Source organism: Paenibacillus sp. J22P277, from assembly GCF_059383675.1.
The window spans coordinates 230,338-288,008 of the sequence record NZ_JBXENS010000005.1; the positions used below are offsets into that span (position 1 = coordinate 230,338).

Annotated in this window: 48 protein-coding genes (1 of these 48 running past the window's edge); 39 read left to right on the forward strand and 9 right to left on the reverse strand. The window is 58.9% G+C overall.

Annotated features, from left to right (window positions below):
• Nucleotides 1–1,026 carry the start of a helix-turn-helix domain-containing protein gene (locus AC50YL_RS18200; protein WP_494833673.1) on the reverse strand. It extends 1,263 nt beyond the left edge of the window, so 1,026 of the gene's 2,289 nt are visible here — the first part of the coding sequence; the start codon lies at nucleotides 1,024–1,026; its stop codon lies beyond the left edge, outside the window.
• Nucleotides 1,027–1,323: 297 nt separating this feature from the next.
• Between AC50YL_RS18200 and AC50YL_RS18205 the strand changes: the two genes are divergently transcribed.
• The 13 genes from AC50YL_RS18205 to AC50YL_RS18265 all read left to right on the forward strand — a co-directional run bounded on the left by AC50YL_RS18205 (nucleotide 1,324) and on the right by AC50YL_RS18265 (nucleotide 17,122).
• A complete protein-coding gene (locus AC50YL_RS18205) occupies nucleotides 1,324–3,633 on the forward strand; it encodes a glycoside hydrolase family 3 N-terminal domain-containing protein (RefSeq protein WP_494833674.1) in 2,310 nt (769 codons plus the stop codon).
• A 412-nt stretch (nucleotides 3,634–4,045) separates the two neighbouring features.
• Nucleotides 4,046–4,633 carry a class I SAM-dependent methyltransferase gene (locus AC50YL_RS18210; protein ID WP_494833675.1) on the forward strand — a complete coding sequence of 196 codons (588 nt, stop codon included), beginning with the start codon at nucleotides 4,046–4,048 and terminating at the stop codon, nucleotides 4,631–4,633.
• A 54-nt stretch (nucleotides 4,634–4,687) separates the two neighbouring features.
• A complete protein-coding gene (locus AC50YL_RS18215) occupies nucleotides 4,688–5,308 on the forward strand; it encodes a DedA family protein (protein ID WP_494833677.1) in 621 nt (206 codons plus the stop codon).
• 467 nt (nucleotides 5,309–5,775) lie between these two features.
• Nucleotides 5,776–6,885, forward strand: a complete 1,110-nt coding sequence (locus AC50YL_RS18220) for a glycoside hydrolase family 172 protein (RefSeq protein ID WP_494833678.1) — start codon at nucleotides 5,776–5,778, stop codon at nucleotides 6,883–6,885.
• Nucleotides 6,886–6,912: 27 nt separating this feature from the next.
• Nucleotides 6,913–8,034, forward strand: a complete 1,122-nt coding sequence (locus AC50YL_RS18225; protein ID WP_494833679.1) for a glycoside hydrolase family 183 protein — start codon at nucleotides 6,913–6,915, stop codon at nucleotides 8,032–8,034.
• An 88-nt stretch (nucleotides 8,035–8,122) separates the two neighbouring features.
• Nucleotides 8,123–9,595 (forward strand): ABC transporter substrate-binding protein, encoded by a 1,473-nt coding sequence (locus AC50YL_RS18230; protein WP_494833680.1) that lies wholly within the window; start codon nucleotides 8,123–8,125, stop codon nucleotides 9,593–9,595.
• A gap of 76 nt (nucleotides 9,596–9,671) precedes the next feature.
• Nucleotides 9,672–10,559, forward strand: a complete 888-nt coding sequence (locus AC50YL_RS18235; RefSeq protein ID WP_494833682.1) for a carbohydrate ABC transporter permease — start codon at nucleotides 9,672–9,674, stop codon at nucleotides 10,557–10,559.
• 24 nt (nucleotides 10,560–10,583) lie between these two features.
• On the forward strand, nucleotides 10,584–11,408 hold the full coding sequence (locus AC50YL_RS18240) for a carbohydrate ABC transporter permease (RefSeq protein ID WP_494833683.1): 825 nt from the start codon (nucleotides 10,584–10,586) through the stop codon (nucleotides 11,406–11,408).
• A 30-nt stretch (nucleotides 11,409–11,438) separates the two neighbouring features.
• Nucleotides 11,439–13,712, forward strand: coding sequence for a DUF6259 domain-containing protein (locus AC50YL_RS18245; protein ID WP_494833684.1), 2,274 nt, complete (start codon nucleotides 11,439–11,441; stop codon nucleotides 13,710–13,712).
• Between the two features lie 86 nt (nucleotides 13,713–13,798).
• Complete coding sequence (locus AC50YL_RS18250) at nucleotides 13,799–14,794, forward strand: zinc-dependent alcohol dehydrogenase family protein (protein WP_494833685.1); 996 nt, start codon at nucleotides 13,799–13,801, stop codon at nucleotides 14,792–14,794.
• A 100-nt stretch (nucleotides 14,795–14,894) separates the two neighbouring features.
• Nucleotides 14,895–15,911 (forward strand): LacI family DNA-binding transcriptional regulator, encoded by a 1,017-nt coding sequence (locus AC50YL_RS18255; protein ID WP_494833686.1) that lies wholly within the window; start codon nucleotides 14,895–14,897, stop codon nucleotides 15,909–15,911.
• A 281-nt stretch (nucleotides 15,912–16,192) separates the two neighbouring features.
• Entirely contained in the window at nucleotides 16,193–16,540 is a 348-nt protein-coding gene (locus AC50YL_RS18260) for a winged helix-turn-helix transcriptional regulator (protein WP_494833688.1), read from the forward strand.
• A gap of 207 nt (nucleotides 16,541–16,747) precedes the next feature.
• Nucleotides 16,748–17,122, forward strand: a complete 375-nt coding sequence (locus AC50YL_RS18265; protein ID WP_494833690.1) for a VOC family protein — start codon at nucleotides 16,748–16,750, stop codon at nucleotides 17,120–17,122.
• A gap of 185 nt (nucleotides 17,123–17,307) precedes the next feature.
• On the opposite strand, the gene AC50YL_RS18270 is transcribed toward AC50YL_RS18265, so the two are convergent.
• Nucleotides 17,308–17,886, reverse strand: a complete 579-nt coding sequence (locus tag AC50YL_RS18270; protein WP_494833692.1) for a TetR/AcrR family transcriptional regulator — start codon at nucleotides 17,884–17,886, stop codon at nucleotides 17,308–17,310.
• 183 nt (nucleotides 17,887–18,069) lie between these two features.
• On the opposite strand from AC50YL_RS18270, the gene AC50YL_RS18275 reads away from it, so the two are divergent.
• The gene (locus AC50YL_RS18275) at nucleotides 18,070–18,813 is read left to right on the forward strand and encodes an SDR family oxidoreductase (RefSeq protein WP_494834445.1); all 744 of its coding nucleotides are present in this window, start codon (nucleotides 18,070–18,072) and stop codon (nucleotides 18,811–18,813) included.
• 128 nt (nucleotides 18,814–18,941) lie between these two features.
• Here AC50YL_RS18275 and AC50YL_RS18280 read toward each other — a convergent pair whose 3' ends face one another.
• On the reverse strand, nucleotides 18,942–19,784 hold the full coding sequence (locus AC50YL_RS18280) for an SDR family oxidoreductase (protein WP_494833693.1): 843 nt from the start codon (nucleotides 19,782–19,784) through the stop codon (nucleotides 18,942–18,944).
• Between the two features lie 143 nt (nucleotides 19,785–19,927).
• Between AC50YL_RS18280 and AC50YL_RS18285 the strand changes: the two genes are divergently transcribed.
• Complete coding sequence (locus AC50YL_RS18285; protein ID WP_494833694.1) at nucleotides 19,928–20,491, forward strand: TetR/AcrR family transcriptional regulator; 564 nt, start codon at nucleotides 19,928–19,930, stop codon at nucleotides 20,489–20,491.
• 249 nt (nucleotides 20,492–20,740) lie between these two features.
• The gene (locus AC50YL_RS18290) at nucleotides 20,741–21,931 is read left to right on the forward strand and encodes a GNAT family N-acetyltransferase (protein ID WP_494833695.1); all 1,191 of its coding nucleotides are present in this window, start codon (nucleotides 20,741–20,743) and stop codon (nucleotides 21,929–21,931) included.
• 81 nt (nucleotides 21,932–22,012) lie between these two features.
• Here the strand turns inward: AC50YL_RS18290 and AC50YL_RS18295 are convergent, their stop codons facing one another.
• Nucleotides 22,013–22,753: an MBL fold metallo-hydrolase gene (locus AC50YL_RS18295; protein ID WP_494833697.1), complete on the reverse strand. Its 741-nt coding sequence runs from the start codon at nucleotides 22,751–22,753 to the stop codon at nucleotides 22,013–22,015.
• 181 nt (nucleotides 22,754–22,934) lie between these two features.
• Between AC50YL_RS18295 and AC50YL_RS18300 the strand changes: the two genes are divergently transcribed.
• From AC50YL_RS18300 to AC50YL_RS18340, 9 genes are all read left to right on the forward strand, one after another.
• Nucleotides 22,935–23,393, forward strand: coding sequence for a MarR family winged helix-turn-helix transcriptional regulator (locus AC50YL_RS18300; RefSeq protein WP_494833698.1), 459 nt, complete (start codon nucleotides 22,935–22,937; stop codon nucleotides 23,391–23,393).
• A 139-nt stretch (nucleotides 23,394–23,532) separates the two neighbouring features.
• Nucleotides 23,533–24,285: an SDR family NAD(P)-dependent oxidoreductase gene (locus AC50YL_RS18305; RefSeq protein ID WP_494833699.1), complete on the forward strand. Its 753-nt coding sequence runs from the start codon at nucleotides 23,533–23,535 to the stop codon at nucleotides 24,283–24,285.
• Nucleotides 24,286–24,692: 407 nt separating this feature from the next.
• On the forward strand, nucleotides 24,693–26,306 hold the full coding sequence (locus AC50YL_RS18310) for a response regulator (RefSeq protein ID WP_494833701.1): 1,614 nt from the start codon (nucleotides 24,693–24,695) through the stop codon (nucleotides 26,304–26,306).
• A gap of 15 nt (nucleotides 26,307–26,321) precedes the next feature.
• Complete coding sequence (locus tag AC50YL_RS18315) at nucleotides 26,322–28,172, forward strand: cache domain-containing sensor histidine kinase (protein WP_494833702.1); 1,851 nt, start codon at nucleotides 26,322–26,324, stop codon at nucleotides 28,170–28,172.
• A 32-nt stretch (nucleotides 28,173–28,204) separates the two neighbouring features.
• On the forward strand, nucleotides 28,205–29,548 hold the full coding sequence (locus AC50YL_RS18320; protein WP_494833703.1) for an ABC transporter substrate-binding protein: 1,344 nt from the start codon (nucleotides 28,205–28,207) through the stop codon (nucleotides 29,546–29,548).
• Between the two features lie 92 nt (nucleotides 29,549–29,640).
• Nucleotides 29,641–30,591 carry a carbohydrate ABC transporter permease gene (locus AC50YL_RS18325; RefSeq protein ID WP_494833705.1) on the forward strand — a complete coding sequence of 317 codons (951 nt, stop codon included), beginning with the start codon at nucleotides 29,641–29,643 and terminating at the stop codon, nucleotides 30,589–30,591.
• Between the two features lie 3 nt (nucleotides 30,592–30,594).
• Complete coding sequence (locus tag AC50YL_RS18330) at nucleotides 30,595–31,428, forward strand: carbohydrate ABC transporter permease (RefSeq protein ID WP_494833706.1); 834 nt, start codon at nucleotides 30,595–30,597, stop codon at nucleotides 31,426–31,428.
• Between the two features lie 23 nt (nucleotides 31,429–31,451).
• The gene (locus tag AC50YL_RS18335) at nucleotides 31,452–32,429 is read left to right on the forward strand and encodes a Gfo/Idh/MocA family protein (RefSeq protein WP_494833707.1); all 978 of its coding nucleotides are present in this window, start codon (nucleotides 31,452–31,454) and stop codon (nucleotides 32,427–32,429) included.
• Nucleotides 32,430–32,528: 99 nt separating this feature from the next.
• Complete coding sequence (locus AC50YL_RS18340) at nucleotides 32,529–33,389, forward strand: phosphotransferase (protein ID WP_494833708.1); 861 nt, start codon at nucleotides 32,529–32,531, stop codon at nucleotides 33,387–33,389.
• A gap of 255 nt (nucleotides 33,390–33,644) precedes the next feature.
• Here AC50YL_RS18340 and AC50YL_RS18345 read toward each other — a convergent pair whose 3' ends face one another.
• Nucleotides 33,645–34,454 (reverse strand): AraC family transcriptional regulator, encoded by an 810-nt coding sequence (locus AC50YL_RS18345; protein WP_494833709.1) that lies wholly within the window; start codon nucleotides 34,452–34,454, stop codon nucleotides 33,645–33,647.
• A gap of 135 nt (nucleotides 34,455–34,589) precedes the next feature.
• Here AC50YL_RS18345 and AC50YL_RS18350 point away from each other — a divergent pair, with 135 nt between their 5' ends.
• The 6 genes from AC50YL_RS18350 to AC50YL_RS18375 all read left to right on the forward strand — a co-directional run bounded on the left by AC50YL_RS18350 (nucleotide 34,590) and on the right by AC50YL_RS18375 (nucleotide 43,038).
• On the forward strand, nucleotides 34,590–35,423 hold the full coding sequence (locus AC50YL_RS18350; protein WP_494833710.1) for a phytanoyl-CoA dioxygenase family protein: 834 nt from the start codon (nucleotides 34,590–34,592) through the stop codon (nucleotides 35,421–35,423).
• A gap of 316 nt (nucleotides 35,424–35,739) precedes the next feature.
• Nucleotides 35,740–36,138: a hypothetical protein gene (locus AC50YL_RS18355; RefSeq protein ID WP_494833711.1), complete on the forward strand. Its 399-nt coding sequence runs from the start codon at nucleotides 35,740–35,742 to the stop codon at nucleotides 36,136–36,138.
• 50 nt (nucleotides 36,139–36,188) lie between these two features.
• Nucleotides 36,189–37,178: a class II fructose-bisphosphatase gene (gene glpX, locus AC50YL_RS18360; RefSeq protein WP_494833712.1), complete on the forward strand. Its 990-nt coding sequence runs from the start codon at nucleotides 36,189–36,191 to the stop codon at nucleotides 37,176–37,178.
• A 136-nt stretch (nucleotides 37,179–37,314) separates the two neighbouring features.
• Entirely contained in the window at nucleotides 37,315–37,848 is a 534-nt protein-coding gene (locus AC50YL_RS18365; RefSeq protein WP_494833713.1) for a cysteine hydrolase family protein, read from the forward strand.
• A 413-nt stretch (nucleotides 37,849–38,261) separates the two neighbouring features.
• Complete coding sequence (locus tag AC50YL_RS18370) at nucleotides 38,262–42,206, forward strand: fibronectin type III domain-containing protein (protein WP_494833714.1); 3,945 nt, start codon at nucleotides 38,262–38,264, stop codon at nucleotides 42,204–42,206.
• 193 nt (nucleotides 42,207–42,399) lie between these two features.
• A complete protein-coding gene (locus AC50YL_RS18375; protein ID WP_494833715.1) occupies nucleotides 42,400–43,038 on the forward strand; it encodes a GNAT family N-acetyltransferase in 639 nt (212 codons plus the stop codon).
• Nucleotides 43,039–43,040: 2 nt separating this feature from the next.
• Here the strand turns inward: AC50YL_RS18375 and AC50YL_RS18380 are convergent, their stop codons facing one another.
• Nucleotides 43,041–45,089, reverse strand: coding sequence for an amidase family protein (locus tag AC50YL_RS18380; RefSeq protein ID WP_494833716.1), 2,049 nt, complete (start codon nucleotides 45,087–45,089; stop codon nucleotides 43,041–43,043).
• A 383-nt stretch (nucleotides 45,090–45,472) separates the two neighbouring features.
• On the opposite strand from AC50YL_RS18380, the gene AC50YL_RS18385 reads away from it, so the two are divergent.
• On the forward strand, nucleotides 45,473–47,470 hold the full coding sequence (locus tag AC50YL_RS18385; protein ID WP_494833718.1) for a stalk domain-containing protein: 1,998 nt from the start codon (nucleotides 45,473–45,475) through the stop codon (nucleotides 47,468–47,470).
• Between the two features lie 321 nt (nucleotides 47,471–47,791).
• Nucleotides 47,792–48,874, forward strand: coding sequence for a Gfo/Idh/MocA family protein (locus AC50YL_RS18390; protein ID WP_494833720.1), 1,083 nt, complete (start codon nucleotides 47,792–47,794; stop codon nucleotides 48,872–48,874).
• 76 nt (nucleotides 48,875–48,950) lie between these two features.
• Here the strand turns inward: AC50YL_RS18390 and AC50YL_RS18395 are convergent, their stop codons facing one another.
• Both AC50YL_RS18395 and AC50YL_RS18400 read right to left on the reverse strand, forming a co-directional pair.
• The gene (locus tag AC50YL_RS18395; protein ID WP_494833722.1) at nucleotides 48,951–49,703 is read right to left on the reverse strand and encodes an SDR family NAD(P)-dependent oxidoreductase; all 753 of its coding nucleotides are present in this window, start codon (nucleotides 49,701–49,703) and stop codon (nucleotides 48,951–48,953) included.
• A gap of 505 nt (nucleotides 49,704–50,208) precedes the next feature.
• Nucleotides 50,209–51,120: a LysR substrate-binding domain-containing protein gene (locus AC50YL_RS18400; RefSeq protein ID WP_494833723.1), complete on the reverse strand. Its 912-nt coding sequence runs from the start codon at nucleotides 51,118–51,120 to the stop codon at nucleotides 50,209–50,211.
• Nucleotides 51,121–51,505: 385 nt separating this feature from the next.
• On the opposite strand from AC50YL_RS18400, the gene AC50YL_RS18405 reads away from it, so the two are divergent.
• Nucleotides 51,506–52,270: an SDR family NAD(P)-dependent oxidoreductase gene (locus tag AC50YL_RS18405; RefSeq protein WP_494833725.1), complete on the forward strand. Its 765-nt coding sequence runs from the start codon at nucleotides 51,506–51,508 to the stop codon at nucleotides 52,268–52,270.
• A gap of 205 nt (nucleotides 52,271–52,475) precedes the next feature.
• Here the strand turns inward: AC50YL_RS18405 and AC50YL_RS18410 are convergent, their stop codons facing one another.
• Nucleotides 52,476–52,928 carry a GlcG/HbpS family heme-binding protein gene (locus AC50YL_RS18410; RefSeq protein ID WP_494833727.1) on the reverse strand — a complete coding sequence of 151 codons (453 nt, stop codon included), beginning with the start codon at nucleotides 52,926–52,928 and terminating at the stop codon, nucleotides 52,476–52,478.
• 230 nt (nucleotides 52,929–53,158) lie between these two features.
• Here AC50YL_RS18410 and AC50YL_RS18415 point away from each other — a divergent pair, with 230 nt between their 5' ends.
• The 5 genes from AC50YL_RS18415 to AC50YL_RS18435 all read left to right on the forward strand — a co-directional run bounded on the left by AC50YL_RS18415 (nucleotide 53,159) and on the right by AC50YL_RS18435 (nucleotide 57,632).
• Nucleotides 53,159–53,503 carry an NIPSNAP family protein gene (locus AC50YL_RS18415; RefSeq protein WP_494833729.1) on the forward strand — a complete coding sequence of 115 codons (345 nt, stop codon included), beginning with the start codon at nucleotides 53,159–53,161 and terminating at the stop codon, nucleotides 53,501–53,503.
• 3 nt (nucleotides 53,504–53,506) lie between these two features.
• A complete protein-coding gene (locus AC50YL_RS18420; RefSeq protein ID WP_494833731.1) occupies nucleotides 53,507–54,487 on the forward strand; it encodes an aldo/keto reductase in 981 nt (326 codons plus the stop codon).
• An 84-nt stretch (nucleotides 54,488–54,571) separates the two neighbouring features.
• Nucleotides 54,572–55,486: an aldo/keto reductase gene (locus AC50YL_RS18425; RefSeq protein ID WP_494833732.1), complete on the forward strand. Its 915-nt coding sequence runs from the start codon at nucleotides 54,572–54,574 to the stop codon at nucleotides 55,484–55,486.
• Nucleotides 55,487–55,619: 133 nt separating this feature from the next.
• Nucleotides 55,620–56,471, forward strand: a complete 852-nt coding sequence (locus tag AC50YL_RS18430; RefSeq protein ID WP_494833733.1) for a helix-turn-helix domain-containing protein — start codon at nucleotides 55,620–55,622, stop codon at nucleotides 56,469–56,471.
• 141 nt (nucleotides 56,472–56,612) lie between these two features.
• Nucleotides 56,613–57,632: an aldo/keto reductase gene (locus AC50YL_RS18435; RefSeq protein ID WP_494833735.1), complete on the forward strand. Its 1,020-nt coding sequence runs from the start codon at nucleotides 56,613–56,615 to the stop codon at nucleotides 57,630–57,632.
• Nucleotides 57,633–57,671 lie beyond the last annotated feature (39 nt).

The following is a 57,671-nucleotide window of genomic DNA, read 5'->3' on the forward strand; positions in this document are numbered from 1 at the left end:
AATGTCGTATTCGTCGCTGGCGGCGCTGCCGTTCGAGATCGAACCGAATCGGTCGATCAGCACCTTCATCGGCTTGTAGATCGCGCTGCTGAAGCGGGCGGCGAGCAGGAGGCCGAACAGGATAAGCAGCAGCGTCACGGCGATCGTGATTCCCTTCAGCCGCCGGATGTCTTTGAATACGGCATTGTACGCCTTCAGATTGACGAAGTACCCGTTCAGGTCATCGGATCTTACGTACGTGATCAGCTGTTTCTCGTTATCGACGTTCTGAATGAACCGGCCCTGGCTTCGGTTCGCCGTCAAGATGCGCCGGACGAAGGGCTTATCGGAAAAGTCGTGCATGAAAAAGCCCGGATCGGAATGGGAGATGACGGTTCCTTCGGCGTCCATCAGGAAGGTTCCGGATTCGGGCGAAGCACTGCCGATGCCGCGGATGAGGTTTTGCAAATACTCCTCGTCGACGTTGATCATGATCGCGTCCTTGGAAGGCAGCGTCAAGGAAAAGTCCGGATACAGGATGAACGTCAGCACGTGGTAAGTGGCGGGAATGTAGGGGTTCTCGACGACGCGCGGCCGAATCTCGACGTATTTGCTCGTCGGCGTGCCGCCGAGCAGCTCCGAGTTGGACGCGAGAGGCAGGTTCAAGCTGTCGATATACCGGTTATAGAAGCCGTTGTAAAGTCCGATATATTTGATGAACGGATAGACCGCGTTGACATGGTCCAACGCGTTCACCGCGTCGTAGTTGACGATCTTGTTCTCTTCGGCGGCATAGAGGAACGAAAGGACGGGGGCATTGTTCAACAGTTGCCCTCCGATCGCGTCGACCTGCTGATAGATTACGTTGGCCGCATAGCTGGTCTGGGAGAGGAAGGCGATGGAGTTGTCGTTGATGTCCTTCGCCGCGCTGGAGGAAAAGAAACCGTACAGGATGGCGCTGACCAAAATGACGGTCGTCAAGACGATCAACACGTAGCTCGTCATCAGTTTGCGATATACTTTGAAATGCAGGATCCGCTTCCACAAAATAGATTCCCCGCCCTCCGTCAAAGTTTGCTTCGGCTGCAAACAAGTCATAAAAACGTCAAGAAGGTCAACTACGCCCGTAGCAAGGCGGAAGCAAGATTTGCTACTATTTATGGTGATCAAAAGCATGATTTCCGGCTGATATAACGAAAAAAGCATCGGTAATAAGGAAATGTATTCATGATTATACACGTTATGGATAATCTGGCAAATGAAAAAATAAACGGCATCTCTATCGAAAACAACTAGCGCGGACTCTTGGCTAACGCTCGCCGCGCGAACGGAGGAATGCGCCAAATGGAAGCTTACCGGAACAAGGAATTGGACGTCGAGCAGCGGACCCTGGATCTGCTGGCACGCATGACGCTGAAGGAGAAGGTCGGCCAAGTCAATCAGCGCATGTACGGCTGGGATGCTTACCGCCGGACCGCCGAAGGCATCGAACTGACAGAGGCATTCAAGCGCGAGGTCGCCTTCGGGGACGGAATAGGCGCCTTGTACGGCTTGTTCCGGGCCGACCCGTGGTCGGCGGTGACGTACGAGAACGGCATTGCGGCCGCGCAGAGCGCCGATGCCGCCAACAGGGTGCAGCGGTATGTTCGCGAGCATACGCGCCTCGGCATTCCCGTGCTGTTGTCGGAGGAATGCCCGCACGGCCATCAAGCGCTCGACGGCACGCTGATTCCGACGAATATCGGGATCGGGTCAACGTGGAATCCGGAGCTGATGGAGCGCGTGTACGGTCGCGTCGCTGCCGAGATTCGCGCGCGCGGCGCTCATGTGGGCTTGATCTCCACGCTCGACATTCTCCGCGAGCCCCGGTGGGGCCGTTCGGAGGAATGCTTCGGCGAGGATCCGTACCTCGCTGCGCGCATGACGGAATCGGCGGTGCGCGGCCTGCAGGGCCATTCGCCGGAGGCGCTGAAGCGGCCGGACAAAATCGCGGCGCTGCTCAAGCATTTCTGCGCGCAGGGCGCCGCGCTCGGCGGGCGCAACTCCGGTCCGGCGGGAATCGGGGAGCGGGAGCTGCGCGAGATCCATCTGCCCGGGATGCTGGCTGGCGTTCGGGCGGGCGCGAAAGGCTGCATGGCGGCCTACAACGAGATCGACGGCGTTCCCTGCCACGCGAACAAGCGGCTGTTAACCGGCATTCTTCGCGAGGAATGGGGATTCGAAGGCGTGGTCATGGCGGACGGACAAGCAATCGACCGCCTGCTTCAGATGACGGGCGATTACGAAGGGGCTGCGGCGATGGCGCTGTCGGCCGGCGTCGACCTCAGCCTGTGGGATACCTCCTTTACGACGCTCGAAGCGGCGGTAAATGCCGGAAAGGTAAGCGAGTCGACGCTCGACCGCGCCGTGCTGCGGGTGCTGCGGCTAAAGTTCGAGCTGGGCTTGTTCGACGAACCGTATACGGACCCGTCCGCGGCCGCAACGTCGGTCGGCAGCGAAACGTTCCGGCTCGATAATCTGCAGGCGGCGCGCGAATCCGTCGTCCTCTTGAAGAACGAGGGAAGCCTGCTGCCCCTTGGACCGCGTTACCGCAAAATCGCCGTTATCGGACCGAATGCGGACCATATCTATAACCAGCTCGGCGATTATACGTCGACCCAGCCTCCAGGCAAAGGGGTTACCGTGCTGCAGGGCATCCGCCAAGCCGCCCCTGCCGGCACGGAAATCGTCTATGCCGCGGGCAGCGGCATCCGCGGCGGCTCGCCCGAAGCGCTGCGGGAAGCGGTCGAAGCGGCCGCGAACGCGGACGTCGCCGTGCTCGTCATCGGCGGAAGCAGCACCCGCAACTTCGATATTCGCTTCGATACGAATGGCGCGGCTATCACGAACGACGGCCTGCCGGGCGAGATGGATTGCGGCGAGGGGGTCGACCTGGCGGATCTCCGGCTCGGCGAACCGCAGCGGGCGCTCGTCAGGCGCATCGCGGAGACGGGGACGCCGGTCGTGGGCGTCGTGATTCAAGGCCGGCCGCATGCGCTGTCGGATATCGAGCCGCTCTGCGGCGCGCTGCTGTGCGCCTGGTATCCGGGACAGGAGGGCGGCCGGGCGGTCGGGGAAATCGTGTTCGGGCACGTCAATCCGAGCGGCAAGCTGCCGGTCTCGCTGCCGAGGTCTTCGGGACAGCTGCCGGTGTATTACAATTACAAGGACGGCGGCCGCAGACCGGGCTATGTCGATCTGACGGGGGATCCGCTGTACGGGTTCGGACACGGGCTCAGCTATACGTCCTTCGGTTATGACGGGCTGCGGCTGGAGCCGGACGTCATCTCCGCGGAGGCGCTCGAGCGGGGCGGCCGCGTTGCCGTCGCGGTGAATGTGCGGAACACCGGCAAGCTGGCTGGCGAAGAGGTCGTGCAGCTGTACGTGAAGGATCTGGAGGCGAGCGTGACCCGGCCGGCAGCCGAACTCAAGGGCTTCCGCAAGGTCAAGCTGGAGCCGGGCGAGTCCCGGACGGTCGTGCTGGAGCTCGGGATGGACGAGCTGGCGATATGGGATGCCGCGATGGCGTTCGCCGCGGAGCCGGGCAAGGTACGGATCACGGTCGGCGGCAGCCTGGCCGGCGACTGCACGGCAGAGCTTACGATTGCGGGTTGAATGGATAATTGCCGCCAAAGGCATGCGCTGTTTATGCTGAAAAGCCCGCCTCGGCGGGCTTTTTGCCGTTGGCCGCGGATTCGGCGACTGCGATGCAATCTGCGCGGCACGTCCGCGGTGAACGCCGGTAAGCCGGCAAGATCCGGTTCGAAACGAGCCCGGTGAAGGAATTCGATCGCGACGCGAGGTTAAGCCGTTCATCGCGCAGCACTGGATCAAAGGAGGGGGACTTAAGCACGCATTCGTGCTATAGTCACAGTAGACGGTCGGGATCAGCGGAAAGAAGCGATCTCCCGCAAGCCCTTCGGGCAATCTTCAGAAAAGATTCAGAATCTCCGCCGGTGAATCCAAAGATTATTCGGCTAGGATGAGATGGATCGCATCTGAACGATTGAATCGAGGAGGCCCTAGCATGCAGGTTGGTCCGAGAACGCGTATTCAAGATCATATTCTGTTCCTGTCGCGATTTCTGAGCTCGCCCGGCGTTATCGGGAGCGTGACCCCGAGCTCGAAATTTCTGGCCAAACGGATGGTGGACGCTGTACCATGGAATCAGGTCCGTTATGCCGCCGAGCTCGGAGCCGGCACGGGCGCGGTCACCGCGTCCATTCGGAAAGCCAAACGAACGAACGCGACGATCCTGCTGTTCGAACAGGACCGTCGCCTGCGCCTCAAGCTGCAGCGCGAGTATGCGGATTTCCCCTGCTATCCGGATTGCCGCGGGCTGGAAGCCGCCATGCGCAGCGAAAACATCGAGCGGCTCGATTGCATCCTTAGCGGACTGCCTTTCTTCAATTTTCCGCAGGAGGTTCGCGATCGTCTGGTCGATCAAGTCTATCGCGCGCTGCGGCCGGGCGGATTATTCATTGCGTTTCAATATTCCCGGCAGATGAAGAGGCAGCTGGGCGAATTGTTCGAGATCGAGCAGATTGCGTTCGTGCCGCTTAATTTTCCTCCGGCGTTCGTCTACGTATGCCGGAAGAGAGAGCGGAACGATTAGGAGCCGGGGGCGGATCAGGCATCGGCCGCCCGGTACGAAAAGAGGCAGGTTGAAATGGACTACACGAGCATGTTGGGACTGATTCAGCATTTAGGCTATGCAGCGTTGTTTTTCGTCTTGTGTCTGGGCTTGATCAGCATACCGGTCCCCAATGAAGTGATCGTCATGACGGCCGGCGCGGTGTCGGCAAGCGGAACGCTGCTGCCCGTACCGGCATTCGTATGCACGTTTCTGGGCGTCGTGTCCGGCCTATCGTTCGGCTATACGATGGGGCGAAAGTACGGCAGGCCGCTGCTGAATCGGCTGCAGAAGAAAGAGCGGATGGGGAAAGCCCTGCATTTCGCGGAAAAGCTGCTTTCCAAATACGGCAAATTCGCGCTGTGCGCAAGCTATTTCTTCCCTCTGGTCCGTCATGTCATGCCTTATCTGGCGGGGATGAACCAGATGAATTTCAAGCTGTTCGCGGTCTTCTCCTACGGAACGGGGCTGGTATGGACGCTGATCTATTTCTTATTGGGCCGCTTGATGGGCAATCAAGTGCAGGAAGCGGGCTACGCGATCTATTATTACGGGATGCGCGCGCTTGGACTGCTGGCGGCGGCGGCGGCGGTGGTGCTGCTGGTCCGTTGGATCACGCGGGCGCGGAACGATCACAAGCGGACGTTGGGCCAATGAGAATGTCGGATCGCCGGCCGCAGGGTTAACAGAAGAAATTGGAAAAAAACAGTTGACGGATATCCTTGCCATCCATTACGATGAACATGTATTCGATAAGTAATCGATTACATACTGTGAAAAAGGAAGTCGGAGCAGATGTTCTCGACTTGCGCGCATCGAATCATTCACCTATACCAGCGGCGTCGGATACAGGAAGCACTATCTGCGCCGCTCTCGAAGACTGGTAATGTAAGCGGTTACGAGAACTTCGAATCGGGATTAGGGGTAGGTATGCTCGCAAGGATTGCGACATCGGTGCGCGATTTCGCGTCATTGTTCTGCAATCGATTGCAGATCGGGTCCCAATCCGAAGGTGTTTCATTGAGCCTTCTTCCGGAGAAGGGTCTCAGAAGGATGGTATGAAAGAAATCCACTTGCAGAATGTGGGATCGATTGCACAAATTTCGACAAAAGGAGTGCTCGGCATGGACGCACAGACCAGCTTAACTTCACTCAGTCAAGCCAGGGCGGGAAAGCGCGGACGCGAATCCAGCTACGACCGTACAGGCGGCAACAAGGATTTTTTTACGATTAAGCCCGGCGATAACATGACGATTTGCCGAATTCGGGGGGCCGGCGCCATCACGCATATATGGATGACGATGGCGCCGGACGCCCCGGTCGAGGAGGCTTTCCTGCCGCGCAAGATCGTGCTGCGCATGTACTGGGACGGCGAGACGGAGCCCAGCGTGGAAGCGCCGATCGGCGACTTTTTCGGCATGGGCCACGGCCTTACCCGGAACTACGCCTCGGCTGCGCTCATGATGAGCCCGGAGGACGGGAAGGCGTTCAATAGCTTCTTCCGGATGCCGTATGCAACCGATGCCAGAATCGAGATCGGGAGCGAAGCCGAGCATCCGATCAAATTTTACTTCTATATCGACTACGAAGCGTATGACAAGCTGCCGGACAACGAGCTTCGCTTCCATGCCAAGTGGAACCGGGAGAATCCGACGGACGGCATACCGGATGCCGGGATCGATAACGCCGATTACGAGTTCGGCGGCAACAATACGACCGGCGACGGCAACTACGTCATCCTCGAGGCCGAAGGCAAGGGCCATTATATCGGCTGCAACTTCAACGTGCATAACCTCCGCGCGACCAACGAATGGAACTGGTACGGCGAAGGCGACGACATGATCTTCATCGACGGCGAGCCTTGGCCGCCGACCCTCCACGGAACGGGCATGGAGGATTACTTCAACACCGCCTGGTGCCCGCAGCAAGAGGTATGCACCCCGTACCACGGCATCATTATGGGCGGCGGGCCGAATTGGAGCGGTAAAATCTCGACGTACCGGTACCATATCCTCGATCCGATCATGTTCGAGAAGAGCGTCAAGGTTACGATCGAGCACGGACATAACAACCATCGCAGCGACGACGTCTCGTCGACGGCGTACTGGTACCAGCAGGAGCCGCATCGTCCGTTCGCGGCACTGCCGGAGGTCGATCGGCGGCTTCCGCTTCCGGACGTCAACCCGTTCGACGGGAAGAGTCTCTCCCGAATCTTCGGCCATTCGAATCCGTAACGCGAAATCAAGGAATGAGGTGACCTATTGAAAGCGACGACCGGATTGGCCGCCGCCGCAGTCCTGCTCTTGATCGCGTCGGGCTGCGCGGACGAAGGCGAATCGAATCCGATGCTGGAATCGAAGGGGAAATCGTTCATATTGAAGGGCGTCTCGGACGTGACGAAGGTTTCGCAGATCACGGGAGCGGATTCGCCGAACCAAACGGATCGGTACGCGGTGTACGGCACCGATCTGGGCTCGATGTTCAACGTTGGCGACAAAACGTATTTCGTCTTCGGCGATACGTTCGGCGAACGCGCCGCGGATCAGATCGGAGGCGGCGGAAGCTTCTGGCGCTCCAACGCGATCGGGTACGCGGCGGACGCCGATCCGGCGGACGGCATCAAGCTGGACGGCATGATCGTCGACGATACGGGCTTGGCGAAGGAACTGCTGCCCTCCAAGAAAACCGACTACGACGAAATGACCAAGATACCGACGCACGGGTTATCCGCGAACGGCGCGATGTACCTGTACTATATGTCCGTCAATCACTGGGGCGATCCAGGCAAATGGGACGCCAACTACGCGAGCGTCGCGAAATCCGTGGACGAAGGCCACAACTGGACGCTGCTGGATCAGCTGAAATGGCCGGGCGACGGAAACTTTATCCAAGTCAGTCCTTATGAGGTTCAAAGCGGCGGCGACGATGCGGATATTTACTTCTGGTGCGTTCCTTCGGGCCGTTTCGGCGGCGTCCAGCTGATGAAGGTCGGCGAGGCGGACATCGAGAAGATGGCGGAATACCGGTACTATGCCGGCACCGACGAACAGGGGGCTCCGATATGGAGCGCGGATCAAGCCCGGGCGAAGACGGTCGTCGACGATACGGCCGGCGAGCTGTCCGTCGTATGGAATCCGTACCTGGACCGTTGGCTGATGACGTACCTCAAGGAAGGCGAGGGCGTCGTCCTGCGCGAAGGCTTGGCGCCTTGGGGACCGTGGGGCGACCCGATCGATCTGGTCGCGGCGTCGGAGCAGCCGGGCCTGTACGCGCCGTTCATGAACGACCGCTATACCGCCGACGGAGGCAGGACCATTTATTTTACGTTATCGCTCTGGGACCCGTACAACGTCTTCTGGTTCAAGGCTGATTTGGATAAATGAAAGCGGATTCAGTTCGCGAATCACCCGTCTGGTTTAAGCGCATAGCGTGCGTTTAAATAGCATGTCCATTCAAAGGGAGGCTTTTTACATGCAGCCAAAAAAGGGAAAAGTCACGTTCAGCCTTGCACTGCTTTCCGTTATGCTCGTATCCTCGCTTGCCATGTCGGCTTGCGGCAACAACGCCGGTAACGCCGCGAATGGTTCCAACGGGAACGCGGCCGGCAACGGCGCCGGCAGCAATGCCGCCGGCAACGACGCAAACGCCGGCAACGCCGCGAATGCCGGCAATGCCGGAAACGAAGGCGACGCCGCGGCCCCGGCCGAGAAAACGACGATCGAATTCTGGGCGAACCAATTCGAGAACACGACGAACGATTGGTTCAAGAAATGGGTGGCGGAATTCAACAAGTCGCAGACCGCCGTCGAGGTGAAGATCCAGATCGTGCCGGGCGACGCATGGGCGCAGAAGATGAAAGCGGCCCAAGCCGCGGGCAAGGCGCCGGACCTGTACACGATGAACTACGGCAGCGTCGCGAACTCCGCGAAGCTTGCGCAGATCCAGCCGCTCGACGGCTTGATCGACGGGGCCAAATTCGACGACGTGTACGACAATATCAAGGATTTCGTGTCGGCGCAGGGCAAGTATTATGCTTATCCGATGCTCGTCGAACCGTCGGCGGTCCTGTACTACCGCAAGGATTTGTACGAGAAGGCGGGGCTTGATCCGGAAAAGCCGCCGACCACGTGGGCCGAGCTGATCGAGAACGGCAAGAAGCTGACCGAGAAGGGCGTATTCGGGCTCGGCACGGGCGAGAACGCGGGGGATATCGGATGGTCCTCGTGGGGCCTGCAGTACGGCGCGGCCGGCCATCTGGCGCTCACGGACGACTGGTCCAAAGCCGACGTCATGAACGACGGCTACAGGGCGGTCGTCAACTTCTACGCCGATGCGTACAAAGCGGGCATCCTGCCGAAGCAGGCGCTCGCGGGCTATACGGATATGGCGCCGTTCGGCCAGGGCAAGCTGGCGCAGCAGATCAACGGTTCTTGGGGAATCGGCCAGCTTCGCAACGATTTCAAGAGCCTGCTGGACAAAGTCGGCGTCGCGCCGATGCCGTCCAAGGACGGCGACCCGACGGCGACGACGGCGACGCTCGGCGGCTGGTCGCTCGTCGTGGACGGCAAATCCAAGCATGCGCAAGAGGCGGCGACGTTCATCGGCTACCTGCTCGCCGGGGATCCGAACGTCATGATCGATTTCTTCAAGACGGCGCAGTTCTCCAAGTTCTCGCCGCGCAAATCGGTCGACGAGGCAATGAAGAACGATCCGGCGGCCTCGCAGGATCCGTGGCGCGCCCTGATCGCCGAGAAGGTCATTCCCTTCGCGAAGGCGGAGCCGATCTATCCGTACGACGTCAGCCTCGCGGTATCGACGGCGGTCGAATCGGCCATGAAAGGCACGGATACGGAGAAGGCGCTCGCGAAAGCGGAGAAGGACATCAACGATTTCATCGCCAAATCGAAGCTGGCCGGCACGAATCCGAAACAAGCCCAGCAATAGCATAACCGGATGCCGTCCGGGGCGCTTAGCGCCCCGGACCGTTATTCCGATCCCCTGACTACGGTGGTGAGAGGCAGTGTTCAAAAAAAATTTCCGCCACGATAATCGAACGGCCTATTTGCTGCTGGCGCCGATCCTCGTGCTGTTGACCGTTTTCGTCGTCATACCGTTCTTCTATTCCGTCCGCGTCAGCTTCTTCAATTGGAGCTTCTATCAGCCCTCCAAGTTCGTAGGGGTCGACAACTTCTCGTTCGTCCTGACGGACGACCGCTTCCTCAAATCCGTATGGATCGGACTGAAGTTCGCGCTGATGGTCACGCCGGCCACGCTGATCGTGTCCTTCCTCTTCGCGAACGTCATCAAAGGCATGGGCAGCAGGATGTCCGGCTTCGTCAAGACGTCGATCTACATCCCGACCGTCATCTCCGGCATCGTCGCGTCCGTCATCTTCGTGTTCATCTACGACTATATGGGCGGCCTGGCGAACTACGTGCTCGGCCTGTTCGGCTCCGAGCCGAAGGCCTGGCTGGCGGAAGTCGGCACGGCGCTGCCGAGCATCGCCGTGCCGTCGGTATGGCTGGGCTTCGGTCTTACGACGCTGATCTTGCTGGCGGGCCTGCTCGACATTCCGGAGAGCTACTACGAAGCCGCGGATCTCGAGGGTGCGGGAACATGGCAGCGGATGCACTATCTGACGATTCCGCTGCTCAAGAACGTCTTTCTCTTCCTCACGGTCACCGGTTTCACGGCGAACATCTCGCAGTACGAGTTATCGCTGATCATGACGAACGGCGGGCCGCTCGATTCGACGATGACGCCGAACCTGTACATTCTGACGCATTTCCGCAACGACGTGATGGTCGGCAATTCCATAGCGGCGTCGCTGCTGCTGTTCGTCGTGCTGGGCAGCATATCGGCGGTCATCTTCAAGGTGCTCAATTCGGATAAAGCGATCGACGGATAACCAATCGGAATGGAGGATACGGATATGCAAACCAAACGCTCGGCCGCCAAGATCGCGCTGACCGTCGTGGCGTTGTTCTTCACGCTGTTGGCGCTGTTTCCGCTGGTCTGGGTGATCATCGCCGGCTTCAAGGAGAAGACCGAGGTGCTCTCCACGCCGTTCCGGTTTCTTCCCCGGCAGTGGCTGGCCGCCAACTACCTCGATATTTTGAAGGACGCGGCCTTTCAGGAGGCGATGCTGACCACGTTCGGCGGCGCGCTGCTGTTCGCGGTGCTGAGTCTCGCGGTCAATTCCGCGGCGGCTTACGTGTTCGCCAGGCTGGAATTCCGCTTCAAGCCGTTCATGTGGCTGTACGTCATCACGACGATGTTCATTCCGGGGATGGCGATCCTGCTGACCTCGTTCATCGTGGTGAACGAGCTGGCCATGCTCGATACGTTCGCGGTGCTCGTGCTCCCGGGCATCGCTTCCGCCGGATCGATGTTCTTCATCCGGCAGTTCTATCTGAATATCCCGCTGGCGCTGGAGGAAGCCGCGCTCATCGACGGCGCGGGCAGACTGCGCATCTTCACGAGCATCTTCGTGCCGATGTCGTTTCCCGTATTCGTCATCGTCGGCATCGGCGCCTATCTCGGCTATTGGAACTCTTTCGTCTGGCCGACCATGACGATCACGAACCCGCATCTGTTCCAGATCATGCAGTACCTGGCGACGTTCCGCTCCGAACGCTCGACGGAGCTCGGCATGCTGATGGCGGGCTCCGCGCTGTCGGCGATTCCGACGATCGTGCTGTTCCTGATCTTCCAGAAGTACATTATCTCGGGCGTCAAAATATCCGGCTTGAAATAACGCCGCGGACAAAGGGAGGCGCATTGGCGCATGATCGTGCTGGAAAACGAGCGAATTCGGCTCGAAATCGGCGAGGAGGACGGCGTGATTCGCGGTCTTACGGACCTCGAGCGCAAGTTGGCTTTCATCGGCGGGCAAGCGGACGGAGAGCCGTTTCGCCTGGAGACGGACGAAGGGACCGGCTGTTCGGTCGTTTCGTTCGATTGGCGGGCGGAACGCTTCGAATCGGGCGACCAGCAGGCGAATTTGACTTGGCGGACGCCGGAAGGCGTAACGGTGCGCGCCAGAATCGATCTGGCGCCCGGGGCGAGCGAATTGGAATTCCGCTGCTCGGCGGACAACGGCTCGGCCGTCAGGCTGCTCAGCCTGGAATACCCGGTGTTTCCCGGCATCGGAACCATCACCGCCGAAGGAACGGACGATTATGTCGCGCATTCGTTCGCGACCGGGGTGAAGGTTCGCAATCCCATGAAGCATTTCGCCGCGGACGGCCCGGGGCTGCGCTATATGCCGTACCCGGAAAGCTTCTCCGGCGCTTCGATGCAGTTTTTTGCCTATTACGGCATGAACGCGGGCGGGCTCTACTTTGCCGCGGCGGATGGGGAAGGATGCCCGAAATGGCTGAATTTCTTCAAGAACGTCAACGGCAAGCTAGAGGCTTCCTTCATCCATGGCTGCGAGGATATGGGGCCGGGCAAAGGAATCGCGCCTCCCTATGCGGTTCAAGTCGCGCTGCTCGAAGGACGCGATTGGCACGAAGCCGCGGAACGGTACAAAGGCTGGGCGCACGCCCAGCGCTGGTGCGCCGGCGGCAAGCTGGCCGACCGGCCGGAGGAGGAGAACGGCGACGGCTGGCTGCATCGTGAGATGGGAGTCTCGACGTTCGGCATCAACGCCGGTTCGGACCGGACGGCTTGGCTGCGCGCCTACCACGACCATATCCGGACGCCGATGTTCCACGTCCTCGGGCCGGATTGGACGAATGCGCCGCAGACGTTTTACAAGGGCGTGCCCGGCGGCTTCGACGATTGGTTTCCGACGAGGTTCAACGAAGCCAATCTCGCCTGCATGAAGGAATACGGGGACAAATTCGCGCCGTTCGAATTCGATTATCTCTATCATTTCGAAGGCGCGGACGGCGAGCTTGGCCGGGCGGCCGCCCAGACCTTCCCGACGAACAAGAAGAGCATCGACGCGTACCGGTTTCCGTTTCTCTGTCCGGCCCATCCGTACGCGCATGATTTCCATGTTCGGCGGGACGAAGCGCTGCAGCGGGCGAACGACGTCGATGCGATCTATTACGATATCTCGGCCAATAACATTCTCAAGATCTGCATGGACGACTCGCACGGCCACCCGGTCGGGGCCGGCCGCTTGATCGAAGAAGCCTATCGCCGCAACTACGCGGATACCAAGCAGGCCATGAACGCCGCGGCCGGCCGCCGCGTGCCGATGGGAACGGAAATGATGAACGAGACGATGCTCGGGCTGATCGATTATTATCAGGCGCGGGCTGGCGGCCAGCCGGCGGCGCCGCTCGAGCTGTGGCCGCTCCGCGAGCTGCTCAAGACGGGCGATGCGGAGCTCGTGCCGATGTTCGCGTTCGTCTACCAGGAATACGGCGCGCTTCGCATGGACGGCTGGGGCAAGCTGACCGAGGAAATCGGGGAGCTGTACTTCTTCACGGTCGCCCGAACCTATCTGTGGGGCGGCCTGTACGAGTTGAATTACGAGTACAGCCCGATGGAAGCGCTGGACGGCAGGGAGAACGCCCCGGAGGAGCACTATTATCCGTTCGAGCCGCGCGGCTATGCGTTTTCGCCCGAGAGCGCGTCGTATCTGGGCGCGTTCGCGAAGCTGCGCGTCGGCCCCGCGAACAAGTATTGGGCCTACGGCCGGATGCTGCGTCCGCTCGCATACGAAAAGGCCCGCGTGCGCATGGATTGGTTTCACTATAATCACGGGAAGGATTCCCCCGAATACAACGATGCCGGCACGTTGGAAGTCGATGCGGTGATTCATTCCGCGTGGGCGTACAAGGATGAAAGCATCGGGTTGTTCTTCGCGAACGCGAGCGGCGCGAGTCAGACCGTCAAGACCAAGCTGGACGCCGCGGCGCTAGGCTGGGAACGGGACTTGGACAAAATCGCGCTTTCGTTCTTCCGCGCGGAGAAGGACGCGGAGAAGCATGGTCTTGCGCCGATCGAATCGGACGCCGAGAAGTACGTCTGTGAGCCAAACGAATCGGGCGAGGTAGAATTCCGCATTCCGCCCAGATGCGCCGCCATGATCGAGCTGATGTAGGCGCGCGCCGCGCGCGGGTCCAAGAGATTCATCGGTATCGCTTCATTCACCGGAGCAGCGCAATCTGAACGAAAGAGGTGCAGGAAATGAAAGCATTGGTCATGGAGGAGCCGCGTCGTGCGGTCGTCAAGGAGGTGCCGTATCCGTCCCCGAAGCGGGGAGAGATCGTCATCGAAGTGGTTCAGGTCGGCATTTGCGGGACGGATTTTCATATCTTCGAAGGGGAATTCCTGTCTCCTTACCCGCTTATCCCGGGTCATGAGTTCTCGGGCGTCGTGCATGAGCTGGGCGCGGACGTCGAGGGATTCCGGATCGGCGACCGCGTGACCGCCGATCCCTCCTTGTTCTGCGGCCGCTGCCGGTATTGCCTGACGAATCGGGGCAATCAGTGCGAGCGCTGGGGCGCGCTTGGCAATACCGTTGACGGCAGCATGGCGGAATACGTGGCGGTGCCGGCCCATAACGCGGTCAAGCTGCCGGATTCGATGTCCTTCGAGACGGCGGCCTTCGTCGAGCCGATGGCGTGCGTCGTTCACGCGATGAACCGTCTGCAGCTGAAGGCCGGACAATCCGTGCTGCTGTTCGGGGCCGGCGCGATGGGCTTGCAATTGGTTCAATCGCTGTCGCGGCTCGGCGCGGCCGGCCTGACGGTCGTGGACGTATCGGAGCGCAAGCTCGCGCTGGCCCGCTCGCTTGGGGCGACCGATGCCGTTGCGGCGCGCGAGCTGGCGCGCTTGGCCGGGCGAACCTTCGACGTCGTCGTCGACGCAACCGGCATTCCCGCGGTGATCGAAGGCGCGTTCGCTTTCTTGGGCAAGACGGCGACCTACCTGCAGTTCGGCGTTACGCCCAAGGACGCCTCCATTCGCGTGAACCCGTTCGATCTCTACCATCGAGACTGGACGATTCTCGGATCCATGGCGATCAACCGCACGTTCCTGACGGCGTTCGATTGGGTAAGCGAGGGTCGCGTCGCGCTCGAACCGCTCGTGTCGCAGGTGATCGCGCTCGAGGAAACCCCGGCGTTCCTGGCCCAGCCGAAGGACCCGGAATTGCTCAAAGTGCAGATCAAAATCCGCTGAATCGGCCGCGTGATTTTGTTTGCCTAATGTACGGTTAGGTGATACTGTGATCTTAACAATTTTTTCAAACTGGGCTTGGCCACGGAGGAAACGCATTGACATGGACAACAATACCATATACCATATCGCGGAACGGGTCGGCGTTTCTCCCTCTACCGTATCGAGAGCGTTGTCCGGTAGAGGCTATTGCGGTCAAGAAACGAGAACCAAAATCCTGGCCGTCGCCAAGGAATTGAATTACGCCCCCGACAGCGCGGCTCAAATACTAAAAATGCGGCAGACGAAAAAGATCATTTTCGCCGTTCCCGATATTTGCAATCCGTTTTATTTCGATATGATCAACGGCATCAATCAAGTGCTGGAGGAACACGGCTACCTGCTCATTCTGATCTACACGAAGCACAGTTTGAAAGAAGAGCTCAGAGCCATTCAAAACTTGAAAGAGAAGGTTGCCGACGGCATGATCATGGTATCCTTCAACTTCAACGAGGTAAATATCGGCGCGATCAACGCGATTCAAGCGCCGGTCGTGCTCACGAACAAATACGTGTCGCCAAACGGCGACGACCGCTTCGATTACGTCTATACCGATACGTACGTCGGCATCAAGCTGGGAACGGAGCATCTGATCGCGCAGGGCATCGAGCGGATCGGCTACATCGGGGGAAGCAACGCCGAGCAAACCGGCTATCAGCGTTTCTGCGGCTATCGCGACGCATTGGAGAAGGCCGATATTCCCGTCCGGATGGAGTACGTCGCCGAATCCGATTATACGGAGAACGGCGGCTACCTGACGGCGAAAGCATGGCTGTCGCGCCCCGACCTGCCCCATGCGATCGTCGCCGCCAACGACTTGATGGCGATCGGCGTCATGAAGGCATGCGAGGAAGCCGCGCTGCGGATTCCCGAGGATATCGCCATCGTCGGCATGGACAATCTCGACATCTCTTCGCGCGTCCATCCGAAGCTGACCTCGGTCTCGCTGAACCAACAGGAGATCGGCCGCCGATCGGCGCAAGTCCTCATGGACCGGCTGCTCGGTAAACCGCGCGAAGAGGCGGAGAACAAGCTGCTGCCAAGACTGGTGGTCCGGAATTCCAGCATTCGGCCGGAATGACCGATGGCGGTCTCTAAGCAATGAACAAGGGAAAGACCGTCCGGGCGTGGCTGCCCAGACGGTCTATTCGGCATTATTCGGCCTGCGGCATATGCCGCCACCGAGCGGCAAGCGGGCATTGTTTTACGTGCCGGGCCTCGTCGAGTCCACGCTCGCGGAGTCGACTTGTCCGGCGACAAATGCTATTATGATTCAAAAGTAACATTTAGGATGGTACAAGCTTCAGTGAGACATAGTGTCGTTCAGGTTATTATTGCATTCGGGGAGAGGTCGACGCATCCATGAAAACCTATTACTGCGATCTGGAAGTCGCGATGGAGATTATCGGCGGAAAATGGAAAAGCCTCATTTTGTACTATTTGATCAAAGGCCCGAAACGGACCGGCGAATTAAAACGGCTCGTGCCGAGCATATCGCAAAAAATGCTCATTCAAACCTTGCGGGAGTTGGAAACGGACGGGTTGATCCACAGGCAGATGTACAATCAAGTGCCGCCGAAGGTCGAATATTCGACGACCGGGCTCGGGCAATCGCTCGAGCCGATTTTAAGACTGCTTTGCGGTTGGGGCGGCGACTACGCCGAGAAGTCGTTTGCGCCCGGGGAAGTGCAAATTTTGCATTACGACTGAACGAACGCCCGCTTATCCTCCGTTAACAATTGTAATCGAAATGACATCTTATTTTCATCTTGGCTTAACGAAGGCGGCCTATAATCAATCTCGACCCCCTTTTTATAGAACAAGCTTAGACCCGCAGCCCGTTGCCGCGGGTTCTTTTTTTGCTTGTCGCAAGACTCGGAATGCGAATCAAACACTTGTTCATGGAGGCGATACGCGTTGAAACTACAAAGCGGCTATTCGTACATTCCCGTCAGCGATTTTCGGCAAGCATTGGAATGGTATGCCGAGCACCTGGGCTTTTCCTTGGCGGTGGAGGATCCCATCGGCTGGGAAATCAGAACGGAATCGGGCGTGCGGGCGTTTCTGATCCACAACGACGAAGGTCGCGTCACGTCGCAAATGAAATACGCGGATGGCGAGCAGGCGGCGTACGGTTTTACCGTGGAAGGCGATATTTCCGCGCTTTATCGGCAATTCCGCGATAAAGGCGTGCGGGTAGGGAAGTTGACGGAGTATCAGGGTTTGTCCTTCAAGCTCTTCGATCCGGACGGGAACGCGATCGAGCTTTGGAGCGATTATCCGGAAAATTGAAGACCGGTTGCAGCATAAATAAGTTGTTTTCTCGCGATATGGAAATAATAGGGTTATTAATGTAACCAAAATGACATGTTAATTTTATCTTGGCTTAACGAAGGCGGCCTATAATCAATCTCGACCCCCCTTTTAATAGAGTAAGCCTCGAACCCGCAGCCCGTTGCCGCGGGTCTTTTTTTGCTTCATTGCGCAGGGTGGATGTCATTCTTCTCGAACAATCGCCACAGCTGATCGGCCATGTAAGCAGGAGGATGCGGCATGTCGTGCTGAATCCACCATTCCACGATCCCGACGAAGGCCGAGGCCATGAATTGCGCATTCAATTCATCGTTGATGGCCGACCGGCGTTTCCGGTCATGGAGTTTCCGTTCGACGCTGGCCGAGACGAACTGCAGCAGGCGTTCCCGGAACACGAAGGTTCTGCGGTTGGCGAACATGGAGGAGAAGAACAAGAAATGCGCCTCGAAATATTCGAACACCGGCTGCAGCTCGCTGATTAGCGAGACATGCGGCTCGTTGTTATCATGATGGTTGCAGAACGTGATCAGCTTGTTCAGATGGTCCTCGATGCTTTTGTCGAGCAGGTCGTACTTGTCCGCAAAGTGCAAATAAACCGTGCCCCGGTTCACGTTGGCGCGTTCGGAAATATCGTTGATGGTAATATGCTGGAAATCCTTTTCGGAGAATAGCTCCAAAAACGCTTTGTTGATCGCTTCCTTGGTCTTGACGATTCGTCTGTCGATTTTCGCTTCGGTCGCCATATCGGATCGGCCTCCTCCAGTTAATGAACACTTTGGCTCCGGATGTCGGATATGAAACAAACGCGGTCACATCGGCGATTGAAGTCCTTTCGCATCCCTATATAATAATAATCAACGAACGCCATTTAATCAACGCGTGTTGAATAAGGCGTTTGAAAATGAGTGCAGAAGGGAACGATCGCGTTGGAAAACATAGCCGATAAAGTGGTCATCATAACGGGAGCATCAAGCGGAATCGGAGAAGCCACGGCCAAGCTGTTGGCGCAAAAAGGAGCCAAGGTAGTATTGGCGGCAAGAAGAGAGGAGCGGCTGCAAACGATCGCGGGCGAGATCGAGGAAGCGGGCGGGCAAGCCGTTTACCGGAAGGCGGACGTGGTCTCCTCCGAGGATATGCGGCAGCTGGCTGCGTTCGCGCTCGAGCGATACGGCCGGATCGACGTGCTCGTGAATAATGCCGGGGTCATGCCGGTGTCGCGGCTGAACGAGTTAAGGGTCGCGGAATGGGATGAAATGATCGACGTGAACATCAAAGGCGTGCTCCATGGCATCGCCGCGGTTCTGCCGATCATGAGGGAACAGCAGTCGGGCCACATTATCAATGTTGCTTCGGTCGCCGGCCATTCCGTCAGCCCGACCTCTTCCGTATACAGCGGAACCAAATTCGCCGTCAGAGCCATAACGGAGGGTCTGCGCCAGGAAGAATCGCCTTCGTCCAATATCCGCGCGACCATCGTCTCGCCGGGGATCACGGAGTCGGAGCTGCTTAACACGGTAAAGAGTCCCGAGGTGCAAGCGATGGCGGGCCATTTCCGCGGCATGGGCATCTCGCCGTACCGGATCGCCGGCGCTATCGCTTACGCCGTCAACGAACCCGCGGATACCAGCGTCAACGAAATCGTAATCCGACCCACGGTTCAGAGCATGTAAGTATTGTCTGCCGTTGCGACTGTCGCGATTCAACAAGTTCGTCCGCGACCGCATAAAAAAGCGCCGGGACCCCAAGGTCCTCGGCGCTTTTTCATGTGCCTCTCCCGATAATCGCATCCTGCCCGACTTCATTCGTTCGGCGGGAAGTCCGTCGAGAAGGCAAGCTCGCGCTGCGCTTCCAGGGCCGCGAGCCGTTCGGAAAGCGCTTTGTGAATCGCGTTGTAGGAATCGCTGCCGAGCGCGAGCCGCAGCGGGGCCGGATGCTGATCCGCGCTGTCGATCATGATCCCGGCCATCTTGGCGGGATCGCCGATCGAGAGCTGCGCGGCTTCTTCGATAAAGCGCCGCGTCATGCTGGCGGGACTGGTCTCGTAGGCGTCGATTCGGGCGCCGAGACGGGCGCTGCCGTACCGGAACGCCGTCCGCGCGCCGCCGGGCTCGACGATCGTGACGCCGATATTGAACGGCGCGACGTCCTTCATCGTCGCTTCGATGAAGCCCTCGATTCCCCATTTGCCCGCATGGTACAGCGATGCGCCGGGATTCGTGGCTTGACCGCCGTAGGTGGACACCTGCATGATGCGGCCGCCTCCTTGCGCGCGCAGATGCGGGAGCACGGCGCGAACCACTTGAATCGAGCCGAGCAGATTGGTATCCAATTGATGGCGAATTTGCTCGTCGGTCAATTCCTCGGCCGCTCCGAAGAGGCCGTATCCCGCGTTGTTGACCACGACGTCGATCCTCCCGAGGTCCGCGAACGCCCTGTTCACGACAAGGCGGATCGCCGGCGAGTCGGTTACGTCCAGATGTGCGAGCCAGAGGTGGTCGCCGTATTCCGCCTTGAGTTCATCCATGAGTTCCATCTTGCGTACGGTGCCTGCGACCCGTTCGCCGCGGGCGAGAAGCTGTTCGGTCATATGGCGGCCGAAGCCGCTGCTTACTCCTGTGATAAACCAAGTGCGCGTCGTCATGATTGGGCATCCTTCTTTCGAATGAATTCAGTTTCGCATAGAAATTATAACTAACTGTTTAGTTATATTTTAAGCTTTCATATCCGTTTCGTCAAATGGTATAATGTGCGCACGACTATTTTACCCCGGGGGGATGGTAGAGAATGGGGAACGCCGACGCAACCCGAGAGCGCATCCTGGAGGCGGCCATGGCGGAGTTCTCCGCGTTCGGCATTGCGGGCGCCCGAGTGGACCGCATTGCCAAGGCAGCCGGATGCAACAAGAATCTGATCTATATATACTTCGAAAACAAGGAAACGCTCTTCGCCACGATCCTTCAGAAAAACCTGACGCGCGTCTACGAGGAGCTCGCCTTCACGCCGGAGGATCTGCCCGGTTACGCGGCGCGCGTATTCGATTTCACGATGGCGCATCCCGAATTGATGCGGTTGATGGCTTGGTTCAGCCTGGAGCAGAAGACCGACAGTCCGGCGGAACGCGGCCTCGTTCACGACGAGAAGTTGGAGGCGTTGACGAGCGCGCAGAGCGCCGGGCAAGTGGGAACGACCTTCGGCCCGTGGTTCCTGTTGACCGCGATCATGACGCTCGCGACGGCTTGGACGGCGGCGAATCCATTCGGCCCGTCGCTCGACCCGCATGCCGCGAAGGACCCGGACGCGCTGAGGGACGCGATCGCAAAAGCGATCAAGCTGCTTGCGCAGGGCTAAGTCGGGCGGGATATTCGCTTAGAACTATCGCATATGCCTATTCGCATCGGATAAAGGGAGGCATTGCGAGCGCCCGTGCGTCGAGGGCGTTTTTTGCTAGATCGGCCGGTTCGCGATATGCCGCTTCGCGTCGCCGCGGGCTTGCATTACGATGTCAAGCTTCCGGGAGATGGAACCGAAAGAAACTTTTCTCAATTCCGGTCGTCTAACGTGTTGGCAACTATTCATTAATTCGAACGAGGTGATCGCATGAACGAGATTCGTACTTTGCAGCCGCAGGAGCTCCAGGAGAGCATCGCGCTCTCGCAGTTTGCGTTTCAATACGAGCTGACCGCAGAACAACAAGCCGAGCAGATCGGTAAGATGGATCCGACGCAATTTTGGGGATATTTCAAGGATGGGGCATTGGCGGCCAAGCTCCAGGTCATACCGTTCCATACGTGGGTGAACGGCCGCCGCTTCGCGATGGGCGGGATAGCGGGCGTGGCGACCTGGCCGGAGTACCGGCGGGGCGGCATGGTGGCGCAGCTACTGGGGCAAACGCTGAAGACGATGCGGGATCGCGGGCAAACGCTTTCTTTCCTGGCGCCGTTCAAATTCGAGTTTTACCGCAAATACGGCTGGGAAACGTACGTCGATTATTTGAGGTACGAGATTCCCGCGGACAAGCTGCCGAAGTTCGAAGCGGCCGAAGGCAGCAAGGTCGTGCGCGCGGACAAGAACGGGGAGCTGCTGAACGCCGTCTACGAGGCTTACGCGACGCAGTTCAACGGCATGCTGGAGCGGGACGAGCAGTGGTGGAACGACCGCTATTTGAAAGCCAAGAAAGGCACGGTCGCCGTCTATCTGAATCCGCAGGGCGAACAGCGGGGTTACGTGTTCTATCAAGTGAAGGACCGCACGGCGACCATTCATGATTTCGTATTCCTGGACGAGGAAGCAAGAAGAGGCTTGTGGAAATTCATCGCGGACCATGACTCGATGATGACCAAGGTGGAGCTGAATGCGCCGGCGGACGACCAGCTTCCGTTCCTGTTGCATGATCCCAGGTTCAAGCAAGAGCGGACCACGTATTTCTCGGCGAGAATCGTCGATGCCGAAGCGTTTCTGGCTCAATATGCATTCGAAGCGCGCGGAGACGCCGAACCGCTGTATCTCCGCATCTCCGATCGGCATGCCGAGTGGAATGAAGGCGTTTACCGGCTGGCCTTTACGGATGGCGGGGTGAACGCGAGCGTCACGAAGCTGTCCGACGCGGATGCGCCTGCGGAAGAAGCGCTGGCGAGCTGTTCGATCCAAACGCTTGCGGCCCTGCTCCTCGGCTATCAGAAGGCGGGCTTCATGTCCCGCATCGGCCGTCTCCGGGGCGCAGACGAACAGATCGCCCGCCTCGGAAGCGCGATTCCGCAGCGGACGACCTATTTGATGGACTTCTTTTAAAGTTATTCATCGGCTTGCGGAAACGAAGCATGTCAACCCCCGCAGCCGAAGCTTCCCTTTAGGTTCGCCGCGCGACGGGGATCAGACGGTATAAATCTCGTTCGTTTGCAACAAGCTTACGGGAACGCGGTCCTGCGCACGCTCGGTCAACCGATTGATCAGGTCCGGCGTCTGGGTATAGACGGGCGGGTGATGCGCGGCCTTGTAATGGATGGGAATCAGCCTCTTGGCACCGAGGATCTCGGCAGCCGTGACCGCTTGTTCCGGCGTAAGGCAGATCGGCTGATCGCTGGTCGTCTTCACGTGCGGAAAGCGCGTCACGGCTCCGTTCACGGGCAGGCAGGCGGCATCGAAATCGCCATAGGCTGCAGCCAGCTTCCACCAGTATCCGTGCCACAACGTATCCCCGGCATGAATCATCTGCTTGCCGCCGGCCCGGACGATCCATGAGCGCTGCGGGTCGCCCGAACCGTCTACCGCGTTCACCGCGATTAACGTAAACGGACCGGCTTCGAAGCTGTCGCCGACGGCCGCGCCGGTTACGTTCGTTAATCCTTTGGACGCCGCGAGCTGGACGATTTCGTGGGGGACGAATACCGGAATATCCGAGCCGTAAGCCGCGATGATCGCTTCGGGGTCGAAATGATCCGGGTGCTGATGCGTGATCAGGACGGCGTTGGCGGTTCCGTACGTCGCCAGAGGAGAGAACGCCTCGTGAGGCTCGCCGAGCATGGCGGGAAAATGATGAAGCGGGTCAATGACGACGGCGGCACCTTCCAATTCGACGCGAATGCCGGCCCAAGGAAGCTTTTGAATGTTCATGAGAATCAATTCCTTTCTCTATCGGGTTCGTTTTTAACCGCTAATGACTAACTTAGAAGGTTATAACCGTAGTATATCCTTGTTATTATAACCTGTAAAGATTAATTTTATAGGTTATATTTTGCGATGCGCTCATGACTCTTCGTAGAGGAATGATAAACTTGATTAAGTGCATATACACATGTATACTGTCTACATGAATGATCTTGGACCTCTGGCCTGTCACTGCGTCGTCGCCCGGCAGATGAACCGTTATCTGTCGAAGCTGTACGAACGCCATCTCGCGCCGTCGGGAATTACCGCTACCCAACTGGCCATTTTGAGCTTTATTGAACGGAACCGCGAAATTACGATGCACGAGCTGGCGGAGCTGTTGTTGATGGATCGGACCACGCTGCTGCGCGCGTTGAAGCCGCTGCAACAGCAGGGGTTCGTGCTCAGCGCCCGTCATCCCGAAGAGCCGCGCAAGCATCTGCTTTCCCTGTCGCGGAGCGGAGCGCTCAAGATCGAAGAGACTTTGCCCATGTGGGGGAACGCGCAGTCGGAATACGAATCCGAGATCGGCTCCGAGCGCGCGCGCGCGCTTCGAAGCGACATGATCACGATCGCGCGGGAAGGCTTGCGGCATCTCGGCGATTGATCGGGCTTCATTGAAGCGACCTTGACGAGCCATGCAGAGAAGGACTGCGGAAGGCTCGCAATGCTTCATTCCCCCTAATGTGCATATACACATTACAAGCAATCATTCATATCCCATCCCATCGAAAGAGGTGCAGTTCATGACAAGCGCATTGCAAGGCAAGATCGCCGCGATTACCGGCGGAAGCACGGGAATCGGTTTGGAGACCGCCAAGAAATTCGTCGCCGAGGGAGCCTACGTGTTTATTACGGGCCGTCGGCAGGAGGAGCTCGATGCCGCGGTGGCGGAGATCGGGGCCAACGTTACGGCTGTGCAGGGAGACGTTACTAGCTTGGCCGACCTCGATCGATTGTATGCCGTCGTGAAAGAAACGAAAGGGAAGCTCGATATTCTCTTCGCGAACGCCGCCATCGCGGAAGGCGCGCCGATCGAAGCGATCACGGAGGATCATTTCGACCGTCATTTCGATATCAATGTCAAGGGCATGGTGTTCACGGTTCAAAAGGCGCTGCCGCTGATGGGCGAGGGAGCGAGCATCATTCTCACGAGCTCGATATCGGGAATCTCGGGCACGGCCGGGCTGAGCATCTATTCGGCAACGAAAGCCGCGATTCGCAACTTGGCCCGAAGCTGGGTGCTGGACCTGAAGGACCGCAAAATTCGCGTGAACGCGATCAGCCCGGGCTCGACCGAGACGCCGGGGCTCGCCGGACTGGCCGGCCCGGGAGCGGACGTCGCCGGATTCTTCGATTACCTTAGCAGCCAGATTCCGCTCGGCCGGAATGGTCAACCGAACGAGATTGCCGCCGTGGTCGCCTTCCTGGCTTCGGATGCCGCAAGCTTCATCAACGGCGCCGACATTCAGGTAGACGGGGGTTCGGCCCAAGTGTGAATGCCGGCCGGTGACCGGGGCGCCGGACTCGGCAGCGTCCCGCTCGGCAGATACGCGGGCATTCCGTTCGCCATAGCATGACATCTTCGCAGCGAAATCGGCGTAAAAGCCGATTCGCTGCTTTTTGCGTTCCCCTGCAAACCCGCGATGCGCCGCGTCGGTCGCATGTTGTCGAATAAGTAAAATATAGGAAGATGCGACAATTATTTTGTATGTTGATGGAGCCTGTCGCAATTTTGCAGCTCTGAATATGACAAATTTAGGATGCGGATGTCAGTCCGGTTATGCTAAATTATTGGATACATCTTGGCGTGAAACTAACAATCGGGAATAAGGCGGTGATATGAAAACCGAAGCAGACAGGCAGAGCCCGACTTGAAAACGTATACAACGAAAGGGTGAATGATTTGTTTTCCTTATTGGTTGTGGAGGACGAGCGTTGGATTCGAAGAGGACTTTGCGAAACGATCGATTGGACGACGGAGGGCATCCGCTTGACGGGAGAGGCGGCGGACGGGGAAGAAGCGATGCGCATCATGGAGCGCAGTTCGCCGGATATCGTCATTACCGACATCGTCATGCCCGGGATGGACGGCATCACGTTCCTCAAGAGCATGCGGGAATCGAAGATGGCGTCGCAAGTGATCATCATGAGCGGCTACAGCGATTTCGAATACGCGAGAACCGCGCTGAAGAACGGCGCGTTCGATTACGTGCTCAAGCCGATCAACGAGCAGAACATGCTCGGCGTCATTCGGCGCTGCGTGCAAGAGCTGAGGCGGAAGCGGCAAACCGAAACCGAGCTGCAGCAGCTGGCCTGGTCGGCGCGGGAAACGCTTGTACTCGCGCGGCAGCGCCTGTTCGAGATGCTGCTGACCCGGGAGCCGCATTCGCCCGGCTGGGTGGCCGGGCAGATGAACGCGCTGCAGGTCGACCTCGATCCGAGCCGGATTCGCGTGTTCGCGGTGAAGGTCGTGGACTGGGGCAGCAAAGCGGAAGCGGCCCGGGATCGGGCGCTCCTGCTGTACGCGCTCGGCAACATGCTCGAAGAAACCGGCGGGCGGTTCGGCCCGGTCGCGGCGTTCCCGGTTCATCACCCGAGGAGCGTCGGCGAAGCGGACTTGGTCATGCTTCACTCCGAGCTGGAATCGATCGGCGGACAAACCCCGGCGGTCGCCGGCGAGCTGCCCCGGCTGATCGAACAAGCCGGAGAAATGCTCGGGGTGCGCATCGGCATCGGCTTTTCCGCGGAGTCGCACCACGGCATGCTGTCCGATCTGTTCGAGGAGGCGCTGCAAACCGCCGCGCATTGGTTCTACGAAGGCGGCGGGAAGCTGTTCGGCGCCGAGCGGACGATCCGCGTCCCCATGGCGGACGTGCCGTATCAAGGTCCGATCGGTTGGGACGGAAGGTTCGCGTCCGCGCTGAACATCGGCGATCCGCGGCTGCTCGAGCAGCTAGCGCGTGAGTTGGGCGAGCATCTGCGGCTGCATCGGGACCTTTGCCGGCCGCTCGCGATCCGCAGGGGGCTGAGGCTGCTCTTTCAGAACGTCCATCGCAATCGCGCCCAAGGCCGCGCGCAAGCCCCGGAAGCCGAGCCGGCCTTCCCGACGGAGCTGCCCGACTGCACGTTGGATGCGCTGACTGACGTGCTGCTTGACGCGATATCCAATACGGGGCGGTGCGAGCGCCCGGCCCGCAGCCGCAAATGGATCGTCGAGCGCGCATTGCGGTACATGGAGAGCAGCGGCGACCAGGTGACGATGAACGACGTCGCGGCGCATCTGTATTTGAACCATTCGTACTTCAGCAAAGTGTTTCACGAGGAGATGGGCGTCACGTTCAGCAAATACGTGCTTCGCTCGCGCATCGACGCCGCGAAGCGGCTGCTCAAGGAAACCCCGCTCAAAATCTACGAAATCGCCGGCCAGGTCGGCTATAGCGATATCCGCCACTTTACGAAATTATTCAAGGAATTCGAAGGCATGACCCCGGTGCAATATCGGGAATACGGCGTTTGAGAAGGGGATCCCGACATGAAACGGCTGCCGAAATACCAATGGACCTCCGTCGCGCACCGCTTGTTCCTGCTTTGCTTCGTGGGCATATCCGTCAGCATCGCGATCATGGGCTATTATTTCTACGACAAATCGACCCGCATCATTCAAGAGAAAGTCGGCTCCATCACCCAGCAGTCGATCCAGCAATCCGGCGAAAGACTCGATCTCATCATGGAGGAGTACGGCACGAGATCCTTCTATCTGCTCGGCAGCAAGAAGCTGCAGCAAGGCATCATGGACGACTTCACGGACAATTACGACCGGGAGTCGACCAACAAGGACATCGGCGAATTTATCGCCAACATGCTGAACTCCAAGAACGATCTGATCAATCTGTACATCTTCGGCGAAGAAGCGAATTCGTTCAAGTATTCGACGGGCTACATGACGATTCCCCGCACGACGGACGCGATCCGATCGGCGGCGTGGTACCGCGACATCGTCGCGGGCGACGGCAAGGTCGTCTGGTTCGGAATGCGGCAGTCGCTCGTTCCGAAGCCTTGGGCGGACGAGCGATGGCAGGGGCCGGTGTTTTGCTTCGGCAGGGCGATCAAGGACTTGAACAATTTGAATCGCACCATCGGCGTCATGCTGATCGAGATCGATCCGGCGACGATCCTGTCGCAGATCGATCTGGGCGACGTGGGCACCTCCATGATCGTCGACGGGCATGACCGGATCATCGGACAGGCTGATGCAAGCAGGCTTCTGGAACCGGTACCATTCCACTTGTCCGCTCCGGATTCGGCCATCCGAACGCAGCGGATCGGCGACGAGCGAATGATGGTGACGCATACTCGGCTGTCGAACGGCTGGAATCTCGTCGGGCTGATACCCGCGCAGGCGCTCGTGCGGGAATCGCGGATGCTCGGCTGGTTCACGTTCTACCTGGCGGCCGGCTTCATGGCCGTCGCGCTCGGATATGCCTCGTTCGCGGCATGGCAGGTGAACAAGCCGGTCCAGCGCCTGTTGAAAGGGATGCAGGCGGCGAGGGAAGGCAATTTCGACATTCAGATCCTGGCTTCCCGCAAGGATGAATTCGGCCTCTTGTCCCGCGGCTTCAATACGATGATCGCCCGCATCAAGGAGCTGATCGACGAGCTCTACGTGCAGCGCCTGCTGCAGAAGGAGCTGCAGCTTAAGATGTTCGCCTCCCAGATCAACGCGCACTTCCTTTACAACACGCTCGATTCGATTCATTGGATCGCGAAGATCTACAAGGTGAGCGAGATTAACACGATGATCGATTCGCTGTCCAGCTATTTTCGGATCAGCCTGAGCGAAGGCAGGGAGTTCGTGAAGGTCAGGGAGATCATCGCCCTGATCGAGCATTATTCCGAGATCCAGAAGGTCAGGTTCGGCGAACGCATCGCCATGTCCATGACCGCCGACAGCGGGCTGCTGGATTGCGAGGTGCTGAAATTCGCCTTTCAGCCGATCGTGGAGAACGCGATCTTCCACGGGATCGAGAAGAAGCGCGGACCCGGAACGGTGAACGTATCGTGGACGCGGACGGAGGACGGGCTGCGCTTCGTCGTCACCGACGACGGCGTAGGCATGCATCCGGACAAATTGCGCGAGATCCGGGACGTGCTGCAGGACGGCGAGTCGATCCGCGAGGGAAGCAACTTCGCCATGAAGAACATCAATTCGCTGCTGAAGGTCACCTACGGTCCCGAATACGGACTGGAAATCGAAAGCGAGCCGGGAGCGGGCACGCGCGTGACGATGCTTCTGCCGATCGTCGATGCCCAAACCGACAAAAACGAGCACGGTAAAAACAAAAATCACCCTCCTTACTTTACTCGTGAACGCGCTTACAATTAAATGGAATTCAATCATGACTAGGGAGGATTCAAATGAAAAAGTGGAAATTGTTCAACGGCATCTCGGCTGTTGCCCTTGCGTCCGTCGTTGTCATGACAGGCTGCAGCAGCGGGAATTCGGGAAACGGCGGGAACGCGGCGAGCGGAGAAGCAGGCGAAGCGGGCAACGCCGGCGCAAGCGGGGATAAGCAGGAGACCATCGATTTCTGGGTGAACTGGGGCGGCGATTTCAAGAAGGACTACCAGAAGTACGTCATCGACGAATTCGAGAAGAAGTACCCGAACATCAAGGTGAAAATGACCTATGTGGAAGGCACGGACAAGCTGCTTACCTCGATCGCGGGCGGCAACCCTCCCGACGTCGCGCAGCTCGACCGGTTCATGGTCGGCTCGTGGGCCGCGAAGGGCTCGCTCGAGGATCTGACGCCGCTGACCGAACAGGATAATATCAGCAAGGACGATTACTATCCCGCGGTATGGGCGGAAGCCAATTACGACAACAAAACGTACGCCTTGCCGTGGGGAACGGACGACCGGGCGATGTATTACAATAAAACGCTGATGAAGGAAGCCGGCCTCGACCCGAACAAGCCGCCGGCGTCGATCGACGAACTGGATCATATGGCGGAGCAGATTTTCAAGAAAGGCAGCAACGGCAAATTCGACACCGTCGGGTTCATCCCGTGGATGAACCAAGGCTCGATCTACTCCTATTCCTGGAACTGGGGCGGCAAATTCGAAGACAACGGCCAGCTGACGCCGAACGATCCGCAGAACGTCAAGGCGCTGGAGTGGATGGCCGGCTACGCGAAGAAATACGACATCGCGAACCTTTCGAGCTTCTCGAACGCCATGGGCCAGACCGGCCTCAATCCGTTCTGGACGGGCAAGGTCGGTTTCATCGTCGACGGCAACTGGATCCTGAACGACCTGGCGAAGACGAAGCCGACGTTCGAATGGGGCGTCACGCCGCTGCCGGCGCCGGAGGGTTACGAGGCGACGACCTGGTCCGGCGGATTCGCCTACGTCATGCCGAAAGGCGCGAAGCACAAGGAAGCGGCATGGACGCTGATGAAATTCATCGCAGGCCACGACGGCACGCTCCTCTGGGCGAAGCGGCCGAACGCGGGCAATGACATCACTGCGATGCCGAAGGTCAACGAGGAGATGAAAATGAACGAGAACCCGAATCTGAAGGTGTTTCTCGATCTGATGCCGAACGCGAAATTCCGTCCGGTCACCCCGGTCGGCCAGAAGCTGTGGGACGAGATGTTCCGGGTGCAGGACCTCGCCATCAACGGCAAAGGCCAGCCGCAGGCGCTGCTCGACGAAGTGAAAAAGAACGTCGATAACGAACTCGCGAAGATCTCGAAATAAAACGGTAAAGGCGCTTCCGGGCGACGCGGGCGCAACCGCTCGTTAACGGAAACCGGCCCGGGGCGCCTTTCAATCCGGGAGGAACGAATCAAATGGCCGCGAACGAAAATCTGGTGACGACGCTGAACGCCATTCCGAAAACCAAGCGCAAGTCTTCTTACAAGCGGAAATTGACGCTGTACGGCGTATTGTTCGCATTGCCGTGGATGCTCGGCATCCTGATCTTCAGCGCCTATCCGCTCGTCATGTCCATCTATTACAGCTTCACGAGCTACAGCATCCTGGACGCGGGCGAATGGGTCGGCATGGGCAACTACAAGGAACTGATGAGCGACAATACGTTCCGCATCAGCATTTACAATACGTTGTACTATACGTTCATCTCCGTGCCGCTAAACATCGCCGTCGGCGTCGCGCTCGCGCTCCTGCTTAATACGAAAATCCGGGGCCAAGGCATTTACCGGACGCTGTTCTTCATCCCGAGCCTCGTGCCCGCGGTCGCGACGACGATTATCTGGATGTGGCTGCTGAACCCGCAGTTCGGGCTCGTCAACTACTGGCTCGAGAAGATCGGGATCTCCGGTCCGCCGTGGCTCGGCGACGAGCATTGGGCGAAGCCGTCGCTCATTCTGATGAGCTTATGGGGCGTCGGCCAAGCCATCGTCATTTATTTGGCCGGCTTGCAGGACATACCCCAGGATTATTACGACGCCGCCGACGTGGACGGCGCGAGCACGGCGCGCAAGCTGAGGCATATCACGCTGCCGCTCATGACGCCGGTCATCTTTTTCAACCTGATCATGGGCGTCATCGGCACGATGCAGAACTTCGTCCTGCCGTATACGCTGACCAACGGAACCGGGGCGCCGGCCGGCTCTCTCATGTTCTACGTCATGTACCTGTACCAGAACGCTTTTCTGTATCTGAAGATGGGATACGCCTCCGCGATGGCGTGGATTCTGTTCCTCATCGTGCTCGTCCTGACGATCCTGATCTTCGTCTCGCAAAAACGCTGGGTTCATTACCAGGGAAAGGAATCGTGACCGATGAAAATCCGCAGACTTCTCACGATCAAGAACGCGCTCACCCATCTCTTCCTCATCGTGTTCGGCATTTTCTTCCTGTCGCCGTTCCTCTGGATTCTGTCGACCTCGCTGAAGCCCAACGAAGAGCTGTTCCTCTGGCCGCCGAAATGGATCCCGAGCACCTTGATGTGGAGCAACTTCCCGGATGCGATCAGCTATTTCCCGTTTTTCACCTACTTGGGCAACACGATGACGATTACGGCGCTTGCGACGGTCGGCATTCTGTTCTCCTGCCCGCTTGTCGCTTACAGCCTGGCGCGCATTCCTTGGAAAGGCTCGAAGCCGTTATTCGGCTTGACATTGATCGTCATGATGCTTCCCTACCAGGTGACGATGATCCCGATCTTCATCGTGTTCAAAAATTTAGGTTGGGTCGGGACGAACGTGCCGCTCTGGCTGCCGGCGTTCTTCGGGGCGCCGTTCTATATCTTCCTGCTTCGGCAGTTCTTCATGGGCCTGCCCAAGGAGCTGGAGGACGCGGGACGCATCGACGGCGCTTCCGAGATGCGGATCTACGCCCAGATCATGCTGCCGCTTTGCAAGCCCGCGCTGCTGACGGTCGCGCTGTTCCAGATTATCGGGAGCTGGACCGATTACCAGGGGCCGCTCATCTATCTCTCGGACGAGACGCAGTATACGTTGATGCTCGGCCTGTCGTCGTTCAAGACGCAGCACGGCGCGGAATGGCAGCTGATGATGGCGACCAGCGCGATGATCACGCTGCCGGTCATCGTTTTGTACTTCGTCGTGCAGAAGGCGTTCATCCGGGGGATCACGTTCTCCGGCATCAAATAATTCGCAGAAGGAGTGTATAGGATATGGGCAAGGTTCGCATAGGGTTCATCGGAACCGGGGGCATCGCAAGCTTGCACGCCAGGCAGCTGCTCGAGCTGTCCGAGGACGCGGAGATCGTCGCCATCGCCGATCCGAACGAGGAGAGCCGCCAGCGTTTTCTGGCGAATTTCCCGCTCGAGGGAGTAGCGCAGTTCGCGGATCATATCGCGATGCTGGACGGGGCCGGACTGGACGCGGCCATCATTTGTTCGCCGCATACGCTGCATTATCGTCAAGCGGGGGACGTGCTGCGCGCCGGCCTGCACGTGCTGATCGAGAAGCCGATGACCTGCTCGTCGGCGGAGGCGGAGGAGCTGCTGCGCATCGCGGAGCTGTCCGGGAAGATCATGCAGGTCTCGTACCAGCGGCATTTCCAGCCGGAGTTCCTGTATATCAAGGAAGCCATCGACAGCGGCACGATCGGCAGGCTGACGTCCGTGACGGCTTCGCTTTATCAGGGCTGGGCGCAGGGCGGGAAGACTTCTTGGCGGAAAAACCCCGCGCTGTCCGGCGGCGGCATGCTGATGGATTCCGGCAGCCATATCGTCGACGTGCTGCTGTGGACGACGGGATTAACGCCGGTCGAGGTGCATACCGTCATGCATCAGCAGGGGACGCCGGTCGAGATCGATTCGTTCACGTCGATCCGCTTCGCGGAGGACTCGGTTGCCGGCTTGAACATCATTGGCCATGCGCCATGCTGGCACGAGACGTACGCGTTCTGCGGCGAGACCGGCGGCATCTTCTATGACAACGGAAACATCACGGTCCGCCGGCTGCGCGAGGAGCCGGTCGTGCCGCAGCTGCCGCTCCAGACGACGAACCAGGACAAGAGCTTCGTCGATGCCGTTCTCGGACGGCGGGAGGTCGCGGTCTCCGGCGCGTTCGCGCTCAAGGTCGTCAAGCTGACGGAGATGATCTACCGGGCAGGCAACTATTCGCCGATTCCGGTGTCGGGCTAAGAGGAGAAGGAAGTCCCGTGCTCGAACATTAGGAGGAAGACGGGACATGCGCCATGGGGCGTATCGGTACCGGATTCCGCGAGAGGGGGCGAGACGGCTTTGTACCGGCATCCTGAATTTCCGTTATGGCTGCACGACGACGACGAACTCGGGGAACTGCTTGGGAGCTCCGTGTCGGAGCGGGTCGTCGTTCACGAATGGCCGTTATCCTGCGTCCAGCGCGTCCGAACCGCCGGGGGCGGCCGCTGCGTCTACAAAGCGCAAGCTCCGCCGACGATCGAGCCCGATTTTTACGCCCGGGCAAAGTCGGAGCTGCTCGTATCCGCCCGTATAGCGGAGGCGCCGAATCATCCGCCCGCGCTGATCATGGAAGAGGTCGATGCGCCGCGCTTGAGCGATCTTCGCTTGGAGACACCGGCGCTGGCGGCGATTGCCGCCGAGCTTCCGCTGCGAATCGCGGAGATCGGCGGTTCGCCGCCGGTCATGGCGGATCTGTCCACGGAAGCGCGCTGGGCCGCGTACATGGACCTGGTCTGGGAGGATCTGCGCGCCTTGATCGGCGAAGGCGGCTTCCGCCGGACGGATCTCGCGCTCGCGGACGACCTCGCCAGGTGGAGCGCAGGCCCGTCGGTGAGGGAAGCGTTCGAGGGACCGGCAAGCCTCGTCCATGCGGATCTGAAAGCCGAGAATGTGCTGGTGACGCCGGACGGTTACCGGGTGCTGGACTGGCAGCGGCCGATTCTCGGTCCGTCGGCGTTGGATACCGCGACGCTGCTGATCTCGCTCGGCATCGATCCGGCGCGGTACGTGCCCGGCGGTATCGTGCAGGTGTATCATTTCCTGCACATCGCATGGTACGCACAGGCGGCGAGGAGATGGTTCCCCCAAGGCAAGCCGTGGTTCGACGGGCTTATCCGCGCCATCGGCGGCGAGATTGCCGGGCTGCAGGGGCGAGGGTGATGGATATGCTTAGCGGCGGAGCGTGGAAGGCCGGCTTGCCGACGAAGTCGGCGACCGGCACGGCGCTAGCGCTCGTCGATTAGCGTTCCGCCGCAGTTTTCGATTGGAAAGCTGCTGCTTTCAGCCGCCGACCTACTAGCTTTGCGTCACTGATTGCGATTCACCAAACCGATCACCTAATTACTCACCCGCCCGCCTGCCCGTCAGGCGGGCTTTTCGCATTCGCTGCCAGATGTCCGTCAGGCTGGCGGACGTTCAAGACGGCGGTTCGCCGTAATGGCTCGCGGCGGAGCGCCCCTTGAACCGGAAGCGGGTCGGCGGGGCCCCGCAATGCTGCTTGAACGCCTTGCTGAAATGATAAATGTCCGCAAAGCCGAGCGCAAGCGAGACTTCGGTGACGTTCATCGCCGTTTCGGCGAGGAGAAACCGGGCCCGTTCCATGCGGACGCGGGTCATGTACGTTTTCAGGGAATAGCCCGTATAGGTCTTGAACAAATGGCTTAAGTGCCTCGGCGAGACGCCGTAAGCCGAGGCGAGGTCGGCCACCGTGGCGGCGACGCCGCGATGCTCGGCCAATTCGTCGATGACCTTATGGACGAGCTGCTTGTGCATGGCCGAGACCGGGGCATGGACGGCTTCTTCCTGCCGCCGCATATGGAGCAGCACGAGGCGCATGAGCAGCTCGAATTCATCGTCCTTCGCGGCTTCGCCGCGCTGCTGCACGTCGAGCATCCGCTGCAGGCATGTCTCGGGGAGGGCCGTATCCTCGAACTTCGCATGTCTGCCGGGGAGGGCCGGGGCGGCGTTCTCGTCCAGCGTAAAATGAATGAAGATCACGGTCAGCCGCTGATTGTCGTCCTGCGTGGCGTGAACGGCATCGCCGGGACGAATCAGGAAGCAGGAGCCTTTGCCGACGGGATATCGCTCCTCGTTGATTCGCATCTCCCCTTTGCCGTCAAGGGCGTACCAGAGGTCGTAGTCGTGCAGGGGGAGCTTGGGCGACCATATCCAGCCCGGCTCGCACCGGGCTTTGCCGAAAGAGCTTGCGCAGCGTATCGTGTGCAAGGGCAGTTCTCCTCTCAGGGAGGGAAGCGCATGTTTTGACAAAAATGAGTCGGTTCCCTCCATTTTCTTGCATGCGCTTCCGCGCTACGATTAGCGTATCAAATATCAGCGCAAAGCGAAATGGGGAGTGTATCGATGTCACGCGTAAATTTACAAAATGCAGAAGAAATCAACGGCCGGATGTATCGGTTCGGCAGGCAGCACGCGCCGCTGCCGTCCGTCTCGGCCTTCACGGACGAGCATGTCTTTCAATATCGGGAGCAAGGCTTCGTCGCGATCGACGGCGTGCTTGACCCGGATGAGGTCAATGCCTGCATCGCCGCGATCATGGGCCATATTTTCGATCCGGGGACGATGGCGAAGATTCAATTCACGAAGCCCCAAAGCGAGCTGCATACCGACGAGGAGCGCGAGCTTGCCGTTCGCAAAGTGTACGATTACGTCGACGCGGATCCGGTGCTGCATGCGGCCGCGCATAGTCCGGCGATTGCCGCCGTCGTCGAAAAGCTGCTGGGCGCGCAATCCAAGCTGGCTCAGGATCAGGCGCTGCTCAAACCGCCGCACGGCGGAGGCGAGAAGCCGTGGCATCAGGATATGGCATACGGCAACCTCGCGTACGAGAAAGCGGTGGTCGGCGTGTGGATCGCTTTGGACGAGGCCGGGGTCGACAACGGCTGCATGCATGTCATACCGCGTTCCCATATGGATGGCGCGGCGCCGCATTACGCCGTTCGCGATTGGCAGCTCTGCGATGCCAACGTGCCGGTGGACAGAGACGTGGCGATCCCGCTCAAGCCGGGCGGCGCGTTGTTCTTTCACGGCTTGCTTTATCACGGCACGCCGTTCAATTTCTCCGGGCAGCGCAGGCGCGCGCTGCAATTCCATTATGCGCCCGCGGAAGCCGGAAAGCTGTCGCCCGGCGAGTACAAGCGGATGTTCACCAACGAGATGACGTCCGCGGAATGCTGAGGCGCTCTATGCGGATTGACGCGGCAGCGGTCATACGTTTCATTTGAGGAGAGGTTTATGAATTTTTGCAATCACGGCCCGCGGCATTTGCTGCGGGTCCTTTTTCGTTTGCAGGCGCTTAAGCAAGGGGAGGATCGCACGATTGGCGCTTCAGTTAGCTCCTATGCGGATTGCCCATAGACGGGGTCTATAGCTCCTGTGGAAATTATGTATTACATGAATGGGGGCATTTCGTATTATAGTGGAACTACGAGTTGACACCGCACAATTTGAACAATAATCCAAAGCAATCCAATACTAGTGGGAGTGAACGACAATGACAAACTACTATACATCCGATAAAGCCCATATCTACTGGGACGAAGCAATCGAATCCGTCGTGATTACCTGGAATTCTTTCGCGCAAGGGGACGAGTTCCGCGAGCCGCTGGATAAAATGATTGAATTGGCCGTCATGAAAAAAGCGAAGAAAGCGTTGTTCGACAGCAGTCATATTCTGGTCCTGGCGGAAGACACCAAATGGCTGGCCGAAGAATGGCTGCCCCGCCTGCTCAATGCCGGCATTCAATACGCGGCGACCGTCAATCCCGTCAAGCATGTCGCGGACGGCGGCAAGGGCAAAACGCCGAGCCGAAGGAACGCGAAGAAATGGCAGCATCATGAATTCGAAGGCGTGCATCACGCCGTGAAATGGTTGTCCGGCATTACGGCTTGATTTCGAGCCTGAATATCCATACATGAGGATCGCGAAAGGCGGAGAAGATAATGGAACGCGAATTGGCACTGGAGGTTGTTCGGGTGACGGAATTGGCCGCATTGGAGTCCGCGCCCTGGATCGGCAGGGGAGATAAGATCAGCGCGGACGGAGCGGCGACGTCGGCCATGCGGGAGATGTTCGACTCCGTGTCCATCAAGGGAACCGTCGTGATCGGAGAAGGGGAAATGGACGAGGCGCCGATGCTGTACATCGGCGAGAAGCTCGGCAACCAGCAAGGCCCCGAGGTAGACGTGGCGGTGGATCCGCTGGAAGGCACGACGCTGGTCGCCAACGGGTTGAACAACGCCCTGGCCGTAATCGCGATCGCGAACAAAGGGAATCTACTGCACGCCCCGGATATGTACATGGAGAAACTCGCCGTCGGTCCCGCTTTGGCCGGCAAGCTTAGTCTGCTGGATCCTGTCGGGGTCACGCTGACCAAGGCGGCGGCCGCGCTGCGGAAAAAGGTCTCCGATCTGACCGTGATGGTGCTTGAACGCGAACGCCATGAAGCCTTGATTCAAACGCTGCGGGATAACGGCGTCCGAATCAAATTCCTGTCGAACGGCGACGTTGCCGGCGCCATCGCGCCCGCTTTCCCGGAGACGGGGATCGATCTCTATCTCGGATCGGGAGGCGCGCCGGAGGGCGTGCTGGCGGCCGCGGCTCTTAAATGCTTGGGCGGCGAATTCCAAGGCCGCTTGATGCCGGAAGATACGGCCCAGTACGACCGCTGCGTCGCGATGGGCATCGCCGATCCGGTGAAGGTGCTGTCCATGGACGATTTGGTCGGCAGCGACGACGTGATCTTCGCGGCGACCGGCGTGACGAACGGCGAATTCTTGGAGGGCGTGAGCTTTCTCCCCAATCAGCAGGCGGAGACGCATTCCGTCGTGATGCGCGCCAAAACCAGGACGATCCGTTTCATCAAAACGATCCATTACTTGCCTAACAAAGCCGGTCATCGCGAGGAAGCGGCGGCGCAGGCAGCGATCTAACCGACGAAGATAGACCCGTCCATTGCGGACGGGTTTTTTTGTTTGGCATCGAATGGATATTAGGTATTGAAATAAGAACATATGTTTGTATATAATGAACGTGAAGCTATTATAATGATGAAATGAGGTCTATATCATGCGTCAGGATACCGCATTGCTGATCGTCGACGTGCAAAACGGCATGTTCATGGAATCGGATCCGGTTCACGACGGACAAGGCCTGGTCGAGCGCGTGCGCGAGCTGATCCGGAAAGCGCGGGCTTGCGATACCCCGGTCATCTATGTCCAGCATAACGAGGGCGAGGGCGAACCTTTGGCATCCCATACGCCGGGCTGGGAGATCCACCCCGGCGTCGCGCCCGTCCCGGGAGACATCGTTATTCAGAAGCACGTGCCCGACTCGTTCCAGGAGACGAACCTCCAAACGGAATTGGCCAAGCTCGGCATCGAACGGATAGTCGTGGCGGGCCTGCAATCCGATATGTGCATCGAAGCAACCGGCCGCCGGGCAAGCGAATTAGGCTATCGCACGACGGTGGCGGGCGATTGTCACAGCACCTGGGCCCAAGGCGGGCAAAGCGCGGAACAAATCATCGCAAGCCGCAACGAGCTTTTCCGGTCTTTCGCGGATGTCCGCGAATCGGCGGCGATCGATTTTTGTCCGGCATAACCAGCCGGACAGGACATCTCATTCGCTGCAAGAACGGCCGCCTCGAGCGGGTGATCGGGCAGGCTCGAGCTGCGCGAACAGCGGAGCGCAAGGCATCACGGATCGTGATGCCTTGCGCTTTTTTGACGCTGCGCGTTTTGCTTGCCCGGCGTCCCTCGCGTCCGGCTTCCGGCTCTAGGCTTGCCGATTCGCCGCGCGATCGCGCCGGAGGCCGGCGGAAGAGTTAATCGCAAATAACATAGTCCATACCGGAAGCTTTCGCGCAATTTACAGTAGTCTCCATAGCCTGCGTAAGCGATACTTCCGAAAGAGGAGGAGGTGAATGCGGTATTGCTTGGCATGGCACAATCGGACCTGCCGTCAACGCAGACCAGTCAGCCGATGAACCGAGATACGAGAGGAGCTGAAAATTAATGAAGAACGTTTTGGGCAGGAAACCGCGCCGCAAGCTCGGCAGCATCCTGCTGGCGCTCGCGACCTTGCTGCCGGTGATTCCGCTGCCGTCGGCCTTCGCCGCGACGGTGAACGTCACCGCGTACGGGGCGAACGGCGGCGATACGACGGACGACCTGCAGGGCATCGCGAACGCCATCGCGGCCGCGTCGAGCGGCGACACGGTTTATTTTCCCGCCGGCACGTACTACATTACCGGCACGATCAACGCCAAGTCGGGCATCAAGCTGATCGGGCAAAGCAAGGACACGACGATTATCAAGTACAGCGGCACGACGGACAACAACATGATCACGCTCAGCAATACGACGGGCGTCGAGGTTGCCCAGCTGACGCTGGACGGCAACAACAACACGCATGTCGTCTCCGGCATATGGGGGGAGCCGGGCAGCGGGCATAACATTCATCATAATATCATCAAGGATTTGGTCAAAGCGGACGGGTTCGCGCCGTTCGGCGTCCTGCTCTCCGGCACGGACAACTCGACGATCGCGGACAATACGTTCACGAACATCGGCGTGAATTCCTCGTGGGGCGGCGCCATTCGCGCGGGCTGGAATTCCAACGGCACGAAGATCCTGCGCAACACGATCGCCAACACGGGGCGCGGCGGCATTTTCGCCAACGATACGTGCAACAACGTCGTCGTGAAGAACAACACGATCACCGGCTCGGGCCTGCACGAGCACGGCCTGTCGATCGAGCTTCACACGAACTGCAACAACTCGGTCATCGAGGATAACAACGTCGACCACTGGATCAGTGCCGTTCGTTCCGCCTACATCGCGGTCCGGCGCAATACCGTCCATACGACGGACGGCACCGTGCAGGGCATGGGACTCGAAGTCATGGTGGACCATGGCGTAACCTCCGACAATCTCGTCGACGGCGGCCAGCAGGTCGGCATGCAGCAATCCCCCGGAACGGGCTACCAGTACTGGGGTTACAATACCGTGCAGAACATGGTCATGTGGGGTATGCAGCTGCAGGGTGCGGACACGGGGGAGACCGAGCAGTATCAATATTTCTACAAGAATACCTTCCAGAACGGACCTGTCGGCAATCCGGCCGCGGCTTATCCAGGTTATGACGGCAATGCCGTCCGGATCCACGGCAACTCGCGGAACTTGACCTTCGACAGCAACCGCATCATCAATAACGGGCGCAAAGCGATCGAGATTACGACCGCTTCCGGCACGGACCGGCTCAGCTTCATTAATAACGTCATCACGGGCAACGGCGGACCGTCGATCGATCAATACCCGTCGACGGCGGCGGATCTCGAATGGAGCAACAACACGGTGAGCGGCAACGGCACGAACACGCAGCTGACGAGCCGCGGATTCGGCGATCCGAAGCCGGCGGCGAACTTCAGCGCGCCGCTCAGCGTGCAGCTGGGGCAGTCCATTACCTTCACGAATTCGTCCACGGACAACGGCACGATCGCGGAAAACCTCTGGGATCTTGGCGAGGGGCCGCCGGTGAACGCGGCCAGCCCGACGTACACCTACCAGAATGCCGGCACGTACCGGGTCACGCTCGTCGTCTGGGACAACACGGGACGCGCGAGCTTGAAGGAGCAGACGGTCAACGTCTACGCCGGTCCGCCGGATACGCAGGCGCCGACGGCGCCGACGCTGACCTCGCCGTCCAAATCCAACGTGACCGTCGATCTCTCCTGGTCCGGCGCGACGGATAACGTCGGCATCGTCGGTTACGACGTGTACAAGGGCGGCGCGCTCGTCGGCTCCACGTCCGGAGCGGGCGCAACGACGTATACCGTAACGGGCTTGACGCCGAGCACGGCGTACGGCTTCACGGTCCGCGCGAAGGATGCGGCAGGCAACGTCTCGCCGGCCAGCAATACGGTGAACGTCACGACGGCCGCCGGCGACACGCAGCCGCCGACGACGCCGAACAATCTGGCCTCCACCGGCAAGACGGATACGAGCGTCAGCTTGGCTTGGTCCGCTTCGTCGGATAACGTTGGCGTGACCGGCTACGACGTTTTTTACGGCTCCACGCTGGCCGGTTCCACGACGGGACCGAGCGGCACGACGTTCGTCGCGAGCGGCTTGGCGCCGAACACCGCGTACATGTTCACCGTCAAGGCGAAGGATGCCTCGAACAACGTCTCGGCCGCGAGCAACGGCGTGACGGTCACGACGGATCCGCTTGCCAATTGGACGCTGTGCGCGGGCGAGAACAACACATGCAGCTTTACGGGCACGAAGCAGGTGCGCTTCGGCGCGAACGGCAGCTATGCTTACGGCACGTTCACGAATTCCGTGATGTGCTCCACCAATCAATTCGGCGACCCGGCTCCGGGCTATTATAAATCCTGCGAGGTGAATCTGGCGGGAACCGGCGGAGGCGGCGACACCCAAGCGCCGACGGCGCCGTCCAATCTGACAGCCCCGTCGAAAACGGCGACCGCCGTCACGCTCTCCTGGACGGCCTCCACCGACAACGTCGCGGTGACCGGCTACGATGTCTACAACGGTTCGACGCTGGCGGGCACGGTGACGTCCGGTACGACGTTCACGGTATCCGGCTTGACGGCGAATACGGCTTACACGTTCACGGTCAAAGCAAAGGATGCGGCAGGCAACGCATCGCTCGCGAGCGGCGCGCTTAGCGTCACGACGAATTCGTCGTCGGATACGACGGCTCCGTCGGCGCCGACCGGGCTCGCGTCGCCGTCCAAGACGAGCACGAGCGTCAGCCTGTCGTGGACGGCCGCGACCGACAATGTCGGGGTTACGGGCTACGATGTCTACAACGGCGCGAATTTGGCGGGCTCCACGACTTCGACGGCGTTCACGGTGACGGGGCTGACGGCCGGCACGGCATATACGTTCACGGTCAAGGCGAAGGACGCGGCAGGCAACGTATCGGCGGCCAGCGGTGCGGCGAACGTCACGACCGACTCCTCGTCGACGGCCAACTGGGTCTTCTGCGCCGGGGAGAACAATACGTGCACCTTCAGCGGCACGAAGGAAGTGCGTTACGGCGCGAGCGGCAGCTATAACTACGGCACGTTCACCAATTCCGTGTTCTGCGGCAACAGCACCTTCGGCGATCCGATTTCGGGCGCGTACAAAACCTGCGAGGTGAATATGGGCGGCACCGGCGGCGGAGGCGGCGATACGCAAGCGCCGACCGCGCCGGGCGCCTTGACGTCGCCGTCGAAGACGGCATCGAGCATCAGCCTCTCGTGGTCGGCATCGACCGACAACGTCGGCGTGACGGGCTACGAGGTGTATAACGGCGTCTCGCTCGCCGGCACGACGTCCGGCACCTCGTTTACGGTAAGCGGATTGTCCGCGGGCACGGCGTATTCCTTCACGGTGAAGGCGAAGGATGCGGCAGGCAACGTATCGGCGGCCAGCAGCGCGCTGGCCGTGACGACCAATGCCTCTTCCGGCGGCGGCAGCGGAAGCGTCACGCAAGAGTATTGGACGGGAATCGCGGGCACGTCCGTGGCTTCCATTCCGACCGGCACGACGCCGAGCGGAACGGCCGCGCTCACGAGCCTGGAGGAACCGACGAACTGGGGCGACAACTACGGCACGCGGATTCGCGGCTACATCACGCCGGCGACGACGGGCTCCTATACGTTCTATATCGCGGGCGACGACGAGTGCCAGCTCTACTTGAGCACGAACAACAGCCCGTCGAACAAAGCGATGATCGCGAACGTCTATGAATACGCGGGCGTAAGGGAATGGAATAAATACGCCACGCAGCAATCCGGCGCGGTCGCGCTGACCGCGGGGCAGCCGTATTATTTCGAAGTGCTGCACAAGGAAGGCGGGGGCGGCGACAATCTCGCCGTAGGCTGGACCGGACCGGGCATCTCGTCCATCACCGTCGTTGGCGGCTCCTATCTCTCGTCCTACTGATTCCCGGCATACGGGCTCGTGAAAGTTTCCCGTACGATTACGGCAAAGGCCGTCGAGCAAGTCTCGACGGCTTTGTCGCGTTTTCGCACGCTGTGCCTTGTTTGGCGGTTGATTTTCATCGGGACCGGTATCTAACAAGGATTTCGGATACGAAGAGCAAATTGTTAGAGAGCGACAAGGAAGGAGGCAGCCGATGCTGCACCTGCAATATGAAGCGATGAAGCGTGCGGATGCGGAGGAGATCGCGCGTTGGAAATACGAAGAGCCGTACAGCTACTACGACAATGATGCCACGGAAGAAGCGATTCGGGAAATGCTGAATGAGGAGTATCCGTACTACGCGGTATTTGACTCGGAGCATACGCTGATCGGCTACTTTTGCGCCGGGAATCCGGCGCGGGTTCCCAACGAAAGTTATGTCTACGCGGAGCCGTATCTCGACATCGGGCTCGGCATGAAGCCAGATCTGACGGGCCAAGGGCTTGGATCCGAATTTTTCGCCTTCGTACTCGGCTCGTTGGTGCGCATCCATGGTGAACTACCGCTGCGGTTAACGGTCGCGGCGTTCAATCGGCGGGCCTTCAAGTTGTACCGCAAGCACGGATTCGATGAAGCCGGGAGCTTTCGGAAAGGCACGACCGAATTCGTTGTCCTGTTGAAAAACGCGGGCTCGAGAGCCTGCGCAAAAACGCGGGGGGGAAATGCGCGCGTCAGCGGCTGCCGGCAGGTTTACCGGCAGCCGCTTCGCATTAACGCGTTGAAGTTCGGAGGCAAGGCAATCCTGCCTTTACCGCTCCGTTCGGTCTATTCCAATCAGTCAAGCATGCGATGATCCTAGAAGATGTCCTGCCATTGCTGTCTCCATGATGCATAGAGGGCGGCATTTAACACATTGACCATGTGATCCACTTCACGTTGGCTCGAGAAGTTGCTGACGTACACGGCGAGCGCATCGTCGTAGTCTTTGCCGCTCATCTGGAGCGACGCCGCATCGTCAAGCAGCGTCTTGAGCCGGTCTTTCACGGCCATTCCCGGCGCGACGCGGGCTTTGGTCGCCTGTTCGAAGGCGTACCCCATCTGGATAAGCTGATCCTCGGTGAACGCATCGCCCGTGATTTGAAGATTAATCGGCTGTCCGTTGCTGCCCTCCGCCGTGCGGTAGCCTGCCGGCACCGTAATGCTCGGATAGCCCGCCTTGGCGGCTATGCCCGTCGTCGCGCCGTTCAGTCCGATCAGCGCATCCAGCTTGTACTTGTCCAAGAGATAATTGATTCCGTTTTTCCTGGCATACGCGATATCGGCCGCGCGCTGCGCTTGGTAGTCCCGGTAATCCTGGGAGCCCGGCGTCATGTCGTACGCCACGCATTGTTGGAGGATGCTTTGGCCGTATTTCAATACATCCAGGTGTGTGCCGTTGTAGTTGATGATGTCCTGCAGGCTCTTGATGACCGTCTTATTGTCGCTCGCGAGGATAGGCTTTTGCTGGGATTTCAAGTACGCTTCAATATCCTGCTTAAAGTCGTAATAGAGCACTTTGGACGCGGGGGCGGCAGGCAATTCGCCGACCATGGGGCCGCCGCCGGCGGCATAAACGATTTGGGCGCCTTGATCCTCGAGGATCCGAATGACGTCCTGGAATTCGGCATACGTATCCGGCTGCTTCTCCTTGTCGGGAATGTTGTAAACGCCGAGCACTTTGCCTTTCAGGCCGTCCTTCTTCAGATAATCCGCGTAGTTCTCGCTATGCGCGTCGAGATAGGATTCGTCGACTTGAATCTCGTCGTCAACGCCCATATTGATGTGCAGATCGTTGGGATCGTAGCCCTGCATAACCGACAGCAGGGCGGCAACATCGGCAACGTCGCGCCCCATCGGGCCTGCGGTATCCTGGCTGTGCGAGAGCGGGATGATGCCGTTGCGGCTCACGAGGCCGACGGTCGGTTTCAAGCCGACGAGCGAGTTATTGGTGGACGGCGAGAGGATGGAGCCGGAGGTTTCCGTGCCGATGGTAATGGCGGCAAGCGCGGCCGCCCCGCCCGCGCCGGAGCCGGAGGATGAACCGGAAACATCGAGCACGCCGGGCAAATACGGATTCAGCACTTGGCTATGCAGGGTGGAATAGCCGCTTCTCATGCCTTGGGCGATGAAGTTCGCGAACTCGGAAAGGTTGGTCTTGCCCAGAATGATCGCGCCGGATTTCTTCAGCCGACCCGCCAGGAACGAATCCTGCTCGGGATAATTGTTCGCAAGGGCGATGGAGCCGGCCGTGGTCGGCATCCCGTCGGCGCCGGCCGTGCCGATGTTGTCTTTGATAAGAACCGGGATACCGAACATGCCCGCGGCCTTGGAAGGATCCGCCTTCGCCGCCGCATCGCTTTCCTTGGCTAATCGGATGGCATTGGGGTTAATGATGGCGACGGCGTTCAATTTGACGGAATGCGAATTGTATAAGTTAATCCGGGCGATATACATGTTAACCAATTTCTCATAGGTCAGCTTCTTGGATTTCACCATCGCCTGCATGTCTTCGATCGTGGATTTCTCCAAATCAATGGTCAGCGTATCCAACGCGACGCGCAGGATGAGCTTGGTCTCGTTGATCTTGTCGACCGTATTGTTCGGCGTGATCGTCTGAACGAGCGATAAGGCATACTTCACGTTATCCGCGTAAGCCGCCGGATAATCCTTCAAGTTCAAGCGCTTGGCTTCTTCCGCGACGGCTTTCAAATCGTTCATGGCCGCCGTCGTGGTGGAAGCTTCGGTGATCATCCCGTTCGCATCTAACGCGTACGCCGTCAGCGTATTTCCAAGCAGCAAGCAGCATAGCACCGGCGGCGCCAGAACCTTTAATGCGGTCCGTTTTCTATTTCTGGACACATTCATGAGGATCCCTCCATATGTAAATTTTTATTACATAAATTAGCATATATTGGTTAGGATTTACTGTCAAGATCAGCAATGCCTACTAAATCCTTAAGGTCTATGAGCCATATGTCGCTAAGAATGTTAGATATATTGACATAGTTGTGACTTATAAAATCGGTTCCTCTTGAGTTGATATCGCGATGACAGCTGCATCAGAGCCTATTGTTGCAAAAGGATATATGAGGAATGCGTTTAGGAAATGTGTCCAAAAAATGGCGCTTTCCATTTATTCGCAACTATCGCCATGGGTGTGACGTCAAACTAACCGAAGCTGTCGTCAGACTGCTTGCATTGGACGCGAACCTGCGTCGGGGCATACGAGAGAGAAGAGGAGACAGGGCATGAAATCGTTGAAATGGATGTTGATTGTATCGTTCTTATTGTTGTCTTTTGGTTATGCGGTATCGAATGACGCTTCCGCGGAGGGCGTAAGCCCCGCCGAGCCGACGGCTGCCACGGATAAATTGGTGTTAACGATGGGGAGCGCCAACATGGTCCATAACGGATCGACGTATCAATCCGCGCAACCCGTCGTCTCCATTAACGGCCGAACATTTATCCCGTTCAGCTCCATTGCCGCTCGTTACGGCTATAAAATATCGTACGATGCCCAGAAGAAGGAATCCATCGCGAAGAGCGATACGCATCAGCTCGTCTTCAAGATCGGCAGCGACACCGCCACCCGGGACGGCGTCGCGACCAAGCTGACAGGCGCGGCGTTTATCTCTAACGGCTATCTCATGGTGCCGCTTCGTTCCTGGGGCGAGATGGCGGACAGCACGATCGCGGTCGTAAACAAGGAAATCACGCTGAAGTGGTCGACGGCGGTCATCCCGCCGAAACCGACGGCGGATTTCGAAGTGCAGCCTGCCGTGATCTATGCGGGCCAAACGTTGGTCACGTACGTGGATCACGCGACGAACGCGACCGGCTTGCCGTTCGTGGACGAACGTTGGGACGGGCGGATGGACGTGTTCCCCGAGGCGGGCACGTATGTCGTCACGAGAGAAGTGGAAGACAGCAACGGCGTCTGGAGCGATCCGTACTCCGTCACCGTGACGGTCCAAGCGCCGAACCTGCCGCCGGTCGCGAATTTCGCCACGGATAAGCCGCAATACCGCATCGGCGAAACCGTGACCTATACGGATCTGAGCACCGATGACGGCAATGCGATCGTCCGCAGCACGTTTACGGGCAACGACAAGGCATTCTTCGAGCCGGGGGACAAAGCCGTCACGCTGACCGTCGCAGACAAAGACGGCCTGACGTCGACGGTGACGAAGACGGTTACGGTCACGAACGAGGTGCTGTACACGAAGGACGAGTACGACCAGTTGTTCGCGGCGACGGGGGATATCTTCGCGGTGGACGGTCAAGCGGTGCTGAACTTCCCTTCGTACAAATACAGGATCGTATCGGAAGCGGCCCAGATGGTGCGCAGCAACAGTCCGGAGACGCTGGTTCAAGAAGGCATCGAATATCATGCCCAGCTGTCGGACAAAGTCCGGTTCATGTTCCACAACGTCAATAAAATCGGGTATCCCGTCACGATTCACCTGCTGGCGACCAATATCGGGAATTCCACGGTGAACTATAACAAGAGCGCCGCGGGCATGGGCGGACCGACGCCTTCGCCGGAGCTCGCCGGCAAGCTGTCCGCGTCGCGTTATCTGACCTCGCTGGCCAGCAATCCTTCTCCGCAATGGTCGACGATCCGTCCCGGCGAGACGAAGGAGATTCTGCCCGAGATCGCCAAGACGCCGCTCAAGCCGAACGATTCGCTTAGCTCTTACGTGGACGTTTATTCCGATAAGGAATTGGTGTACAACATCGTCGTCACCGCCGTCGGCAAGGATCCGGTAGCCGAGCTGCCGAACCTCGCGGTGATGCCGAGGGACGGCGTTCATGTCAGAGGCACGTTCTACAGCGCAGACCGCTCGATCGACATCGACGATCAGATCGGCGATACGCCGACGCGCGTCATGTTCGGCGACAAGACGGTCGATACGATCCTGGACGGCATCGACGAGACGACGGGGCAGCTGGAATACAATCTGGGCAACTTCGGCGTGCTTTACCGGATGCACCTATCGCATGTCGCGCCGCGCACCATGATCGCGCTGAATGCGCGCGGCGGGTTATACACGGGCGCGTTCCTCGTGAACGGGCAGCTCGTGACGGTCGCGAACAACCAGGCGCTGAAGAACAACGCCCAGTCTGCCGTTCTGTACCGTACGGGAGACAGCGAGGAAGCGGTGGATATCGTGTTCACCATCGCATCGGGAAGTAATCTGCCGATCGCGATGACGTTCACGCCGCTGCCGGCGCTCCGGCAATGATTCATGCCGTTAAATAAATTGGAATAATCGCAATCGGAGACGGAACGAAGCAAAGGTCATCTTTGCGGCGTTCCGTTTTTGCATGTCTGGGGATCGCAGCCCGCGAACCCGGTGGGGGAAGCAGTTAGGGAAATTGGGCGGTTGTTAATGACGTTAAACGCGGGAGGCGCGAAGCTCCCGGCGCCAACCTGTCGCAAAATCGCATGTCGTGTGACATCAAGTTGAAGTAAACATTGTCGCGGCGATATGCTATCTTCATTTTGTATCTTTAATTATGTCGAGCTGCACTTCAACCCCATTCATAGGAAGAAGGATCGGACAATGAGCGAAAAGCTGCGAATTGGCATCATCGGAACCGGGGGCATTGCCAAGTCCCACGTATCCGCGTATAAAAAACTGCCGTATGTCGAGATCGTCGGCGTGGCGGACGTTATCCCGGGCAAAGCAGCCGCGTTTGCGGAGGCGCAAGAATTGACGGAAGCGGCTACCTTCGACAGCCACACCGAGCTGCTGCGCATGGAGCTGCACGGCGTCAGCATCTGCACGCCGAACGTATCGCATCACGTCACGACGGTCGACGCTTTGCGCGCCGGCAAAAACGTGCTGCTGGAGAAACCGATGTCCGTCACGCTGCAGGAAGGCATCGAGATGACGCAAGCGGCCAAAGAAAGCGGGAAAATGCTCACGCTCGGCTTCCAGCCGCGTTATGATCCGAATATGAAACTGCTGCAAAAGATCGTGCAATCCGGACGCCTCGGCAACGTGTACTACGTCGAGACGGGCGGCGGACGCCGCCGCGGGATGCCGGGCGGCACGTTCATCAGCAAGAAACTGGCCGGCGCCGGCGCGATGGCCGATATCGGCTGCTACTCGCTGGACATGGCGCTGAACACGCTCGGCTACCCGCGCCCGCTTACGGTTTCCGCGTTCACGTCGAACCATTTCGGGGCGAATAACCTGTATCATCCGGAAGCGAGCAATTTCGAGGTCGAGGATTTCGGCGTCGCGATGGTACGCTTCGAGAACGACCTCGTGCTGCAATTCAAAATCTCCTGGGCGATGCACATGGATACGCTCGGCGCGACAATGTTCCTCGGCACGGACGCCGGCCTGAAGGTAACGCCTGCCGGCGTAGGGCCGTGGTCCGGCGTATGGGACGGCTCGGTCGGCTCCATCACGCTCTTCCATGACGAGTTCGGGGCCCATACTTCGACGCCGATCCCGGTCATCGAGCATCAGCTGAATCTGTTCGACCGGAAAGTGCATGACTTTGCAGAAGCGGTTCGGGACGGCCTGCCGGCTCCGATCCCGGGCGATCAGATTCTTATTCAGCAAGCCATTATCGACGGCGTGCTGCGCTCGGCGGAATCCCGCCGCGAAGTATCCGTGGAATTACCGCGCTAATGGACTTTTGCGCATCGTAATAGCATCCATACTTAAACGAAAGGGGCGCCGGCAGCGGCGCCCCTTTTCGTTGCGATCAGATCGACATGCCGCCCGAGACTTCGATGCGCTGGGCATTGACCCAGCGGTTGTCCTCGGAGAGCAGGGAAGCGATCATCGGGCCGATATCGTCAGGCTGACCGGCGCGGCCGAGCGCCGTTATATCCGCGACGCGCTTGTTCAGCTCCGGGTTGTCGCGGACCATGCCGCCGCTGAAGTCGGTCGCGATCGCGCCCGGGGCGACCGTGTTGACCGCGATGCCGCGCGCGCCGAGCTCTTTGGCCTGGTATTTGGTAAGGATCTCGACAGCGCCCTTCATCGAGGCATAGGCCGCGCTGCCCGGCGTGATGATGCGAGTCAGCCCCGTCGAGACGTTTACGATCCGTCCGCCGTCGTTGATGAGCGGAAGGAGCTTTTGCGTCAAGAAGAACACGCCTTTGAAGTGGACATTGAAGAGGGTGTCCAATTCCTCCTCGGTCGTCTCGGCGAAGGATTGATGATGCGAAGTGCCGGCGTTATTGACTAAGTAATCGAAGCGCTCCTTGCCAAGTTCCTTAAGCGCCTGTCCCGCGCTTTGCACGAAAGCGTCGAACGAGCCGACATTGCCGGTGTCGAGCTGGATGGCGATTGCTTGACGTCCCGCTTCGCGGACCAGGCCGACGACGGCCTCGGCTTCAGCCTGATTGGAATGATAAGTGAAGATGGCATCCACGCCGCGTTTTGCAAGATTCAGCACGGTGTTGCGGCCCAAACCGCGGCTTCCGCCGGTGACGATCGCTATTTTAGACATATGAGTACCTTCCTTCGTTGGAGTACCGGTCTTCAATAAAAAAACTAACCGGTTAGTTAATATTATAAACCCGTCGCTCTATTTGTCAACCATGCATTGATCATGCCAGTGTCGACCCGGTAACCGAACAAGGATTCATGGCCGTAAAAGCGCGGTCGAAGCCGATGGTGAGATGGAGATGAAGGCACTTTAGCCGCTTCGCGCAATCCTGCGCGCTGCTGCCATTGCTTAGGGTATCCACGTCAGAGGAGGTTCATCCAGCCTGCGTTCCGAAACTCGCGGCATGCAGAAATGACGCGCAAAAAACCACCGTATCCGAATTTCGAAACGGCGGTCCTTGGCTTGGCAGATTGTTCCGCGCATCGGACGGGATCCGGCACTTGAATCTCGGCTGATCATTGATTTTCGTCTGCTGCCGTGCTCGCCTGCTGCCGTGCTCGCCCGTAAACGCCGCCGAATCGGCGAAAGAATGCTTCGCCGTCCGTAACCACGGTATTCTACTTCGTTATTGAAGCTGGCCGCCGGATTCGTCCTGCGGCGTCGCTTCCCGCGCAATCCGGCAAAGCTCCTGCAGCAACGGCAGCTGCTTGTCCTCTTTCCAGACTAACGCCGCTTCGGAAATCATCGGCGGATCGCTCAACTGTCTGTAGGCGACTTCGTTCGGCCGTACGCCGCCGAGGCTGCTCGCTACCACCGTCACCCCGATTCCCGCCGCCACCAGACCGATGATCGCCGATTCTGTCGTCGCCTCCTGGGCGATTCGAGGACTGAAGCCGGCCAAGTGGCAGAGCGCGATAAAATCATCGAACAGCTGTTGATTGGCATTGCGCGCGTACATGACGAACGGCTCGCCGGCCAATTCGCGGAGCGAGATCGTTTCCCGCTCGGCGAGGGGATGGCTTACGGGGAGCGCAACCGACACGGGTTCGCGATGGATCGTCGCGTAAGCCAAACCCGCCGTCCGCGCGCCGGTGAACACCAAGATGCCGACGTCGACCTCTTCATTCAGGAGCTCGTGCTCCAATTCCGGCGAAGCCAGCTCGCGCAGCACCACCTCGAACTGCGGGAAACGTTCCCGAAATCGGCGCACGATCGGCGGCATGACGCTGTATAGGCTGCTGCCGGTATAGCCGATATGCAGCTTCCCGCCTTCGCCTCGCGCGATTCGCTGCGCCGTTTCCGCGCCGCGGTCGATTCGGCCGAGCCCGGCCTTCACGTCGTCCAGCAGCGCTTCGCCTGCGGGCGTGAGCGCCACCGAACGGGTCGTCCGCTTCAACAGTTCGACGCCGAGCTCTTCTTCCAGCCGTTTGATCTGGAAGCTCAGCGGCTGCTGGGCGATGTGCAGCCGTTCGGCCGCCCGACCGAAATGCAAGGTCTCGGCCAGCATTAGAAAATAGCGCAGTTGTCGCAGTTCCATGATTTCCTCCCTGTTCGATCCGTTCCGTTTCAGGACTATTATACATCGATTGAGTGTGAATATGTATCGATTTTATGTTTCACATGTTTCAATGACGGGTGTAGAGTGAGTAGCAAGGAGACGGAACAATCGCTCCCGAGCAGGTCTTTGCATGTAGAATCTCGCATGCTCGATCTCGCTATGGTAAGCATTTCAGTCTGGAACGGCTGGAGGGGACGACGATGTTGCATAATGAACATTAACGGACGATCGAAGTAAATGCATAACCGATAGAACCGAGGCATTTGAGGCATTCACGGCAAGGCTGACTTGCCGCATCGAACATGTCCGCGAGGGAAACCGATAATCGGTCCTCCCGGAACACCACGAACAGGGAGGGTTTTTAATGGGGATTCTTGACAACAAAATCGTACTGATTACCGGAACCGGGGGCGGTCAGGGTCGCGTCGCCGCGCTTACCTTTGCGCGGGAAGGCGCGAAGATCATCGGAAGCGACATCAAGGTTGAAGCCAACGATGAGACCGCTGAACTCGTACGCCGCGCCGGCGGCGAGATGACGAGCATCGCGCCGATCGACCTCACGGATCCCGAACAGGCGCGAAAGCTCGTGGAGGAAGCCGCGTCCGCCTACGGCGGGCTAGACGTCGTCTACAACAACGCGGCTATGCAGTACTTCGGTCCGATGCCCGATTTCTCTATCGAGCACTGGCGGGCGACCATAGCTGGCGAGCTCGACATTCCTTTCTTCGTGTCGAAATTCGCTTGGCCGCACCTGGTCCGGCGCGGCGGAGGCGTCATCATCAACGTCGCGTCCGTGGCAGGCATGATCGCGGGCGAGACCCCTCCCATGGTCGCGCATAGCGCAGCGAACGCCGGCGTCATCGCCATGACGCGGCAATTCGCGCTCGAAGGCGCAAGCCACGGGATACGCGCTGTCGCGATCAGCCCCGGACCGGTCTTGACTCCGGCCAGCGAACGCGATCTTGGCGACGATCAGGCGGCCCGGGACGCGATCACCAAAAAGACGCTGCTCAAGCGCTTCGCCCGACCCGAGGAAATCGTGGAGCTCGCGGCATTCCTTGCTTCCGACAGGGCATCTTACATTACGGGAGCCAATTATGCCGTCGACGGCGGCGAGAGCGCTTGGTAAAGAGCCGCGAACGCGGACATATCGACCGCGATGGCGATCATATCGAACCATCGAACGGATTTCGCATCGCATGAAAGCTAAAGAAATTTCAATAAACCAAAAGCCCGTTCCCGGCCTATCGCATGGCTTTGAACGGGCTTTTACTCGTATGTCTTCGTCTTGCCGGACGCTTCGGCAGTTCGCTTCTATATAATGCCGTCTGCGCCTAGTACAAGTTCAGCGCGCGAATGCCGCTCGACCCTATTCTTGCGATCGGCAGGGAAGCGAATAGCGTCGCCGCTGCCTGCGCCACGAGAATGTCGTTGGCGCTCGTGCTGCCGCTCACGCCGATCGCCCCGACGAAGTGACCGCCGTTCGTAACGAGCGGAATTCCGCCGCCCAAGACGACGACTCTCCCGTTGTTCGTCGTATTCAAGCCGTATTGGGGCCCGCCCGGCGCGGCGGACAGGTTGGCGGTGGGGGTCTGCAGCCCGATCGCGGTCCATGCTTTATCGATCGCGATTTGGATGCCGGCGATCTTGCCTTGGTCCATGCGTTCGAACGCGATCAGATTGCCTCCGTCGTCGACAATGGCGATGTTCTCGATGATTCCGAGCTCTTTCGATTTCCGCACCGCTTCGTTCAGCAGCAGTTTTGCGATATCCAGCGTTAATTTCATTTCGCTTGCGCGCTCCTTCGATGATCGCCGTAGGCGATTTTCTACAATTTATGAAGGAGATCCGCATTGGTGAATTTCATCGGAAAGAAACCCGTCAACGGCGTAAGAATCGGCTTCTCTTTCTGCGCGCGTCCATGAATAGTTCCCTTCAGGTAACTTAATATAACATTTTTCACTCCTTCTCAGGTCCGAACGAGTTTACTATAATTGGAGGGGGCATACGATTGGAGATGATTGGACGAATGTTGTACGAGTTGAGAATCTATACGATTCTTCCGGGAAGGATCGAGGCGATTCGAAAGCGCTTTTCCGAGCATACGTTTGGCATTTTCGACCGATTGGGCATGCAGGTGTGCGACTTCTGGGAGGATCTGGAGGCGCAGCCGAAGCTCTACTACACCATGAGCTACGACAGCATGGAAGAACGCACCAGACAATGGGAAGCGTTCTCGCAAGACGATGAATGGAACGAAGTGAAACGGCAATCCGAGCAGGACGGCAAAATCGTCGAACGAGTCGAGCAGATCTTTATGAAACGAGCGGATTATTATCATTCAAGGATCGGGAGGAACTAACGCATGAAATACGCCTACTTGGGAAAGTCCGGCTTGAAGGTCAGCCAATTGTGTTTGGGCACGATGAATTTCGGACCTGAAACGGATGAGAAAGAATCATTTCGGATCATGGATGCCGCTTTGGATGCCGGAGTCAACTTTTTCGATACCGCCAACGTTTACGGCGGGCAGGACAACAGAGGAAGAACCGAGGAAATCATCGGACGCTGGTTCGCGCAGGGCGGCGGGCGCCGGGAGAAAGTCGTGCTGGCCACCAAAGTGTACGGCGACATGGACGACACGACCGACGGCCCCAACGCGGCGCGCGGCTTGTCCGCGTACAAGATCCGCCGCCACTTGGAAGCCTCGCTGCGCCGCTTGAATACGGATCATGTCGAGCTGTATCAGATGCACCACGTGGATCGCAACGTCAGCTGGGACGAGCTATGGGAAGCGTTCCAAGTCTGCGTGAACCAAGGGAAGATCAGCTATGTCGGCGCCAGCAACTTCGCCGGACGGGACCTCGTGAAAGCCCAGTACGAAGCCAAGGCGAGACATACGCTTGGACTCGTCTCCGAACAGCATAAATACAGCCTGTTGTGCAGATTGCCCGAATTGGAAGTGCTCCCCGCGGCCGAAGAACACGGAATCGGCGTCATCGCGTGGAGTCCTTTGGACGGCGGTCTGCTCGGAGGCAACGCGCTGAAGGCATCCGGCGGCTCGAGAAGCACGCGCTCGCAGGAACGGGTGGAAGCGATCCGCGGCAAGCTGGAGCAATTCGCCAGCCTGTGCCGGGAACTCGGCGAGAGCGAAGCGAATGTCGCGCTTGCTTGGACCTTGAAGCATCCGGCGATGACCGCGCCGATCATCGGACCGCGCACGCTGGAGCAATTCCAGAACACGCTGCGCGTCGTCGAGATCCAGCTGACGGAAGACACGATGAAGCGTCTGGACGAGATCTTCCCAGGACCCGGCGGCGAGGCTCCGCAAGCTTACGCCTGGTAACGGCTTGGCAATTTCACGTGGAATGAACAGCTTTGACTTTAACCGGCAGTACCTTACGATTCGATCAAAGGAGTGGTGGGAACGGTGAGTGAGCTGCAAAAATCGGCATTGGGCCGAACGGGTTTGGAAGTAAGCCGTCTCGGTTTCGGCGCGATGGAGATACGCGGTCCCCGCATTTGGGGCGGAAGGCCGGTAGCGGATGCGGAAGCGGAACGGATCTTGAACGCGGTGCTCGATTCGGGCATCAATTTTATCGACACCGCCTACGATTACGGCCTGAGCGAACAGTATATCGGCCGCTATATCAGCCATCGGCGCAGCGAATATATCCTGGCGACCAAATGCGGCTGCACGGTCGTCAACGCAGGCGATCATGACGAGACGCCGCATGTGTGGACAAGGGAGAACCTGCTCCGCAATATCGACGAAAGCCTGGCTAGAATGAAGACGGACTACGTGGACTTGCTGCAACTGCATAATCCTTCGCTGGAACAGACGGAGGAAGGCGGCTTGGTCGAGGTACTGAAAGAAATTCAGGCTGCGGGCAAAGCGCGCTGGATCGGCATCTCCTCGACGATCCCGCATATCGCGGGCTATATTGAATCGGGCGCGTTCGATTCGTTCCAGATCCCGTATTCCGCGCTCGAGCGGGACCACGAGAACCTCATTAGCCAAGCGTCGGCAGCAGGGGCGGGCACGATCATTCGAGGCGGCGTGGGCCGCGGCGAACCCGGCCACGGGCTAGGCAATCAAGACCGGTGGGCGATCTGGGAGAACGCGAAGCTGGATGAGTTGCTGGACGAAGGCGAAAGCCGGACCGGATTTTTGCTGCGCTTTACGTTGAGCCACCCCGGCATGAACACGACGATCGTCGGTACGAAGAACCCCGAGCACTTGGCGGAAAATATTCGTATCGCCCAGAAGGGACCGCTTGCCGGCAACGTGTACGAAGAGGCGAAAAAACGCCTGCTCGAAGCGGGGCAGGGACCTAAGGCTTAACGAAATCCAGGCAGGAACATAGGTGAATAGGTGGGCCAACGATGTCATCGAGGATGAAATCGTTCAATCGGCCGCGCGTCCTTCGGAGGACGCGCGGTTTTGCGCGTTCCGCTGGCGGAAGGGAGGAAGAATCATGGCAAACAACGGGCTCGTCATAAACAGCGAGCCGCTAGGTTGGAAGAGTCTCTCGTATTCGATTTGGCAGGACATCGCGCCGCAGGAAGCCTATGAGCCCGCCTTATCGGAGCATCTGATCGTCGTTCATGCAACGCCGCAGCCGGTACGCGTATACGAGCGCGCCGACGGATATGCCCTGGAACGCCAGGCACAGCCCGGCAGCATCAATCTGTTTTCCGCCGGAGAGATGAGCTACTGCCGATGGGACAGCGAGCTGACCTTCTTCCGCATGAATATCTCTCCCGACTTTCTGCGGGAGGTCGCGCTGAAGTCCGATATAAGCATCGCCGGAAACGTGGAACTGCATCATCAATTGCATATGCGGGATCCGAAGCTTTTTCAAATCAATCAGTGGCTGGCGGAAGAAGTGCGCAGCGATGGGGCAAACGGCCGGTTGTATGCCGACTCCCTCTCTAATCTGCTGGCGGTTCACTTGCTGCAAAACTATGCAGCGGCGCGAAAACCATCCTCCCCGCAGCCCGGCACGATATCCAAACGGCAGATTGCCAACGTTATCGAATACATGCATGCCCATTCGGCGCGCGACATCGCACTGGATGAGCTTGCGGGCGTCGCGAATATGAGCGCATCCCACCTGGTTCGGCTATTTAAGCAGCATGCCGGCTTGACGCCGCATCAATATTTGATTCATCTGCGGGTAAAGCAGGCTCAGCAGCTGATGCGCGCCGGCGCGCATTCGATGGCCGAGATCGCCGCCCGGCTCGGATTCGCGGATCAAAGCCACATGAACCGGCATTTTAAAAAAATCGTCGGCGTCCCCCCGCGGGAGTTTCTGCTGCGAACGTAAGTCCCGATGCCGTCCTTCGTCCCGATCATGACGATTTTGTTCCAAAAACGGCGCATTTCGTTCAAGCCGCGCGTTCTTCCGGACCGTTAAACTAAAAGCATGGTTGAATGACGCGCGAATCGACGAGGAGGAACAAGCGAGATGAAGTATACGAGATTGGGCAATTCCGGATTGGTGGTGTCGAAGCTGGCATTCGGGGCAATGACGTTCGGTTCCGGCAGCATTCCGAGCGTGTACAAAGTAGACCGGGACCATGCGGAGGCTTTGGTCGGCCAGGCGTTGGAAGCGGGCGTCAACTTTTTCGATACGGCGGATGCTTATGCCGACGGACAGAGCGAAATCATGCTGGGCAAATTGTTGAAAGAACATCGGCGGGAAGTCGTCATTTCCACGAAAGTCGGCATGCGGACGGGGGGCGGCCTAATCCGGACGGGATTGTCCCGCAAGCATATCACGGCTTCCTGCGAAGCGAGCCTGAAGCGATTGGACACGGATGCCATCGACCTCTATATCGTGCACAAAACCGATCCGTTCACGCCGCTGGAAGAAACGCTGGAAGCGTTAAACGATCTCGTGCGATCCGGAAAGGTGCGCTACATCGGCTATTCGAACTGGCCGGCATGGATGGCCGCGCAAGCGCTCCAGATGCAAAAAGAACGCGGATGGGCCGCGTTCATCACCAGCCAAATGTATTATTCGCTGGTCGGGCGCGACATCGAGCATGAAGCCGTACCGTTTCAGAAGGCTAACGGCGTCGGCCTCATGGTCTGGAGTCCGCTGGCTAGCGGCTTCCTAAGCGGCAAGTATACGCGCGACAATCTGACCGATTCGCGCAACCGGCTGAGCGGCTTCGATTTCATTCCGCTCGATAAGGAGCGGGGCTTCCGAGTGGTCGACAAGCTGAGCGAGATCGCGGACGCTCACGGGGCGACGCCCGCTCAGGCAGCGCTTAGCTGGCTGTTGGCCAAGCCCCATGTGTCCACCGTGCTGCTCGGCGCAAGCAACGGGCGTCAATTGGAGGACAACCTGAAGTCTGCCGATCTGGCACTTCGGGCGGAGGAGCTCGCTTTCCTGGACGATCTCACCCGTCCGGCGGCGATCTACCCGAACTGGTTCACGGAAGCTCTCATGGATACCGAGACCGTGAACGCGACTCGTTAGGCGGGGATCCAGGATAAGCCGGCGCGTGAACATAGAGAT

Coding starts and splice junctions, on each gene's coding strand:
- AC50YL_RS18255 (WP_494833686.1), top strand. CDS start 14,895: ATGGACAACAATACCATATACCATATCGCGGAACGGGTCGGCGTTTCT.
- AC50YL_RS18370 (WP_494833714.1), top strand. CDS start 38,262: ATGAAGAACGTTTTGGGCAGGAAACCGCGCCGCAAGCTCGGCAGCATC.
- AC50YL_RS18290 (WP_494833695.1), top strand. CDS start 20,741: ATGAACGAGATTCGTACTTTGCAGCCGCAGGAGCTCCAGGAGAGCATC.
- AC50YL_RS18280 (WP_494833693.1), bottom strand. CDS start 19,784: ATGACGACGCGCACTTGGTTTATCACAGGAGTAAGCAGCGGCTTCGGC.
- AC50YL_RS18350 (WP_494833710.1), top strand. CDS start 34,590: ATGTCACGCGTAAATTTACAAAATGCAGAAGAAATCAACGGCCGGATG.
- AC50YL_RS18250 (WP_494833685.1), top strand. CDS start 13,799: ATGAAAGCATTGGTCATGGAGGAGCCGCGTCGTGCGGTCGTCAAGGAG.
- AC50YL_RS18405 (WP_494833725.1), top strand. CDS start 51,506: ATGGGGATTCTTGACAACAAAATCGTACTGATTACCGGAACCGGGGGC.
- AC50YL_RS18415 (WP_494833729.1), top strand. CDS start 53,159: ATGATTGGACGAATGTTGTACGAGTTGAGAATCTATACGATTCTTCCG.
- AC50YL_RS18315 (WP_494833702.1), top strand. CDS start 26,322: ATGAAACGGCTGCCGAAATACCAATGGACCTCCGTCGCGCACCGCTTG.
- AC50YL_RS18325 (WP_494833705.1), top strand. CDS start 29,641: ATGGCCGCGAACGAAAATCTGGTGACGACGCTGAACGCCATTCCGAAA.
- AC50YL_RS18335 (WP_494833707.1), top strand. CDS start 31,452: ATGGGCAAGGTTCGCATAGGGTTCATCGGAACCGGGGGCATCGCAAGC.
- AC50YL_RS18320 (WP_494833703.1), top strand. CDS start 28,205: ATGAAAAAGTGGAAATTGTTCAACGGCATCTCGGCTGTTGCCCTTGCG.
- AC50YL_RS18245 (WP_494833684.1), top strand. CDS start 11,439: ATGATCGTGCTGGAAAACGAGCGAATTCGGCTCGAAATCGGCGAGGAG.
- AC50YL_RS18220 (WP_494833678.1), top strand. CDS start 5,776: ATGGACGCACAGACCAGCTTAACTTCACTCAGTCAAGCCAGGGCGGGA.
- AC50YL_RS18260 (WP_494833688.1), top strand. CDS start 16,193: ATGAAAACCTATTACTGCGATCTGGAAGTCGCGATGGAGATTATCGGC.
- AC50YL_RS18420 (WP_494833731.1), top strand. CDS start 53,507: ATGAAATACGCCTACTTGGGAAAGTCCGGCTTGAAGGTCAGCCAATTG.
- AC50YL_RS18270 (WP_494833692.1), bottom strand. CDS start 17,886: ATGGCGACCGAAGCGAAAATCGACAGACGAATCGTCAAGACCAAGGAA.
- AC50YL_RS18305 (WP_494833699.1), top strand. CDS start 23,533: ATGACAAGCGCATTGCAAGGCAAGATCGCCGCGATTACCGGCGGAAGC.
- AC50YL_RS18300 (WP_494833698.1), top strand. CDS start 22,935: ATGTATACTGTCTACATGAATGATCTTGGACCTCTGGCCTGTCACTGC.
- AC50YL_RS18395 (WP_494833722.1), bottom strand. CDS start 49,703: ATGTCTAAAATAGCGATCGTCACCGGCGGAAGCCGCGGTTTGGGCCGC.
- AC50YL_RS18210 (WP_494833675.1), top strand. CDS start 4,046: ATGCAGGTTGGTCCGAGAACGCGTATTCAAGATCATATTCTGTTCCTG.
- AC50YL_RS18385 (WP_494833718.1), top strand. CDS start 45,473: ATGAAATCGTTGAAATGGATGTTGATTGTATCGTTCTTATTGTTGTCT.
- AC50YL_RS18215 (WP_494833677.1), top strand. CDS start 4,688: ATGGACTACACGAGCATGTTGGGACTGATTCAGCATTTAGGCTATGCA.
- AC50YL_RS18295 (WP_494833697.1), bottom strand. CDS start 22,753: ATGAACATTCAAAAGCTTCCTTGGGCCGGCATTCGCGTCGAATTGGAA.
- AC50YL_RS18390 (WP_494833720.1), top strand. CDS start 47,792: ATGAGCGAAAAGCTGCGAATTGGCATCATCGGAACCGGGGGCATTGCC.
- AC50YL_RS18400 (WP_494833723.1), bottom strand. CDS start 51,120: ATGGAACTGCGACAACTGCGCTATTTTCTAATGCTGGCCGAGACCTTG.
- AC50YL_RS18365 (WP_494833713.1), top strand. CDS start 37,315: ATGCGTCAGGATACCGCATTGCTGATCGTCGACGTGCAAAACGGCATG.
- AC50YL_RS18355 (WP_494833711.1), top strand. CDS start 35,740: ATGACAAACTACTATACATCCGATAAAGCCCATATCTACTGGGACGAA.
- AC50YL_RS18375 (WP_494833715.1), top strand. CDS start 42,400: ATGCTGCACCTGCAATATGAAGCGATGAAGCGTGCGGATGCGGAGGAG.
- AC50YL_RS18410 (WP_494833727.1), bottom strand. CDS start 52,928: ATGAAATTAACGCTGGATATCGCAAAACTGCTGCTGAACGAAGCGGTG.
- AC50YL_RS18435 (WP_494833735.1), top strand. CDS start 56,613: ATGAAGTATACGAGATTGGGCAATTCCGGATTGGTGGTGTCGAAGCTG.
- AC50YL_RS18285 (WP_494833694.1), top strand. CDS start 19,928: ATGGGGAACGCCGACGCAACCCGAGAGCGCATCCTGGAGGCGGCCATG.
- AC50YL_RS18430 (WP_494833733.1), top strand. CDS start 55,620: ATGGCAAACAACGGGCTCGTCATAAACAGCGAGCCGCTAGGTTGGAAG.
- AC50YL_RS18330 (WP_494833706.1), top strand. CDS start 30,595: ATGAAAATCCGCAGACTTCTCACGATCAAGAACGCGCTCACCCATCTC.
- AC50YL_RS18380 (WP_494833716.1), bottom strand. CDS start 45,089: ATGAATGTGTCCAGAAATAGAAAACGGACCGCATTAAAGGTTCTGGCG.
- AC50YL_RS18230 (WP_494833680.1), top strand. CDS start 8,123: ATGCAGCCAAAAAAGGGAAAAGTCACGTTCAGCCTTGCACTGCTTTCC.
- AC50YL_RS18205 (WP_494833674.1), top strand. CDS start 1,324: ATGGAAGCTTACCGGAACAAGGAATTGGACGTCGAGCAGCGGACCCTG.
- glpX (WP_494833712.1), top strand. CDS start 36,189: ATGGAACGCGAATTGGCACTGGAGGTTGTTCGGGTGACGGAATTGGCC.
- AC50YL_RS18240 (WP_494833683.1), top strand. CDS start 10,584: ATGCAAACCAAACGCTCGGCCGCCAAGATCGCGCTGACCGTCGTGGCG.